Genomic DNA, 55,800 nt, shown 5'->3' on the forward strand with positions numbered 1-55,800 from the left:
TGGTGAATTCGAGCTTCACGGGGCGCTTTGTCTTCAGCGCGGCGAGCGCGAGGATGTCCTCGACGAACATCTCCTGCTTGCCGCCGAAGCCGCCGCCGACGCGCTCGCAGAACACGCGGACATTATCGGGCGCGAGGTCGAAGATCTCGCACAGCGCCCGTTTCGTCAGGAACGGCACCTGCGTGCTGGAACGGACGGTGAGCACGCCCTTCTCGTCGAGCCAAGCGAGACCGCCGTGCGTTTCCAGCGCCGCATGCTGCACGCGCTGGGTGGTGAAGGTGCCTTCATAGGTCGCGGCGGCGGACGCGAGCGCGGCGGCGACGTCGCCGAACTCGCCATGGGTCTCGGCGACGATGTTGCGGGCGACGTCCGCGATGCGATGCGCGCTGCCACGGCCGGCGTGAATGACCGGCGCGCCGGGCTCGATCGCGTCAGCGGGATCGACCACGGCAGGCAGGATCTCGTAGTCGACGACGAGACACCGACAGGCCTCTTCGGCCGCTGCCTCGGTCTCGGCGACGACGGCCGCGACCTTCTGGCCGATGAAGCGCACGACATCGTCGAGCACGCGGGTGTCGGCCGGATCCATCCACGCCTGCTCATGGCGCGCGGTGGAGAACAGAGCCGCCGGCGCATCCTCGTGCGTCAGCACCGCATGCACGCCGGGCACGGCCAGCGCAGACCTCTTGTCGATGCCGACGATGCGCGCATGCGCGTGCGGCGAGCGCGCGAGCTTGACGTGCAGCAGGCCTTCGACCGTCGTGTCGAAGGTATAGCGCGCCCGGCCGCGTACGACGTCGGGGCCGGCGGGGGCGGGCAGGCTGCGTCCGAAGGCTTCGCCGGCTGTGACCTGCTCGACATGAACGTGGCCGAGCAGCGCGTCCTCGATGGCGCGATAGCCGGTGCAGCGGCACAGATTGCCCTTCAGCGCCGCGCCGAGATCCTTCTTCTGCGCCTGGTTCAACGAGGCGCAGGTGACGATCATGCCGGCGGTGCAGAAGCCGCATTGGAACGCCTGCGCATCGAGGAAGGCCTGCTGCATCGGATGCAGGCCGTCATCGGTCGCGAGGCCTTCGACAGTCGTGACCGCCTTGCCATCGGCACGAAAGGCAGGGATCAGGCAGCTGTGCACCGGTTCGCCGTCGAGCAGCACAGTGCAGGCACCGCAATCGCCGGCGTCGCAGCCCTTCTTGACGCCGAAATGGCCGGTGTCGCGCAGAAAGGTCCGCAGGCATTGCCCGGGGCGCGGGGCAGCATCGACCTCCTTGCCATCGACGATCACGCTCATGGCCTGAAGCCCGCGAGCTCGGCGCGGATCTCCTCGGCGAGGCGCAGAGTCATCGCCTTGCGCCAGGCGGGCCTGCCATGAACATCATCATGATACGACGCGTCTGGGATGCTGCCGAGAATGCCGGCGCGCAATTCGGTTGGGTCGGGCATCGTGGCAAAGCGCAGCTGCTGCGGCTTGATAGTCGATCCGGTTACCGTGAGCAGCAGGTCGCCGCTGCGGCCCGAGGTGCCGATCAGCAGCGCGCCGGAGCGTCCGACCGGGGTGAGGGCGATCTGGCGGAAGGCAGTGCGGCGCTTCAGCGCGGCCAGCGGAACGTCGATCTGGCGCAGCAGATCTCCAGGCGCGAGCACGTTGCTGTTGTTTCCGGTGACGAAGTCGGTGACCTGGATGCGCTGCTCGCTGCCGTCGTTCTTCCAGATCGTGCAGACGCCCTCGAGCGCGGCGAGCAGCGAGATCATCGGCCCGGCTGGCAGCGACATGCAGAGATTGCCGCCCACGGTCGCCGTCTTCCAGATCTTGAACGAAGCGAGGAACGCGCGGCAGCATCGATCGATCAGCGGCGCCGCGATCCACTCGGCCGGGCAGGGCAGCGCGTCCAGATCGGCGACGCTGCAGGTCGCGGCGATGCACAGGCCCTGATCGCTGATGCTGAGAGACGGCCAGGCGAGATCGTGGAGATCGATCAGCCGCGACAGGCGCGGCTGCGGTTCCGAGAAAAGCCACGTGCCGCCGGCCAGCCAGGCATCGCCTGCCTGCCAGCTGGGCAGCTCGGCCCGCGTCCTCGGGCGCACGACCGCCGTGATGGTGTTCAGATCCATGGTGAAGCCAGCTCGTGGGCGCAGCCTATCGCGGGTGGAATCCTTGCAAGACCAGCGCCAACTGGCAATAGGATGACGCCGGCCTTCCGCTTGCAAGTTACCGGCACATGCAAACGCCCAATCACCGAGACGAGACAGCCATGAGCACGACGCCGATCTGGATCAAGGACCCGCTCGCCATTCTCGCCGAGGGTGCTGCGCGCGGTGTCGTCGTCAAGGACGGCCGCATCGCCGAGCTGGTGCCTGCCGGGGCCGAGCCGGCCACCGCTGATGCGGCGATCTATGATGCCAGCGGGCATGTCGTGATCCCCGGGCTGATCAACACCCATCATCACTTCTACCAGACGCTGACGCGCGCGCTGCCGGCTGCGATGGACCGCGAGCTGTTCCCCTGGCTGAAGGCGCTCTATCCGATCTGGGCAAAGCTGACGCCGGAGGCACTGGATGCGGCGGTCACGGTTGCGATGGCCGAGCTGATGCTGTCCGGCTGCACGACGACGACCGATCATCACTACGTGTTTCCGGCCGGCCTCGAGGACGCGGTCGGCATCGAGGTGGCGGCTGCGAAGCGGCTGGGCATTCGAGTGCTATTGACCCGCGGCTCGATGAACCTGTCCGAGCGCGACGGCGGACTGCCGCCGGACAGTGTGGTGCAGGACGAGGATACGATCCTCGCCGACAGCGAGCGCGTGGTCGCGACCTATCACGAGCGCGGGCCGGATGCGATGGTGCAGATCGCGCTGGCGCCGTGCTCGCCGTTTTCGGTCACGGGATCGCTGATGCAGAAGACGGCCGATCTCGCCGACAAGCTCGACGTGCGGCTGCATACCCATCTCGCGGAGACCGAGGACGAGAACCGCTTCTGCGAGGCGATGTTCGGCTGCCGTCCGCTCGACTATCTGGAGAAGCATGGCTGGCTCGGACCGCGAACCTGGCTGGCGCACGGCATCTTCTTCAATGCCGAGGAGATGAAACGGCTCGGCAAGGCCAAGACCGCGATCACTCACTGCGCCTGCTCGAACCAGTTGCTCGCATCCGGCTGCTGCCCGGTGTGCGAGATGGAGGAGGCGGGCGTCGGGATCGGCCTCGGCGTCGACGGCTCGGCGTCGAACGACGGCTCAAACCTGATGCAGGAGGTGCGTGCCGCGTTCCTGCTGCAGCGGGCGCGCTACGGCGTTGGCCGGATCAGCCACAAGGATGCGCTGCGCTGGGCGACGAAGGGCTCGGCCGCCTGCGTCGGCCGGCCGGAGCTCGGCGAGATCGCGGTCGGCAAGGCCGCCGACCTCGCGCTGTTCAAGCTCGACGAGCTGCGCTTCTCGGGTTCAGGGGATCCGATCGCGGCGCTGGTGCTGTGCGGCGCGCACCGCGCCGACCGCGTGATGGTCGGCGGCCGCTGGACCGTGATCGACGGCGCCATTCCGGGGCTGGACGTCGGCGGGCTGATCGATCGGCACAGCGCGGCCGCCAAGGCCATGCGGGGAGGGTGAAGCGCGCAGCGTTGGAAAATATCCGCTCGAGAACTCCCCCCGACGTGTGGGGGGAGTTCTTGCCGGGTGCTGCGTCTACTTGCCCGGCACCTTGTCGTCGACGCCCTTGACGTAGAAGTTCATGCCGAGGATCTGGCCGTCGGCGAGATGGTCGCCGCCCTTGCACTCGATCTCCTTGCCGTCCTGGCCGAGCACCGGGCACTTGAACGGGTGCAGCTTGCCGGCGGTGATCGCGGCCTGGGTCTCCTCGGCCAGCTTCTTCACGTCATCGGGCATGTTGGTATAGGGCGCCATCTCGAACATCTTGGAATCGAGGCCGCCCCAGGTGTCCTCCGACTTCCAGGTGCCGTCGAGCTCGGCCTTGACGCGCGCGATGTAGTAGGGGCCCCAGGTGTCGAGGATCGAGGTGAGCTGCGCCTTGGGGCCGAACTTGATCATTTCGGAGTCCTGGCCGAAGGCGAGCTTGCCGCGCTCGGCTGCGATCTGCATGGCAGCCGGGCTGTCGGTGTGCTGCATGATGATGTCGGCGCCCTGGTCGATCAGTGCCTTGGCGGCGTCGGCTTCCTTGCCCGGGTCGAACCAGGTGTTGGCCCAGATGATCTTGACCTTGATGTTCGGATTGACCGTCTGCGCGCCGATGATGGTGGCGTTGATGCCCGAAATGACCTCCGGGATCGGGAACGAGCCGATATAGCCGAGCACGCCGGCCTTCGACATCTTGCCGGCGATGATGCCCTGGATGTAGCGGCCCTGATACCAGCGCGCCGAATAGGTCGACATGTTCTTGTCGCGCTTGTATCCGGTGGCGTGCTCGAAATGCACGTTGGGATACTTCTTGGCGACCTTCAGGGTCGGATCCATGTAGCCGAACGAGGTCGTGAAGATCAGCTTGTTGCCGGCGCGGACCAACTGCTCGATGGCGCGCTCGGCGTCCGGGCCTTCCGGTACGTTCTCCAGATAGGTCGTCTCGATCTTGTCACCGAGCTCCTTCACCAGCGCCTGGCGCGCGAGCTCATGCTGATAGGTCCAGCCGAGGTCGCCGATCGGTCCGAGATAGATGAAGCCGACCTTCAGCTTGTCGGCGGCGTGCGCCACGCCGGCAATGCTTCCCGCCAGCACCAGCGCGGCGGCAGCCCCCAGAAGCCTTTTCATCATCGTCCATGCCTCCAAACAATCCGGGGAAAACCTCGTGCGCCAGAGCACCGCGCCCCATCGCTGGCGCTCCGGATGATTGGTTCAGCGATCCGGCACGAACACCGTCCCCAGCGCTGCCGGCGCGGTGGAGCCGCCGGTGCGGGCGCGCGACAGCAGCACCAGAACGATCACGGTGGCGAGGTACGGCAGCGCCGACATGAACTGCGAGGGGATGCCGACGCCGGCGCCCTGCGCATGCAGCTGCAGGATCGTCACCGCACCGAACAGGTAGGCGCCGATGACAAGGCGGCCCGGTCGCCAGGATGCGAACACGACCAGCGCCAGCGCGATCCAGCCGCGCCCCGCGGTCATGCCGGGGATGAAGAACGGCGTATAAGCCAGCGGCAGATAGGCGCCGGCGAGCCCGGCGCAGCCGCCGCCGAACAGCACCGCGAGCAAACGGATGCGCAGCACGGGATAGCCGAGCGCGTGGGCGGAGACATGGTTGTCGCCGCAGGCGCGCAGCACCAGGCCGGCACGGGTGCGGTACAGGAACCACCAGACGGCGATGATCAAGACGAGCGACAGATAGACGAACGCATCCTCGCCGAACGCGATACGGCCGACCAGCGGGATGTCGCTGAGGCCGGGAATGGAAAGGTGCGGCGCGGTGCTGATGCGTTCGCCGACAAAGCGCGCGCCGATCAGGCCGGACAGACCGGTGCCGAGAATGGTCAGCGCGAGGCCCGTCGCCACCTGGTTCACGGCGAGGCCGAGGGTCATGAACGCGAAGATCAGCGACATCAGCATGCCGGCGACGATGCCGCACAGCGCGCCGACGATGATCGAGCCGGACAGCCAGGCCCCGCCGAAGCCGCAGGCCGCGCCGACGATCATCATGCCCTCGACGCCGAGGTTGAGGACGCCCGAGCGCTCGGTGACCAGCTCGCCGGTGGCCGCCAGCAGCAGCGGCGTCGATGCGGCGAGCACCGACAGGATGATTGCTTCAACCAGCACCACTTTGCACCTGCCGCGCGGCGAAGACGAGCTTGAAACGGTAGAGGATGAGCGAGTCGCAGGCGAGCACGTAGAACAGCAGGATGCCCTGGAACACCTTGGTCACATCGAGCGGAATCTTCATCGTGATCTGGGCCTGCTCGCCGCCAATGAACGTCAATGCGAGAAAAAGCCCTGCAATGAATATTCCAACCGGATTGAGCCGTCCGAGGAAGGCCACGATGATCGCGGTGAAGCCATAGCCCGGCGAGATGCCAGGCTGCAGATGTCCGATGGGTCCCGCCACCTCGATGATCCCTGCGAGACCGGCCAATGCGCCCGACACGGCGAACGTCAGAAGGATGAGCTGGTTCGCATTGAAGCCGCCGAACCGTGCCGCACGCGGCGCCACGCCCACGACTCGGATCTCGAACCCCTTGATGGTGCGCTCGAGCAGCACGAAGGCGCCGGCAACAACAATCAGTGCGATGATGCTGCCGAGATGCAGGCGTCCGCCCTCGATCAGCACCGGCACGGTGGCGACCGGATCGAACTCCGCCGTGGTGGGGAAGTTGAAGCCGGCGGGATCGCGCCAGGGGCCGCGAACGAGATAGTCGAGCAGGAGATCGGCGACATAGACCAGCATCAGGCTGATGAGGATCTCGCTGGCGCCGAACTTGACGCGGCACAGCGCCGGGATCAGCGCATAGAGCGCGCCGGCTGCGGCGCCTGCGACCAGCATCGCCGGCAGCACCCAGTGTCCCGCTTCGGTGCCTTGCGTCTTCACCGCGATCCAGCTGCCGGCAACGGCCCCGATCAGGAACTGGCCCTCGGCACCGATGTTCCAGGCGTTGGCGAGGTAGCACAGCGACAAGCCGATCGCGATCATGACCAGCGGCGTGGCCTTCACCGCGATCTCCTGCAGAGAATAGCCGTCGGTGAGCGGCGCGATGAAGTAGACGCCGAGCGCGGTGATCGGGTTCTTGCCGAGCACGGCGAACAGCACGCTCATGGTCACCAGCGTCAGTCCGATCGCGATCAGCGGCGAAACCAGCGCGATGGTGCGCGAACGCTCGGCGCGCTTCTCAAGCACGAGCTGCATGCGCCGCCTCCTTCTCGAGGCTGGCGCCACCCATCAACAGGCCGAGCCTTTCCCGCGTCGCCTCCGCGCGTGGCAGCGCCTCCGACAAGTGTCCGTGAAACATCACCGCGATGCGGTCGGCGATCTCGATCAGTTCGTCGAGGTCCTGGCTGGTCACGAGGACGGCAGCGCCCGCGCTGGCGAGATCGATCAGCGCCTGGCGGATGATCGCGGCGGCACCTGCGTCGACGCCCCAGGTCGGCTGGTTGACGACCAGCACCGCCGGCGTGCGCAGGATCTCGCGGCCGACGACGAACTTCTGCAGATTGCCGCCGGACAGGCTCGCCGCTTCCGGATCGCGCTTGGCCTTGCGGACATCGAACGTCTCGGTCGTCAGATCGACCGTCCGCAATGTCGCTGCGGCGTTGATGAAGCCGTGCCGGACCATGTCGCCCGCGGCGTGCCCGGTCAGTAGCGCATTCTCGGACAACCTCATCCGCGGCGCGGTGCCATGCCCAAGCCGCTCCTCCGGCACGAACGCCGCGCCCATCTTGCGGCGCTCGGTGATCGAGAGATTGCCGCAGGCGAGGCCGTCGATGATGATCGCGCCGGGCTCTTTGACGAGGCGTTCGCCGGACAACGCAGCAAACAGCTCGTCCTGGCCGTTGCCGGCGACACCGGCGATGCCGAGGATCTCGCCGCCCTTCAGCTCGAAGGAAATGTTCTTGAGGCCCACGCCATGCAGCTCGCTGGGGGCGAGGGTGAGATCATTGACGACCAGACGCGGCACGGTGGTGCGCCGCTCGGCCGGCGGCTTCACGTCCTTGATCTCGGTCCCCACCATCATGCGCGCCAGCGAGGCAGCCGTCTCCAGCTTCGGATTGCAGGTCGCGACCTTCCTGCCGCCGCGCAGGATGGTGGCAGTGTCGCACAGCCGCTTCACCTCTTCGAGCTTGTGGCTGATGTAGAGGATGGCGCGGCCTTCTGCTTTCAGTCGCTCGAGCACGACGAACAACTGGTCGGCCTCCTGCGGCGTCAACACGGCGGTGGGCTCGTCCAGGATGAGGAATTTCGGATTCTGCATGAGCGCGCGCACGATCTCGATGCGCTGCCGCTCGCCCACCGACAGTTGCCAGACTTCGCGCTTCGGATCGAGCGGCAGTCCGTAGTCGCGCGCGACGTCCGCGAGCCGCGCCGACATGGCCTTGAATGGCTCCTTGCCATCGAGCCCGAGCGCCACGTTCTCAGCCACCGTGAGGTTGTCGAACAGGGAGAAATGCTGAAATACCATGCCGATGCCGAGGGATCGCGCTTCCGCGGGACCGGACAGCGTGATGGGCACACCCTGCCAGCGCAGCTCACCGGCGCTCGGCTGCACCAGTCCGTAGATCGTCTTCACCAGCGTCGACTTCCCGGCGCCGTTCTCGCCGAGCAAGGCGTGAATCTCGCGTGGCCGGATCTCGATGTCGATCTTGTCGTTGGCAACGAAGTCGCCATAGCGCTTGGTCAATCCGATCGTCTGCAGGAGCGGAGGCGTAGGGTTCGGATCGGCCGGCGCGGGGTCAGGCATTTGCTGCGTCATGGGGCAGGGGAATGAAGCTGCCTCAATTGTGATCTAATTTGCCGCGGCGCGTAAGAGGCGAAAAGCGCCATCGTCTGCCCAACTCTTGTCCAAGCGTCCATCGCGCCGCGTTCGGCGAATGCAGTGCGCCAGCGGTTGCAGGCATCACGTCCCGCAATCGGTCGAGCGGAGCGAACGATAAAGTTCTGTGGCAGTTTTGAGACACCGGCCGGAAATCGATCCGCCCGCAGCACGTTGCCCGTTGGATGAGCAGCGTCATCCCATGCGCGTCCAGGGGCGCGCTTGCGCTCGCGCGTTGCCGCGAACGCGCGCGGAAGGCCAGGCGGGGCTTTTCGGAAAAACTTCAGCAATGTGAAGCCGCAAGATCGGGGTCTAGGAGCGTCGTGGCCGCGGCCAATCGTCCCATGCCCAAGCTCGCGACCGATGTCGTCGCCGCTGCAATACGGCGGAACCTTGATCAAACTGCGGGCAAGTCCTGGAGAAAGTTGAGGCTTCTCCCACCCGTGGAACGGCGCAACTGTGCATGCAAGTCGGGAATCGGCGCTTGTCAACTGGGGGTGTTCTGAATGTCGTTACGTCAAACAATCGCGGCGGTCGTCGCAATGGGCGCGGCAGCGCTGACGTCGGTCGGTGCAGCGGGGGCCGCTGACCTGCCCGCCAAGGCGATCGCGAAGAAGGCGCCGGCCGAGGTGCCGTTCTTCCTCGTCGTCGACAATCGCGTCAGCTACTCCTATATCTTCGATGCCAGCCAGCCTGGTGCATGGAGTGTCAACGGCAACGGCACATTCAACGCCAAGACCGCCAAGCAGGTCTACTCGTTCACCCATTTCGACGTCTGGGGTTACGGCACCAACTTCTTCACGATCTCGCTGTTCAAGTCGGACCACAACGACCCCGCTGGGCCTTGCACGCAGACCGGCGGGATCGTGTCGCCCAACGCAGGTTTCGCCTTCACGCCGGCGAGCTGTGCCGGTGCGACCGAGATCTACGGACTGTTCCGCTCGACCTTCGGCTGGAACCAGATCTTCAACACCAAGGCCTTCACGATGGGCCCGCTGCAGAACATTTCGTTCGAGGTGGGCATGGATGCCAATACCGAGAACCGCTATTTCGGGGCCGCCAAACGCGACGTGGTTGCCGGCCTGCAGTTCGCGTTCAACCTGCCCTACAAGGGCTATTTCAACGTCGCTCCCCTGATGTATTGGGAGTTCGCCAACCACAATTCGTTCTCGCAGTGCGGGGCCGGCTGGTCGAACCCCTGCATCAATGACGGCAATACCTCGTTCAAGCCGACCTGGGCCGTCGAGACCAACTACTACATGGATCTCGGTTTCCTGCCGGAGAGCATGCAATTCTTCTCGATCTCGGGCCGCGCCGGCTGGTACGGCAAGAAGGGCACCGACACCGAGCCGCTCCCGGCCAGCGTCGCGAACGGCGTCTATCCGACCAAGGTCGAGTTCAATTCCGAGCCGATCCGCCTGACCTTCGATGCGTCGAAGGCGATGTGGGGCGAGAAGCAGAGCCACCTGATCGACGTCTGGGTGGCCTATCGCTACTGGCAGAACAAGTTCGGCCTCGACCACAACAACGCGGTCGGCTGTTCCGTCGCCGGTGTCGGCGGCACCCGCGTCGCCACGGGCGCCTGCACCGAATCGTCGCTCTACTCGGGCGTGACCGTGAAGTTCTGACATCGATCGAGCCACGCGAGCAGGCGCCGCGCCTCCGGTCGCGGCGCCTGCTTCAGTTGTCCCAGACGCCGTCATGTAGTGCCGCGGCTTCCTCCTCCAGCAGGGGGCCGACGATTTCGGTCGCGCGCTGGCCGCTCGCGAACACGTCGCGGCAGGGCAGGTCGAGCGTCGGATTCTCCGGATGATTGCCGGTGATGCCGCGCAGCCGCCGCTCACCGAGGCCGTAGACCACGCGTCCGATGCCGGCCCAATAGATGGCGCCCGCGCACATCGCGCACGGCTCTGCCGACGAATACAGCGTGGCCGCCGCCCTGATCTCGGGCGCTATCGAAATGCAGGCCTGGGTCGCAACCAGCCGCTCGGCATGGGCCGTGGCGTCATGAGCTGGCATGTAGCCGTTCTCGGCCTCGATCAGAACGCGGCCGTCGGCAGCGATCAGCACCGCTCCGAATGGATGATTGCCGTTGGATGTCGCGCGGCGGGCGATGGCGAAGCTGTGCCGCAGGAAATGTGTGTCCCGGTCTTGGGCGCCGGCTTGCCTCCGTCCGTCTCTCGCCTGATCTCTCGGCGCCATCATCACTCTGCTCCGTTGCGGATCGGGCGATCCTGCTCCGGCGCGACGACGCGCGCAAGCGCGCCAAGGGAACCGATGCGCCGCAGCTCGCGTTGCCCGGCGCACGAGCGCAAAGAGAGAATAGGCAGGCGACATGGCGGCAAACGCGGATTCCAAGGTTGCCGTCTATGCCGCGCTTGCCGGCAATCTGCTCGTGGCCTGCACCAAGACCGCCGCGGCGGTGTGGACCGGCAGCTCGGCCATGACGAGCGAGGCGATCCACTCCGCCGTCGACACCTCGAACGAACTGCTGCTGCTCTACGGCTTTCATCGCGCAAGCCGTCCGCCCGACCAGCGGCATCCGCTCGGCCATGGCCGTGAGCTCTATTTCTGGAGCTTCATCGTTGCGCTGCTGCTGTTCGCGCTTGGCGCCGGCGTCTCGCTGTACGAAGGCGTGGCGCACCTGATGCATCCGCTGCCGATCGAAGACCCGACGGTGAACTACATCGTGCTCGGGCTCTCCTTCGTGTTCGAGGCAGGCTCCTGGTGGGTGGCGGTGCGGCGGTTTCGCGCGGCTGCGCCGGGTCTCTCCTATCTCGAGGCGTTCAGGCGCAGCAAGGACCCGCCAGCCTTCATGGTCGTGTTCGAGGACAGCGCGGCACTGATCGGCATCGTGATTGCTGCTGCCGCGATGGCTGCGGCCGTCGCCTTCGATGAGCCGGCATGGGACGGCATCGGATCGATCCTGATCGGTGTGCTGCTTGCGGCGACCTCGATGGTGCTCGCGCGGGAGAGCAAGAGTCTCCTGATCGGCGAGCCGGCGGATCCGGAGCTGGCGCGTTCGATCCTCGACATCGCGCGCAAGAGGAAGGGCGTCAAGTCAGCCAATGGCCTGCTCACGGTGCAGCTGTCACCGCAGCATGTCGTTGTCGCGCTGAGCATCGAATTTGCGGACGATCAGCGCGCCGATGATATCGAGCGCGCCGTCGTTGCGATCGAGAGCGAGCTGAGGGCGCGGCATCCGATCGTCGCGGCGCTGTTCGTCAAGCCGCAGACCGGTGCGCGCTATCAGGAAATGCGCGAGAGCGTGCTCCAAAATGGCTCGACTCCGGCGTGAGATCCGCAGCTCAGCGATAGACGACGTCGCTTCGGGCAGACGAATGGCCGAGGCATGAGATGCCGGGTCGAACCGGAGCGGCGCGCCTCGTTCCTAAGGCTGCGTGCTCGCGGCCAACGGCGCACTCAGCAGCACGATCACCAGCAGTGCGGCCAACATCCAGAATGCGGCCGGCAGGCTGGTGGCTGCGGCGATGAAGCCGATGCCTGCGGGGCCCAGCAGCACGCCTGAGTAGCCTGCGGTGGTGACGGCCGCGACGGCCAGCCCGACCGGCATGGCGGTCTGCGCCCCGGCTCGGCGGAACAGCACCGGGACCAGGTTCGACGCGCCGAGGCCGATCAGCGCAAAGCCCGCCATGGCAGCAGCAACCCACGGAGCCGTGAGCAGCAGGACGAAGCCCGCGATGGCGATGGCGCCGCCCCCGAGCAACGTTGCGCGATCACCGATCCGTGCAACCACCGCGTCACCGACGAGGCGCCCTGCGGTCATTGCGATCGAGAACATGATGTAGCCCAGTCCGGCCTGCGCCGCCGGCAGGCGGCCGGAACCGACGAGCAGCAGCGCGCTCCAGTCGAGCATCGCGCCCTCGACCAGGAACATGATTGCGGCGAGTGCCGCCAGCAGCAGCACCGCGCCGTGCGGAAGCACGAGCAGAGGCCCCGATTGCGCGGGTTTGCTCGCCATCAGTCGCGGGGCAGCCACGATCATCGCGGCCAGGGCGAGGGCGCAGCAGGCGAGCGTGCCGAGCAGCGGCGCGACGTCGAATGCGAGCAGCGCCGTCATGACGCCGGAGCCCGCGAAGCCGCCGATGCTGAACTGGGCATGGAAACCCGACATCAGCGGACGCTCGCTCAGCCGCTCGACGTCGATCGCCTGGATGTTCACCGCGACGTCGAGCGAGCCCAGCGCCGCACCGAAGGCGAACAATGCGAGTGCGAGTGTCGCTGGCGTTGCTGCGATCGCCAGCAGCGGCAGGAACAGCGCGAGAGCGATGCCGCTGACGATGACGACCGGCTTGCTGCCATAATGGGCGCTCAGCAGTCCGGCGGCCAGCATCGATGCGACCGAGCCAACGCCGAGCGAGAGCAGGAGCAGCCCGAGCGTCGCATCATCGACGCCGAGCCGCTGTTTGGCAAACGGCACCAGCGGTGCCCAGCAGGCGATGCCGAAGCCGGCGACGAAGAAGGCCAGGCGGGTCGCGAGCCGCGCCCCGCTGTGATCAGAACTCATTTGGAAGATTCCTGACTTTCTGAAGGGCGCTGTCACCCCGGCGGGGCGGCCGTCATGATGGCGGCTCCCGCCCGTTTGAGCAGGGCGAGCCGGGCCGCCGGCGCATCATGCTCGACGGTGAGCTGGCTGATGGTCTTGGCGCCGGCGATACGGTGGGGGGCTCGGGTCTCGAGCTTCTCGTTGGTGACCATTGCGACGCTGACGCGGCTCAGCGACAGCAGGGTCCGCTTGAATGCTGCGTCAGCCGGATCAACCGCGCTGATGCCGCCTTGCGCCGATACAGCGCAGACGCCGATGAAGCAGCGGTCGATGTTCAAGCGCTGCACCTGCATGAGGGCGTCGGCGTCGACACAGCCGCCGACTGCGGGGTGAACGGAGCCGCCGATCATGATCAGCTGCAGGTCCTGCCGGTGCAGCACGGTTGCGGCAATGTCGATGGCGTTGGTTGCGACGGTGAGATCGAAATCATCGGGCAGGACCTCAGCGAGGGCGAGATTGGTGCTGCCACTATCGAGGAAGAGAAATTCGCCACGCGCGATGCCGCGGGCGGCCGTCCGGGCGAGCGCCAGCTTGCGGTCGCGATCTTGCCCGATCCGCGCCGCCATCGGTGTCATGCCGCCGGCGATCGGCAATGCGCCGCCATACACCCGGCGGCAGCGTCCTTCGGCGGCAAGCGCACGAAGATCGCGCCGGATGGCATCCTCGGAGACGCCGAATTCGTGGGCCAGGGCGGCCGCGACGACCGCGTGCCCCGCCGAGAGGCGGCCGGCGATCTGGTCGCGGCGCGCCAGTGGAAGGTCTGACATGCCCTCTTCATATCAGGCATAAACAAGAATAACAACGTGCATAATCGTGCATTGCGCAATTTGTTGTTTGCGCGGCCCGCGCGGCATGGCATTGCCAGATGTCGAAGTGATCGGGAGCAAGGTGTGACCGCCGTCTATTCGTCAGCAACGCCGGCCCTTGTCGCCGTCGACTGGGGGACATCCAGCTTCCGCGCCTGGCTGATGGCCGGAGATGGGACGGAGCTGGCCGAGAGCCGCGGTAGCGAGGGCATGCTGCATTGCGCGACATCAGGCTTCGCGCCGGTGCTGCGCGACCATCTGGCGAAGCTCGGCGCGCCGGCCGATGTTCCGGTGCTGATCTGCGGCATGGCCGGCGCGCGGCAAGGCTGGGTCGAGGCGCCTTATCTGCACACGCCCACCCGGCTGGAGGCGCTGCATGCCGGCGCGATTGGCGTCGACACGGAGGGCGACGTCAGGATTCTGCCGGGATTGGCGCAGGCGCGGGCGGATCAGCCGGACGTGATGCGCGGCGAGGAAACCCAGCTGCTCGGCGTCACCGAGCCGGACTTCACCGGGATCGTCTGCATTCCGGGCACCCACAGCAAATGGATCCGGATCGATGCCGGCGCTGTGATCGACTTTGCCACCTACATGACCGGCGAGCTGTTCGCGGTCGTCTCTCAACATAGCATTTTGATGCACGCCGTCGAACCGGAGGCCTCGGCCGTCGAGCACGACGCGGCGTTCCGCGAGAGCTTCGCAGCGTCGCTTGCCGCGCCGACGGCACTGACCAATGCGCTGTTCCGGCTGCGCGCAGCCCAGCTCCTCGGTTTTGAGCAGCGGTCCGATGGGGCTGCGAGGCTCTCCGGGCTTCTGATCGGCAGTGAGATCGCCGACGCTCGGGCGCGGTTTGGCGCCGAGCTTCCACTCCGGTTGATCGGAGCGGGCCGGCTCGGCCGGCTCTATCGCGCGGCGCTGGCCGCTGCTGGTTTCGACGTGAACGAATGTGATGCCGAACAGGCGTCCCGGCGCGGCCTGGTCAAGGCCGCGCGGCAGATCTGGGGAGCGCGTTTCCGACCATGACAAAGTCCGTTGCCTGGCCGCATGTCAAGCGGTCGCTGGTCGCGATCCTGCGCGGCATCAAGCCCGACGAGTCCGAGGCCATCGTCGATGTCCTGATCGAAGCCGGTTTCGAGCTGATCGAGGTTCCTCTTAACTCTCCGGAACCGTTCGTCTCGATCGAGCGTCTCGCCGCCCGGTTCGGCAAGGACTGCCTGATCGGTGCAGGGACGGTCGTCAATGCCGCAGATTGCGTGCGTGTCGCGGAGGCCGGCGGGCGTCTGATGGTCAGCCCCAACGTCGATGTCGAAGTGCTGGCGACGGCGCAGGCCTACGACATGGTCACCATGCCCGGGGTGTTCACGCCGACGGAGGCCTTTCTTGCTTTGCGTTGCGGCGCCTCGGCCCTGAAATACTTTCCGGCGTCGGTGCTTGGTCCGTCGGGGATTGCAGCGCAACTTGCCGTCCTGCCGAAAGGCGTCGTGGTCGGTGCCGTCGGCGGTGTGTCGGACAACAATCTCGCCTCCTATGCCGTAGCCGGTGTGCGAGCCTTCGGACTCGGCTCCAGCCTGTACAAGCCGGGGATGAGCGCGAGCGATGTGCGAGACACCGCGGTCGCTTCCGTGCGTGCCTATGACGATGCCATCGCAGCCACGGGCTGAGCAGATCACGCTCCATGACGGCTTCGTGACGCTGTCTTGAAACTGTCGTCAGAGCTCGGCGTTGGAAGGGAACCAATTGTCCGTGCTCGCAAGAGTCTTGGTCCGCGTCTCCGGAACGAGCGGCCCTTGAACGCAGCTTGCGCGCATGGACCGGCTACGAACAACCGGGAGCAAGCCGGACATGACCGAATCCGTCATCCGCTTCCTGATCGGCGGCGTCATCGTTTCGACATTCGCGATCATTGGCGATGTGTTGCGTCCGAAGAGCTTTGCCGGCCTGTTCGGAGCAGCGCCCTCGGTCGCGCTGGCGACGTTGGGCGTTGCGGTTGTCACGCATGATGCCGCCTATGCGGCGGTCCAGAGCCATTCGATGATGTTCGGCGCAGCCGCGCTCTGTCTCTATAGCATGACCGTGTGCCGGCTGCTGATGCGGCAGCATATGCGCGCATTGAGCGCGAGCCTGCTCGCAACGGCCGTGTGGCTGGTCGCAGCGCTGGGACTGCAGGCGGTCTTCTCCGGAGGGGCGTGATGCTGATCCGCATCTCGCCCTCGGCGCTGAAGGACGGCAAGTGGCATGAATACGTCATCCGCTTTGCGCTGGGCGGCGCCGCCACAGTCGCGACCGGGCTCATTGCCAAAGCCTTAGGTCCTGCGATCGGCGGCCTCTTCCTGGCATTGCCGGCGATCTTCTGTGCCAGCGTCACCCTGATCGAGGCGCACGAGATCAGGCGCAAGCGCCGTCAGGGACTCTCCGGCGAGCGGCGCGGACGCGAAGCGGCTGCACTCGACACCGCAGGTGCAGTGCTCGGCAGTTTCGGCATGCTGGCGTTCGCGGCCGTATTCTCCACGCTGGTTCAGTCAAGCGTCGCGGCCGCCTTCGTCGCCGCAACGACGGCGTGGCTCGTCGTCTCGGTGACAGCGTGGGCGATCCGGCGCAAGCTGCGTGTTGCGGCAACGACCCGCAAAGTTGCGGGCCGTCGCGATACGTCTCGGCCGCAGCCTCCGCTGGTCAGCTGGCGGCGGCGTTGATCTCCGGCGATTCGCCTTCTTCCGCAGACTGCGTGAATGCCTGCAGCGCCTCCGCCATCTGCATGCGGCCGCCGACGCCGGTGATGACGACGTCGACCATCGTGAACGACGAGTGGAAATGGCCGTGGGCCTTGAGCTGCCCGACCGGCACGCCGTTGGCGGCGAGCGCCTCCGCATAGGCGACGCCCTCGTCGCGCAGCGGATCGAACTCGCAGGTGACGATGTAGGCCGGCGGCAGGCCCTGCAGCTTGCCCCGCAACGGCGACGCGCGCGGATCGGTGCGATCCGCCGGCGAGCAGTAGATGTCCCAGAACCAGTACATCAGGCCGCGCGTCAGGAAGTAGCCGGCCGCGTTGTCGGTGTAGGACGGCCGATCGAAGCTGCAATCGGTCACCGGGCAGACCAGCAACTGTCCGCCGACGAGAGGCCCGCCGCGATCCCGCGCGAGCTGGCAAGTGACCGCAGCGATGTTTCCGCCGGCGCTCCAGCCGGCCACCAGCACCGGTCCGTCGCGTCCGCCGAGCTCGGCGGCGTGCTCGGCCACCCAGCGCGTCGCCGCATAGCCGTCCTCGGCCGCCGCCGGGAAGCGGTGCTCGGGCGCATGGCGATAGCCGACGCTGACGAAGATCATGTTGGAGCGGCGGCACATGTCGCGGCAGAATGGATCGTCCGACTGCTCGTCGCCGAGCACCCAGCCGCCGCCATGGAAGTAGACGACGATCGGATGCGGCCCGGGCGTCGCCGGCCGATACAGCCGATAGGGCAGGGGACCGTCGGCGCCCTGCAATGTGCCATCCTTGACTTCGCCAACGGGACGTCCAGGCGGCCTCGTCGCGTTGAACTGCGCAACGAATTCGCGGGCGCCAGCCGCGCCCATCGATTCGATCGGCGGCAAGTTCATCTCGGCCAGCATGTTCAGCACCAGCCTGACATCCGGCTGCAGCCGCACGATCTCGCCGTCATTGCATTGGGACGCGCCGTTCGGACCTGACAGCTTGAAGCCGAGCATGCCGCGGCTGACGATTTCGTTGCAGATGCCGCGATAGGGGCCGACGCCGCCAGTATAGGGCATCAGGGTCTGCGGCTTGCCCGGCACGTTGGCACCAGTGTACCAGGTGTTGGCGAGCCGATGCAGCGTCACGGTCGCGCAGTCCGCCATGTGGCGTGCCCAGCCGGCCTGCGCAGTCTCCGTGGCCTCGATGGTCGTGAACCCGGCTTCGCGCAGGGCGACGAGACGATCGACGACCCAGTCGACATGCTGCTCGATCGAGACCGCCATGTTCGACAGCACCGATGGGCTGCCGGGACCCGTGATCAGGAACAGATTGGGAAAGTCTGCGACCGTGAGCCCGAGATAGGTTTGCGGTCCGTTGGCCCAGACATCCTCCAGCGATTTGCCGCCGCGCCCGGTGATCGGATGCACGGCGCGGATCGCACCGGTCATGGCATCGAAGCCGGTCGCGAACACGATGACGTCGATGTCGAAGCTGCGCCTGTCGGTCTTGATGCCATCAGCGGTGATGGATGTGATCGGCTCCTGGCGCAGATTGACCAGCGTGACATTGGGGCGGTTGAACGTCTGATAGTAGTTGGTGTCCAAGCACGGGCGCTTGGCGCCGAACGGATGGTCGTGAGGCGTGAGCGCGGCGGCGGTCTCGGGATCCTTGACGATCTCGTGGATCTTCTCGCGGATGAGGTCGGCGAGCAGCGCATTGCCGTCGGGGTCGACACCCTGGTCGGCCCAGAGCTGCGTCAGCATGCCGACGAGGTCGCCCGACGCCCACAGCTTCTCGAAGCGTTCGCGGCGCTCGGCCTCGCTCAACGCCCAGCTGAAGTCGGTGGCCGGCGGGATCGGCACGCCAGCCATCGACCAGCGCGCCTGCTCGCGCAGCCCGTTGCGATCTTCTGCGAGCTGCGCGGCGCGATCGGCCGGGAGCGGGCCGTTATGCGCCGGCAGTGCGAAGTTCGGCGTGCGCTGGAAAACCGTGAGCTGTGCTGCCTGCTCGGCGATGATCGGGATCGACTGGATGCCGGACGAGCCGGTGCCGATCACCGCGACGCGCTTGCCGCGGAGGTCGACACCGTCATGCGGCCAGCGGCTGGTGAAGTAGATCTCGCCCTTGAAGTCGTGCACGCCGTCGATCTCCGGCGGCTTCGGCTGCGACAGGCAGCCGGTCGCCATGATGTAGTGGCGGCAGGAGACGGCGGGGCCCTTGTCGGTCGTCAGCAGCCAGCGCTCCTTGGCGTCATCCCAGGAGGCGCCGAGCACGCGGGTGCCGAAGCGGATGTCGCGGCGCAGATCGTAGCGATCGGCGACAAAGCCGAGATAGCGCAGGATCTCCGGCTGGGTGGCGTATTTCTCCGACCATTGCCACGCCTTCTCGAGCTCGGGATCGAAGGTGTAGCTGTAGTCGACGGTCTGGATGTCGCAGCGCGCGCCGGGATAGCGGTTCCAGTACCAGGTGCCGCCGACATCGTTGGCCGTATCCAGAGCCACGGTCGAGAAGCCCGCCTTGCGCAGGCGGTGCAGCAGGTAAAGTCCCGCAAATCCGGCACCCACGACGGCGACATCGACCGTCTGCGTTTCACCGCCCGACACCTCCGACGCGCGTGTCTCGACAACCCCGTCTGACATGCTGACCTCCCGATGATTTTGTGATTGGAAGAAAGGCTAGCTCTGCTCGCATGGTTTGTCAGCAGCCAAAACAGCGATCTGCGGTTGTTGCAGTGCGGGCCGTGCGGTGCGGCCGGTATGCCAGGCGCTGATTTTGCATCCCCGGTCAAAAGGCCGCGACGGAGTGGACAAGACCCTGAGAAAGCGACAGAAAGCGACCCTGCCGCGTCGCATTCACCAAGTTTCAACGCATCGCGACTGTAACAACCGCTACACTACGCCACATCCACGACTGAACCAGGCCAGGCCCATGCCGTTATCGCTTCCCAAGCAAAAGATCCGCGTTCTGCTCCTCGAGGGCGTGAACGACTCGGCCGTCCGCATGTTCGAGGCCAACGGCTATACGGAAATCGAGCGGCTGCCGAAGGCGCTCGGTTCGGCGGAGTTGAAGCGTATGCTGTCGGGCGTGCACATGCTTGGCATTCGCTCGCGGACGCATCTCACCGCCGATGTGCTGCAGGCCGCCGACCGGCTGATGGTGGTCGGCTGCTTCTCCGTCGGCACCAACCAGGTCGATCTCGATGCCGCGAAGCGGCTCGGCATCCCCGTGTTCAATGCGCCCTATTCGAACACCCGCAGTGTCGCCGAGCTGACGATCGCCGAGGTCGTGATGCTGATGCGCCGCATCTTCCCGCGCTCGGTGTCGGCGCATGCCGGCGGCTGGGACAAGTCGGCCAATGGCAGCCGAGAGGTGCGCGGCAAGACGCTCGGCATCATCGGCTATGGCAACATCGGCTCGCAGCTGTCGAACCTCGCCGAGGCCATGGGCATGCGGGTGATCTTCTTCGATCTCACCGACAAGCTCCGTCACGGCAACACCGAGCCGGTCGAGAGCCTCGACGAGCTCCTGGCGATGAGCGACGTCGTGTCGCTGCACGTGCCGGAGACGCCGGCGACCGCCAACATGATCGGCGAGCGCCAGATCCGTCACATGAAGGACGGGGCCTATCTGATCAACAATTCGCGCGGCACGGTGGTCGACATCGAGGCGCTGGCCAGCGCATTGCGCGAGGGCAAGCTCTCAGGTGCTGCCGTCGACGTGTTTCCGGTCGAACCGGCATCGAACGCCGATCCGTTCGTCTCGCCGCTGCAGGGCCTGCCCAACGTGATCCTGACCCCGCATGTCGGCGGCTCCACCGAGGAGGCGCAGGATCGCATCGGTGGCGAGGTTGCGCGCAAGCTGATCGACTATTCCGATGTCGGCTCGACCTTCGGCGCCGTGAACTTCCCGCAGGTGCAACTGCCGGCGCGCCCGACGGGCACGCGCTTCATCCACGTTCATCGCAACGTGCCCGGCGTGCTGCGCCAGGTCAACGAGGCGGTCTCGCGGCACAACATCAACATCCTCGCGCAATATCTGCAGACCGATCCCGAGGTCGGCTATGTCGTGCTCGAGACCGACGTGGTCGGCGGTGAGGGCGAGGCGCTGCTGTCGGAGCTGCGCGCGGTGGAGGGCACGATCCGCGTTCGCGTCCTGTACGATCACGACCGGCCCTGAGGCTGTGGAGGCTGCCGCGCGATGACCGGCTCGTCTGCATCGTCTTCAGCCTCGTCCGTCGTTCTCAGCACGACGGTGCCTGCGCGCGTGCTGCGCCATGATCCGCAATATGGCATGTCGACGTTGTTCTTCGCCGACGGCGAGTTGCGCGTTCCGATGGTCGACGCCGCGATCGACGCCGGCGTCTCCGTGACCATCGAGGCCCGCGATGTGTCGATCGCGCTGTCGCGGCCGATGGATGTTTCGATCACCAACCGGCTGCCCGGCCGGATCGAGGAGATCCTGCCGCTCGATCCGCCCTATGTGCGCGTGACGTTCGATCTCGGTGCGACGAAGCTGCACGCCTTGGTCACGCTGGAGTCCGTCGAGCGGCTGGCGTTGGAGCCGGATCTGTCGGCCTGGGCGATGATCAAGAGCGTCGCGATCGGGCCCGGCGCGGTTCGGCCTTCGGAGCTGCCTCGGCCGCGCCGCTGGCCCGCTTCTGATAGCGGGGATCGGTAGCCTTCTGCAGCTCAGCGAGCGCCGCGGCGGTGGCCGTGCGGGTGCGCCGCTCCATCGAGCGATACAGCGCGATCAGCCGCTCGCCGAACGGCGTGATCTCGGCGCCGCCGCCCCGTCGCCCCGGATGAGTCTCGAACACTGGCGTCTCGAAGGTGCGGTTGAGCGCATCGACCATCAGCCAGCATTTGCGGTAGGAGATGCCGCTCGCGCGCGCGGCGCCGAGGATCGAGCGCTCCCGGCGGATGAAGTCGATCAGCAGCAGATCTTCGGGCGACAGACTTCCGCCGTTGCCGAAAGTGATGGTCAATGCGATCTGAGCTTCGCGCTTCATCCTATTCCGATCCGCTCGCGTTGTGAGCCGATCATGTCACGCGGGCTTCGCGCTGTCACCATGCGGCCGGACCACGCCTCGATCCAGCCGGGACGGCGCGCGACATCGACCGGGACGCATTCGGCGAACACGCCGGCGAAGCGCTTCCACGCCTCCATCATCGCGGGCGATACCGCCGTGATGATCGGAAGCCCGGCTGACATCGCCGAGCCGAAGGCGTCGGCGAGGCCTCCTCCCGTCGCCTCCTGCTTGCCGAACTTGCTGAGGATCACGACATCCGTGCCGCGCGCGATCGACTGCTGCACGGCGGCGCAGGCCAGCACCAATCCTTCGGGATCGAGATTGCAGCCCTGCGATCCCGGGCCGAGATCCTGCGAGATCGAGAACACGCGGTCGTCGTCGAGGCTGCGCAGCATCATGGCCTTGCACGGCCTGGTCTTGTCGGCGCTGCTCTCGATCACGCCGGAGACGCGCAGCCCGATGCCTGCGAGCCGCGTGGCGAGCTCATCGAGCAGCTCCTGGATGACGGTGGACGCAGCGCCCTGCAGCGCCACGATCTGACACGTCCCGACCTCAGCGACACCCATGGCAGTCCTCCTCACACGTTGGCGGAGACGCGGCCCGCCTTCCGACCGGTTTGCACGATCGCGTGGACCGCCGAGACGACGCTCGCGGCGATCGATCGCCCGCGGTCGTCCATGCCGGTCCATGCCGCGTGGCGGCCGCGCGGATCGATCTCCAGCAGCTTGACGTTGGCCGGCACGCGCAATCCGTCGCGGGCGATGCCGCGCAGTGCGCCATCGAGCGGCGCCAGCACAGGTGTGCCGCCGAGCGAGCCGAGCTGCAGTCCCTTGTAGACGCGGGTGCCGATGTCGAGCGGCGTATGCCAGACGGCGTCCTGATTGGAATAGACGAAGCGCTCGCGGCCGGCGCCGCCGAGCGCACGCGCCTTGCCGTCCGCGTCGCGCGTGGTGCCGTGCGCCACGATCGCGCCGGTGTCGCAAGGATGCGTCTCGATCGCGATGTCGCAATTGTGCCCGACCGCAAAGCGCGGTCCGATGCCGACGGCGATGCCGGCAGCGCCGCGCAGATCCGGCGTGGCCAGATGCTTCTGCATCCGTGCGTCGACGATGACCGCGGGATAGCGGAACGCGATGATGTCGGTGAGATGCATCCCGGTGACGGCGACCTGGCTGGGCTCGCGATGAATGCGCACGACGTCCGCGATGCCCTCGGCCCGGCAGCCGACCACGCCGTCGATGTCGCAGGCCTCGCCATACAGGACGTCGTGGAAGGCCATGCCGCGTCGGATCACCGGCGGAAAGGCGTCGTGACAGAGGACGAGCGCGAAGCGCTCATGGTTGAGCTTGGCCGCGATCGCGGAGGCGATCTCGTTGGTGCCCAGCACCAGCGCGAGCGGCTTGGGCGCGTTCGGATGCCAAGTGACGGCGGCGGCTTTCATGCTGATGACCTCGTGTTGCGAGATCGAATGAGCAAGCCGCGGGCCAGATCGTTGCGCGCCGATCAACATGTTCATTGCATTGAGGAAAAGCAGGCAGCCTCGGTTTGTCTGATGCAAAGCTGTATTGTTTAGGATATAACATCGGATGCTATATTGTCGCTTATACAACATGTTGTGATGGTGCGGGGCAGGTCGGCGCGTGCCGATCAGGCGATGGGCTCTTCGCGGCGCACCAGCGCGACGCCCTTGACCTGGGCGTAGACGGCAAGCCCTGCCTGCAGGCCGAGCTCGTTCCACGAGCGTTGGGTGACCCGCGACAGCAATCGTGCACCCTGGCCGTCCTCGCCGAGGCCGAGCAGGGCGGTGACGCGGTGGTCCGATTGGCTGCGGATTTCCAGGATCTTCGCGCGTAGCACGTTGACGATGGTGCTGCGGCTCGGCGTTTCCAAGGCGAGGCTGACATCATCGGCCAGCACGCGCAGGCGGCGGCGTGTTCCCGGCGCAAGCGGCTCGGCCGGCAGCACGAAATGCCCGCCCGGCACCGCAAGCGTCACCATGCCGTCGATGGCGTCGTGCTTCAGAACGGTGGCGTCGAGACTGACCGCTGCATCGCGGGAGAGCGCGAGCGGCAGTGTCAGGTCGGCTTGGAGCACGGACAGCGGACCTGAAGCCAGGACGCTGCCATTGCGCATCAGCACCAGCTGATCGGCGAGCCGCTCGACCTCCGCGATATCGTGGCTGATGTAGAGGATCGGCAGGTCGAGCGCGGCATGCAGCCGCTCCAGATAGGGCAGGATCTCGTCCTTGGTGATCTGGTCGAGCGCCGACAGCGGCTCGTCCATCAGCAGCAGCTTCGGCTGGCTGAGCAGCGCGCGGCCGATCGCCACGCGCTGCCGCTCGCCGCCGGACAGATGGCGCGGCGAGCGCTCCAGCAGCTTGGCAATGCCGAGCAGCGACACGACCTCATCGAAGCCGATGGCGGTGGGGCCGGACGGGCCGGGATGCCCGTACATCAGGTTGCGGCGGACGGAGAGGTGCGGGAACAGATTGGCTTCCTGAAAGACGTAGCCGATCGGGCGCCGGTGCACCGGGCGGAAGGTCTTCTCGTCCTGCCAGACGTCGCCGGCGACGGAGCATCGTCCGTCCAGGCGGTTGAGGCCGGCGATGCTGCGCATGACGGCGGTCTTGCCGCAGCCGGACGGGCCGAAGATCGCGGTGACGCCGCGCGCCGGCACCTCGAACCGCGCGTTCAGCTCGAAGCGCCCGAGCGTACCGCGGAAATCGACCTTGACGGTGCTCATGACGCGCGTCGCGTCATCTTCTTCTCGATCAGCATCATCGTCAGAATGACGCCGAACGAGAACACGACCATGCCGAGCGCCAGCACCGAGGCTTCGGTCCATTGCGAGGTCTCGACGTAGTCGTAGATCGCGATCGACAGCACCTTTGTCCTGCCGGGAATGTTGCCGCCGATCATCAGCACGACGCCGAACTCGCCGACGGTGTGGGCAAAGCCGAGGATCGCGCCGGTGAGGAAGCCGGGGCTCGCCAGCGGCACGGCGATCGTCCAGAACGCGCGCCAGGGCGTGGCCCGCAGCGTGGCGGCTGCTTCCAGGGGCTTCTCGCCCATGGCCTCGAAGGCGTTGCGGATCGGCTGCACCACGAACGGCATCGAGAACAGCACCGAGCCGATCACGAGGCCTGGGAAAGTGAAGGCGAGGGTGCGTGCACCCCACAAGGACGCCAGCGCCCCGCCCGGACCGCTCGGGCCGAGCGCGACCAGCAGATAGAAGCCGAGCACGGTCGGCGGCAGCACGAGCGGAATCGCCACCAGGGCTGCGACCGCCTCCTTCCACCACGCCTGCGACCGCGCCAGCCACCATGCGATCGGTGTTCCCACGATCATCAGAATGACGGTCGTGATCGCTGCCAATTCGAGGGTCAGACTGACCGGTTGCCAGATATCGGCCGAGACGTGCAAGTTCATCCTTGGAAGTTCATCGACGTGAGCGCTCAGCTGCCGGACTTCGGGTCCAGAGCATAGCCGAACTTCTCGATGACCGCACGGGCTTCCGGAGTCTTGAGGAAGGTCAGGAACGCGGTCGCCGCCTCGTTGCCGGCGGATGCCTTCAGCAGCACGGCATCCTGACGGATCTCGCTGTAGAGGTTCTGCGGCACCAGCCAGCGCGAGCCGCCCGCATTCGGCATCAGCTGCGACAGTGCGACGAAGCCGACCTCGGCATTGCCGGTATCGACGAACTGGAACGCCTGCGAGATCGTGTTGCCCTGCACGATCTTGGGCTTGATCGTCTCATAGAGATTGAGCGCCTTCAGCGTCTCCACTGCAGCCGCGCCATAGGGCGCGGCGGCGGGATTGGCGATCGACAGCTTGTTGAACGCGTTCGCCTTCAGCGTTTCCTCGCCTCTCACCGCGTTCGGGTCCTTGCTCCACAGAACGAGCTTGCCGATCGCGTAGGTGAAACGGCTCCCGGCGACGCCGAGGCCCTCGTCGACCAGCTTCTTCGGCCGTTCGTCGTCGGCGGAGAGCAGGATCGCGAACGGCGCGTTCTCCTTGATCTGGGTGTAGAACTGTCCGGACGCGCCGAAGCTCAGCACCAATTCGTGTCCCGTCTTGGCCTTGAACAGACCGGCGATCTCCTTGGCCGGCTCGGTGAAGTTGGCGGCCACGGCGATGTTGGCGCTCCCGGCGAACGCATTTGCGCCAGTCAGGAGAGCGGCAGCCGCGCACAGGGCAGCGGCGACGAAGCGCATCGATCTCATCACAATTGTCCTCGTTCATATCGCAGAGACGGGTTCGCTTCGGTGAATTGCAAGTCCCGTTCCGGCGCAGCGCCCGTACCGATGCCGTGCTATATTCATTCGTATACATCAAAATAGACAGGTCGGCGACGTCCCGTCAACCCGAGGGGCCCCTCGGGCAAACGCGATGGGCGTCAGTGTACGACTTTCGACAATCGAGGCTGAAGCGATGTTGGAAACATGACGGCCCGAGAGCCGGGGTTCTCGGGCCGGCGCGAGACTAAGCCATCCGCTCCCAGAGCTGCCGCACCAGCATGCCCGCACGCTTCTCGATCGCCGCGGCGGCATCGAGCGCGAGATCCTCGCGATAGCGGCCGGCGATCAGCTGCACGCCGATCGGCTGGCCATTGTGAACCGCCACCGGCACCACCGCGCCGGGCAGCCCGAGCACGTTGATGGCCGAGATGAAGCGGATCTCGTTGAAGAAGATTTCGCGCACGCGCTCCGGGCTTACCGTGTCCTCGCGCGGGCCCGGCGTCGGCTTGACCGTCGTCGGCGCCAGCACCACCGGATAATCCTCGAAGAACAGCTGCCAGGCGCGGATATGGGTGGAGCGCTGCGCCGTCGCGTTCATCCAGCCCGCGAGGTCGAGGATCTCGGCCTTGGCCCGCATCCCGCCCCACGCCTTGTGGAAGTCTTCCGAGGTGACGGCCAGCATCTTGGCCTCCTGCATCACGACCACCTCGGTGGTGATGACGTCGCACCAGGTCTGCCAGACGCCGGAGATGTCGGGGACCTCGACCTCGCTGACCCGGTAGCCGGAGCGTTCCAGATGATCGGCGGCCTGCCGCAGCGCGGCCTGCACCGAAGGATCGACGTCCATGTCATCGGGGATCTTGGCGAGCGCGACCTTGATCGGCCGCTTGGGCTTCTCGCCCTCGAGCGGGGCCGGCACCCACCAGGGATCGCGCGGATCGCGCCGGCTCATCACCTCCAGCGCCAGCCTGACGTCGGCGACGCTACGCGCCAGCGGGCCCTGCGACGACATCAGATGCGCCAGCATCGGCCGCTCGGCCGCGGCGCTTTCGTTGTAGGCCGGGATGCGCCCCTGCGTCGGCTTGATCGTGACAACGCCGTTGCAATGCGCCGGCCAGCGCAGCGAGCCGCCGATGTCGTTGCCATGCGCGATGGTGCCGATACCGGCGGCGACCGCAGCTCCAGCGCCGCCCGACGAGCCGCCGCAGGTGATCTCGGGATCCCACGGGTTCAAGGTCAGTCCGTGCAGCGGGTTGTCGGTGAAGCCGCGGAATGAGAATTCCGGCGTGTTGGTGAGGCCGAGCACGATCGCGCCCGCGTTCTTGAGGTTGCGCACGACGGGCGCGTCCGACGGCGCGATGATTCCCATCTGCGCCTGAACGCCGTTGGGGTTTGGCCGTCCCTGGTAGTCGACGTTCTCCTTGATGGTGACGGGCACGCCATGCAGCAGGCCGTCCTTGTTGCGCGCCTTGTCCGCGGCGCGCGCAGCTTTCAATGCTTCTTCGGACAGATCGACGACGACCGCATTCAGCTTCGGATTGACCTCATGCATGCGCGCGATGTGCGCCTCGGTCACCTCGACCGAGGAGACCGCGCCCGAGCGGATCGCAGCGGCGGTGTCGAGCGCCGACCACTGCCAGACCGGTCCTCTCGGCAGCCGCGGCTTCGGCGCGGCGGCCCTCGCCTGTGGTCTGGCCTGCGGCTTCGCCTTTGCGGGCTTCCTGTTGGCCGTGGCGCGCGTGGCCACGCGCTTCGGAGCCGGCTTGGCGGTCTTTGCCTCCGGCTTCTTCCTTGTCGCTGTTTTCGCCATTGTGTTTCCCCCCAGTGTATCTCTCAAACGACCGACATGGTCAGCGGCGGCTCGACCTCGGCGGGCAGCGGGCTGACATAGGGCGTGCGCAGCGTCCGCTTCTTCAGGTCGGCCTTGGCGGCTGCGATCAGCGCCGGCTCATTGAGCGCCTTGATGCCGAGACCGGCCATCGCCTTGGCGGCCTGCACCATCGCCTTGTGCGCGGCCGGCGTCTTGCCTTGCGCAACGACCTGCCAGGTGTGGAACGGCGTGCCGATCGCCACCGTCGGCGCGTGCACCTGCACCGTTGGCACCACCCAGCTGACGTCGCCGACATCGGTCGAGCCGATCTGCGGATTGCGCTTGGCGTTCAGCGGCACCAGGAAGTCGGCCAGCGGCTTGTCGGTCGGATCCATGCCGATGCTGTAGTAGACGGATTCGATGTCCTTGTCGGTCAGGGTCGCCTGGATCTGACCGGCAAAATCCTTGTCGCTCGCGTCGAAATGCGGCGGCCCCAGCTCCTCCATGATCCCGTGCAGCGCCTCTTCGAGCGGCGTGTTGGGCAGGATGTTGGAGACCGCCGAGATGATCTTCATCTCGACCTTGGTCTCGGTCATCATCGTGGCACCTTGCGCGATCTTGTGTACGCGCCCGACCAGCTCGTTCATGCCGGGCAGGTCGCGCGCGCGGATCGAGTAGCGGACGCGCGCATGCGCCTGCACGACGTTGGGCGCAATGCCGCCGGTGTCGAGCAGCGCGTAATGCACGCGGGCGTCGCTCGGCATGTGCTCGCGCATGTAGTTGACGCCGACATTCATCAGCTCCACCGCGTCGAGCGCGCTGCGGCCGAGATGCGGCGAGGCGGCCGCATGCGAGGTGCGTCCGGTGAAGATGAAGTCGGCGCGCGTGTTGGCGAGAGAGGGCGTCATCACCACTTCCCAGAAGCTCGACGGATGCCAGGTGATTGCGATGTCGGCATCCTCGAACGCGCCTGAGCGCACCATGAAGGCCTTTGCGGCGCCGCCTTCCTCGGCAGGGCAGCCGTAGTAGCGCACGCGTCCCGGAACCTTGTTGGCGGCGAGCCAGTCCTTCACGGCGGTTGCCGCGAGCAGCGCCGCCGAGCCCAGGAGATTGTGGCCGCAGCCATGGCCATGGCCGCCGGTCTCGATCGGACGATGCTCGGCGACGCCGGCCTCCTGGCTGAGGCCGGGCAGGGCGTCGTATTCGCCCATGAACGCGATGACCGGACCGCCTTCGCCCCATTCGCCCATCAGCGCGGTCGGGATGCCCGCGACCTTTTCGATGATCCGAAAACCCTGGTGCTTCAACTCGGCGAGGTGTTCGGCGGACGAGCGGGCCTCGGTGTAGCAGACCTCGGGCATGCTCCACACCCGGTCGCTGAGCTCGATGAAACGGGTCTTGATCGCGTCGACGCCGCGCCAGATCTCGCTGCGGTTGTCCATCTCCGGTCCTTGTCCTCTGCTGCCGATAGGGGGCCGGTATGGTTATCAGCTAAGTTCCCCGACGCCTAGCGATCCGCCGCGAGAGCAGCCATGCGGCGCGCGGCAAGGCGCGGTGGAGCGCGCGTCATCCTTGAGCAGATGATGCCGCGATTGGATGCAGCGCGATGCTTTCGGCGGCGCAGCGAGAAGGATGGGGACGCCGTCCTCAAATTTCGGAACTGCCGCCGTGCGCCGTTACCGCACCCGTCCAGGAACGATCGTGGTCGCGTCCTGTTCTCGTGTCAGGAGTGCGACCGCCATGCGTGCAGGACCCATCACCATCATCGTCGCATTGCTGCTGATTCTCGCGGCCGCCGTCGTCTTCGCCTATCAGGGCATGACCTTGCCCGGCGATCCGATGCCGACCGAGGGCTGGATCGCGCTCACGCTCGGCGTGGTGTTTTCGCTCATCGTGGGGATCGGGCTGATGGTGCTGTTGTTCTACAGCAGCCGCAAGGGCTACGACGAGCCATCACAGTTCGGGGCTGATGATCATCGCGACTGAGACCGCTCAAGCCGGATGCGGCGGATGCTGTGTCCGCGGATGCCGGTCGTGAAGCAGCTTGGCGAGTTCGTGCCTCAGATCGTCGTGACCGCGCATCGCCGTCTCGAACAGCGCTTCCTGGATGTCGCGCGGCATGTCGCCCCAGACGCCGATGGCGGCGTTGCCGAGCAGCTCTGCGAACCGGTTGTCGTCCATGCGGCACCTCCGGACGATCTGACGCCCGAGGACGGCAAAGGTTCCAGGCCAGGTTATTGCGTGGTGAACAGGACCACCGCAATCGCAACGGAGAGCGCGATCGCGGACACGGTCCCCGTGGTCGACAGCACGCCCATGCGCCGCAGCGCCGCTGCAAACACGATGATGATCGGGGTAGCGGTGACGAGGCCGAGCTGCGCTTCGGTCATGGACATGCTCCTGATGTCGATCCCGTAGCGCATCCAGGCGCCGTGCTGTTTGTGCGCCGACAAAGAGCATGTCTGCCGCCCCGATTAGCTTTGCCGACATCTGATCGGAGGTGGCGGTGTCGGCACTCACATACGAACCGGAACCAACGGAGCGCTGGGGCGTGCTCGACGGGTTGCCGGGCGACCCCATGATGTGGGTCCTGATCCTCAGCGAGCTTGTCGCTTTCGGCCTGCTGCTCGGCGCCTTCGTCGTGGCGCGCGCAGTCAATCCAGTCATGTTCGCAGCCGGGCAGGCCATGCTGGACGGACCTCTCGCCGCATTGAACACGATCGTGCTTGTGACGAGCGGGTGGGCTGCGGCGCGCGGGGCGGCGGCGGCGAGAGGCGGATCGCCGGCCACAGCACGGCGTTGGATCATGCTGGCGATCCTGCTCGGCACGGCCTTCATTGCCGTCAAGCTGACCGAGTATGGCAGGGAGATTGCCGCCGGCGCAGGCCTGGAGACGTCGCCGTTCTTCACGCTCTATTTTCTGCTCACGGGCTTCCATCTGCTTCACGTCGTACTCGGGATGGTCATCCTCGGAATCGTCGGTCGTCATGCCGCGCCCACCAGCGTCGAGACCGGGACGGCGTTCTGGCACATGGTCGACCTGGTCTGGATCGTGATGTTCCCGATCCTCTATCTGGTGGGATGAGTCATGGTCCGCGATCGCCTCACGCTCGCCTGGCTTCAATTGCTGAGCTTCGCCGTCGCCACGCTCGCGGCCTCGTTGCTGCTGCCGAATCGCTGGCTCGCCGATGCCCTCGTGCTCGCGCTCGCATCGGCAAAGGGCAGGGTGATCGTGCTGGATTTTCTCGGCCTGCGCCATGCGCCCGCGCTGTGGCGCGGCCTGCTCGCATCGTGGCTCCTAGGCCTGGTTGCGCTCGCCGGGCTGGCGGTGGCGCTCCGCGCGCTGGTCTGACGGGCCATCGCCGTGCTGCTTGCGCCGCGACAAAGAGACTCCCGGCAGTGCCGGTAGATTGCCTTCACCATCGACCTTCACCAAAACGGAAAGGACGTGTCATGGCGGAACGCCTGACCAAGTCGGCCGCACGGAACGTCTTCTACGGCGGTTCGGCCTTCTTCTTTGCGATCTTCCTCGGGCTCACAGCGCACAGCCACTACTACATGGTCACGACCTCGACCAATGCGTCGACGCTGTCCGACGGAGTCGCTCGCGGCAAGCACGTCTGGGAGAGAAACTCCTGCATCAACTGCCATACCCTGCTCGGCGAGGGCGCCTATTTCGCGCCAGAGGTCGGCAATGTCTGGGACCGCTGGGGCGGCAGGCAGGACCCGGCCGCCGCGCGCGAGATGCTGAAATCTTGGATGCAGTCGCAACCCTCCGGTGCGCCCGGCCGCAGGCAGATGCCGCAGTTCAATCTGTCCGACCAGGAGCTCAACGACCTCGCCGACTTCCTGCAATGGACCGACACGATCAAGCGCCAGGACTGGCCGCCGAACAAGGCCGGCTGAGCCGGCATCCCGTCCCCGTCATGAGAGAGATCCGCGATGAGATATGAGACCCAGAAGGTCGCGATGCTGTATTTCTACGGCGCGCTGACGCTCTTCCTCGCCCAGGTCATCTTCGGCCTGCTCGCCGGCACCATCTACGTGCTGCCGAACACGCTGTCGGTCCTGCTTCCCTTCAACATCGTCCGCATGATCCACACCAACGCGCTGATCGTGTGGTCGCTGATCGGCTTCATGGGCGCCACCTACTTCCTGCTGCCCGAGGAGACCGAGACCGAGCTCTACAGCCCGCTGCTCGCCAAGATCCAGTTCTGGATGTTCTTCGGCGCCGCGGGTGCGGCCGTCGTCGGCTATCTCTTCCACTACCATGAGGGCCGTGAGTTCCTCGAGCAGCCCTTCATCATCAAGGTCGGCATCGTCGTCGTCTGCCTGATGTTCCTGTTCAACGTCACGATGACCGCCCTGAAGGGTCGCAAGACGACGGTGACCAACATCCTGCTGTTCGGTCTGTGGAGCGTCGCGATCTTCTTCCTGTTCGCGTTCTACAATCCGGCAAATCTCGCCGTCGACAAGATGTACTGGTGGTACATCGTCCATCTCTGGGTGGAGGGCGTCTGGGAGTTGATCATGGCCTCGATCCTGGCCTTCCTGATGATCAAGCTCAACGGCATCGACCGCGAGGTGGTGGAGAAGTGGCTCTACGTCATCATTGGCCTGGCGCTGTTCTCTGGCATCCTCGGCACCGGCCATCATTTCTACTGGATCGGCGCGCCCGGCTATTGGCAGTGGATCGGCTCGCTGTTCTCAACGCTCGAGGTCGCGCCGTTCTTCACCATGGTGATCTTCACGGTGCAGATGACGCTCAAGGCGGGACGCAAGCATCCGAATCGCGCCGCGCTGCTGTGGTCGGTCGGCTGCTCCGTCATGGCGTTCCTCGGCGCCGGCGTGTGGGGCTTCCTGCACACGCTGTCCAGCGTGAACTACTACACCCACGGCACCCAGGTGACCGCCGCGCACGGCCATCTCGCCTTCTTCGGCGCCTATGTGATGCTCAACCTCGCGGTCATGGCCTATGCGGTGCCGCAGCTGCGCCAGCGTGCGCCGTATAATCAGTGGCTCTCGATGGCGAGCTTCTGGATCATGTGCACGGCGATGATGACGATGACCTTTGCGCTGACCTTCGCCGGCATCATCCAGGTGCATCTGCAGCGCGTGCTCGGCCAGAGCTACATGGACGTGCAGGACCAGCTCGCGATGTTCTACTGGGTTCGGCTCGGCTCCGGTGTGTTCGTGGCGATCGCGGCGCTGATGTTCGTCTGGGCCGTGCTGGTGCCCGGCCGCGCCAAGCAGGCGATCATCCCCGGCGCCCTGCAGCCGGCGGAGTAAAACCCCGCAGGCGGCGGCTTCGATGCCGCCGCCTGCATCCCCCGATTCGGAGAGTGATCATGAAGCCCGCGCTGCACGCGATCGATACCGTCCTGTCGTTCCCCTCGTACACGCCGACCGGCAATGAATGCGCGCTGTTCGAGCATGCGTTCCGACATCGCCTACCGGTGCTGCTGAAGGGGCCGACCGGCTGCGGCAAGACCCGCTTCGTCGCGCACATGGCGGCGCGACTGGGCCTGCCGCTGCACACGGTCGCCTGTCACGACGACCTCACCGCCGCCGACCTCACCGGGCGATATCTGCTCAAGGGCGGTGACACCGTGTGGACCGACGGCCCGCTGACCCGCGCGGTGCGCGAGGGCGGCATCTGCTATCTCGACGAGGTCGTCGAGGCGCGGAAGGATGTGACCGTCGTGCTGCATCCTCTCACCGACGACCGCCGCATTCTTCCGCTGGAGCGCACCGGCGAGGAGCTGCTCGCGCCCGACGGCTTCATGCTGGTGGTGTCCTACAATCCGGGTTATCAGTCGCTGCACAAGGCGCTGAAGCCATCGACACGGCAGCGCTTCATCGCCATCGAATTCGGCTTCCTGCCCGCCGAGCAGGAGATCGCGGTGGTTGCCGCCGAGAGCGGGCTGGCGCCGGAGCGCGTTCGGCCGCTGGTGGCGCTCGCGCATCGGCTGCGAGCGCTGCAAGGCCATGACTTGGAGGAGGGCGTCTCGACGCGGCTCCTGGTCTATTGCGCGACGCTCGTCGCTGCCGGAGCATCCATCGCGGACGCCGTGCTCGCCGCGATGATCGAGCCGCTCACCGACGACGCCGACGTCAAGGCCGCGTTACGCGAGGTCGCGCATGCCGTGATCGGGTGAGCCATGCTCGACTTCCTCGAACTGGAGGAGACCGTCGGCCGCGCCTGGCATCGCCTGGTCGGCACGACCTCGAGCTATCCGGTCCATCCGGATCAGGCCGTCGCCCTGAACGAGATCAGCGGCCGCATCGCCGTGATGTTCCGCGCGCTGGGCGGCGAGAGCGGCGTGCAGGTCGCCGGAGCCAAGGCGCGCAAATCGGGCCATCGGCTCGGCTGGCGCCAGCGCATTGGCCTCGGCGACGAATGCCTCGATCAGGCCGGGCGCGATGGCGCCACCGTCTTCCTGCCGGAGACCATCGCGCTGCTGCCGGGTCGCGCGCTCAATACGCAGCTCTATCACTGGCTCGCGGCGTGGTTCGCGACCATGGCGGTCGAGCCGATCGCGGAGCGCGATCCGCTGCGGCATGATCTGCTGGCGCTGCGCCGGGCCTGTGAGACGACCTCGCTGGTGCTGGCGCGCTTCCCTGGACTGGCGCGTCCGCATGCGCAACTCGCCGAAGCGCTGGCTGTGGCGCGTCCGCGGCGGCCGCTGCCTCGGCTCGAGCAGCAGGTCGAGCACATCGTCATGGCCCTGCTCGGCGCCGGCGCGCCGCCCAAGGGCGCGCTGTGGAATGCGGTCATCGCTGGCGGCGCGTTGCCGGAGGCCGCCCCGCCCGGCTATCGGCCGATGCTGCCGTGTCCGCTGTGGGGCGATTGCTGGAGCCGCGATGCCGTTGCCGCGGCGCGCGAGGACGACGAGACGCAGACGCCCGCAGAGCAGGAGGGGGCACCCGACACCCGCAAACGCTTCGCGCGGCGCGAGCGCGACGACACGGCCAAGCGCGATCCATTCATCCTCAACCGCTTCGAGAAGATCCTGGCGATGGCGGAGATGGTCAATGTCGATCGTCCGTCCGACGATACCGACGATGACGACGCCCGCAAGGCTGCCGACGATCTCGATGAGCTCGCGATCGCCAGGCGCAAGGGGCGTCCGGCGAGCAAGCTGAAGTTCGATCTCGACCTGCCGCCCGAGGCGGTGGACACGGCCCGGCTCGACAGCGGCCGGCTGTATCCCGAGTGGAATTATCGCAGCGGCGCCTATCTGCCGGACCATTGTCGCGTCGTGACCGGCGATGCCGCCGAGGCGGGCGAGGCGTGGTCTCCGGACGATGCGATGCGCCGGCGCATCCGCAGCGTGCGGCGCAGGTTCGAGACCTTGCGGCCGCGTCATGAGGTGATGCGCGCGCAGGCCGACGGCCACGACCTCGACATCGACGCGCTGGTGCGCGCGCGCAGCGATCTCAATGCCGGCCATGGCGGACTTGATCGCGTGCATCTGGCGATGCGCCCGCTCGCGCATGATCTCGCGGTGACTCTCCTGGTCGACGTGTCCCTATCGACCGATGCGTGGATCGACGGCGTGCGCGTTCTCGACGTCGAGAAGGAGGCGCTGCTGGTGCTGGCGCATGGGCTGTCGGCCTGCGGCGACAGCCACAGCATTCTCACCTTCACCTCGCGGCGCAACTCATGGGTCCGCCTGGAGACCGTGAAGGCATTCGACGAGCCGATGAGCGGGCGGGTCGAGCGCCGCATCGGCGCGCTCAGGCCCGGCTACTATACGCGTATCGGCACGGCGGTGCGTCATGCCGCCAGCCAGCTCGCCGAGCGATCCGAGCGCAAGCGCCTGCTGCTGGTGCTCACCGACGGCAAGCCGAACGACGTCGATCACTATGAGGGGCGGTTCGCGATCGAGGACACGCGCAAGGCGGTGCAGGAAGCGCGGCGCGGCGGCGTCGCGGTGTTCGGCGTGACCATCGATGCGTCGGCGCAGTCGTATTTTCCCACCCTGTTCGGCCGCGGCGGCTACGCCATCGTCGGCAACATCAGGCGACTGCCCGCCGCGCTGCCGGCGCTGTACCGGCAGCTCGCGCATTGAAGGCGAGAGGCGCACTGCCGCCGTACCGACGACCGATACCGGCCAGCTGATCGAAGGGGTCCGGCCCTCAGGTCGCCGGCTCGCGCAGATTGCGCAGCGGCACCGGCAGGTGGCCCATCAGCTTGTCGAACTCGCCGGGATCGAGCTTCTCCCAGAGAATTTCGAAGATGCCGCGCGCAGCCGTGAGCGGATCGACCGGGAATTGCGGCGGCAGTTGGCGGAAGATGTCATCGACGAAATATTCGAGATGGCGGTCCTTGGTCGGGGTTGCCGCGTGGTGCCAGCCCTCGTAGTAGATCCCGCGAATGAGCATCGGCAACTGGGCGCCGAAATTCACGGCGACGGCCATCGGCATACGGTCGCGCAGCACATGCAGCACGGCACGCAGTGCGTTGTAGGCCTGCTGCCGGCTCGCCAGCGCGAGGCGTTGCTCGATGGCCTTCAGCCAGATGTTGGTTTCCTGGACGGTGTGATCCAGGGCGGTCACGCCGGTCTCGCTCATGTGGTTCTCCATGATGACAAGTGCACAGGACCGTTCGAGGGACGCCGAACGAGATAACGGCAAGGCCTGATTCGCTTGAACGCCTTGTCAGTAGGTGGTGCGTTCGGGCCGGTTATGTTGACCTGCATCAAATCACGATGTCGTGGTTGGACCGTGAGGTAAATGGCGGGTCAACGTCCGGCGCAGTCGTTTACGATCCCTTGCTACCGCAGCGGCACCGGCGGTAGGCAAGCCCATCCGTCATCTTACGGGGATCGTCGTGGTCCCGTGCACGGCACGTGACAATGGTCAGCAGTTCACTCTGACAAACAGCCATCGACAAACAGAACGTCTACAAATCAGCACGTCGCGATCTCGCGGCGCCTATCGCGCCCGAGTCTTGCTTGACGGAGCCCTCTTCAAGTGAGAGGGCGCAGGGAAGGCCGGGAGCTCGCCGCCCCCATGGCCCCCGTGCGGAAAGAATGCACGGGGCAGGAACCACAGGTTCGGCTGAGACATCCCGGCCTTCCCTGCGCGATAGTGTTACGGCTTATACGCATTCTCCCCGGTGAACGGGCTGTCTTGCCACCGTCACCCGCGCGAGGCTGAAACCTCGTCACGAGCTTGACGCCAGCGTCGCGGCGCCAGGACCATGCGACTTCGCCGTCCGCGCCGTGCCGTTCGTCCGCAGGCATGACACCCGCTGCGACACGTCGCGTCCATCGCATCCCGCACTCCACGTCTCGTGACGTTCGCGACACGCCCCTCTTCATGAGGCGGGATGCGCGGAAATGTCGTCCTGATTTGCCCGACGGTGCAAGCTGTTTATCTGCGGCAGACTGGCACGACGGGCAATTCGCGCATGGCGGTCATGCTGATTCGTTCGTCCGATGGCCCCGGGATTTTGCGTCTGCCCGTGCTCAGTCGGAGAGCGCATCCAAGTTGGGATCGGGCTGCTGCCTTGGGGGCGGCGCGAGGTGGGCGCTGCGGGCGCTGAGAGACGCGCGACCACGGCGCTCCTCGTTCGCGGTGGCGCGCATGATGGCGAGCGACCGGAACGTTCGCGTTGCAAGTCCGGAACTTGCGCGACTCGTTCGCGCCGAACATCCCGAGATCATCGCGGGCCGGCGCTGCGCCGTCAGGTTGAACCCGTAATCGCCCTGCTTGTGAAGAACACGTCTTCGCTTGCTCGTCGCGACAGACTCACCTTACATCGGAGTCGTCCGAGGCGGAGAGATCGCGCGCTCGACACCCCTTTCAACTCACGAATCGACGTCGGCTCGCAATGCTCAAGTCTGCCCAAGAGAAGTCTGTTCACAACAAGCCTGCTCAAGACAAATCCGGCAACGACCTTCCGCTGACCGGCTATGCCGTCGTGGTCGATGGTCAGATCAAGACCGAATTCAAGACCAAGGATGGCGCACACAACGGCGCGCATGACCTCAAGCGCCGGTTTCCGATGTTGCAGATCAGGGTGTACGACGCGGAGACGAAGCAGACCCACGACATCGAACTGACGCGGGCGTGAGACCGGCCTGCCGCGCGGGCCGTGGTGTTGTGAGGACGCAAGGCCGTTGCACCTTGTCGAGCCCGCAATCGCTGTCGATGTTTGAGTGCATGGAGAGCATGCTCCTGATGTAGCCGAGGGTGCGGTGTCGGTCGCCGCGTCCTCGCCCCTGTGGGAGAGGGCGCAGTATCGCGCAGGGGCGTGCGGTCTGAGGTGCACGCAGGCGACTGTCGGCCTGCGCGCCCGATACGCCGGGATGGGCTGTTGCGGTGGCTGCGTGATATGAGCCAATCTGCCTCATCTCCGACCATGCGAGCAGCCATCATGACCGAAACCGCCTGGAACAGACTTTCCGCCGCAGCGCTTCGCGCGCTCGCGGCCCGAGACGCGATCGTGCTGTTGCCGGTGGCCTCGACCGAGCAGCACGGCCCGCATCTGCCGACGGGAGTTGACGACTTCCTGTGCAGCGAGGTCTGCCGTCGCACCGCGCTGGAGCTGACTCCAGACCATCCCATCGTGGTCGCGCCGACCGTTTGGTGCGGGCTCGCCGACCATCACGTTCCGTTCGGTGGCACCTTCACCCTCGGTCTCTCCACCTACCACGCCGTGCTCAGAGACCTGTGCCGCTCGATTCTGAATGCCGGCTTCCGCCGCATCGTGATCGTCAACGGCCATGGCGGCAACATCCAGGCGCTGGCCACCCTCACCGGCGAACTGACGCGCGAGCTCAATGCGCCGATCGCGACGACGACCTATTTCATGGAAGGGCGGGAGACCATGGCCAAGGTCCTCGAGGATCAGGAGGGCGTGATGCATGCCTGCGAAGCCGAGACCTCGATGATGATGGCGGCTCATCCAGGCCTCGTCGACGCGGCGAGGCTCGACGCTGCCTTTGGGCCGAGCTTCGACATCATGGGCTCGCTGGTCCCGTCGCTGAAGATGTTCAGATCGTTCGCCGACATCACCACCTCCGGCGTCGCAGGCGATGCGCGCAAGGCATCTGCTGCAAAGGGCGAGAAGCTGCTCGCCGGCTGCGCGGCGGCGCTGGCGGCGCGATTGCGGGCGGGCGAGCCATGGTCCACTGCACCAATTCCGCCGCCAGCCGCAAGACGACAGTGACGCGGAGCATCATCCCGAGAAGCCCGTCGCAGGCGGGCGTTTCGGATGATGGGCCGCAAACGATACGTCCACGGGTTTGATGGACGCATGCCGATCGGCAAGCTCAGCCGCGCTGCGCGGAAGCGGCGAGGCTCGGAGCTCCGATCGCGTCGAGGCCGTCCGCAAGACTGCGGCTCGCGTTTCGCACCTCGCTGCGAAACGTCTTCGCCAGGTTCGACAGCGGCCGCGCCTCCGACCACAGCACATAGGCCGAGACTTTGGTGCTCGGCGTGAACGGCCGTACCACGAGATCATGCCCGCCCTGGCGCGGCGAGAATGGATCGACCACGGCGACGCCGACGCCGGTCGAAGCCAGCACGCAGGCCGTGTTGCAGTAACGCACTTCGACGGTCGGCTGGAAGTCGGCATCGGCTTGCCGGAAGCTCTCGCGCACCGCTTCGCCGAGGCGCGTGCCGCGTTCGAGGCCGATCAGCGGGAAGCCGGCGAGATCCCGCGCTGAAATCACGTCGCATTCGGCAAGCGGATGCAGGGCCGGCATCACGCACACCATCTCCCCGGTATGCACGACCTCATGGGCGATCCCGGGATGATCGGACAGTCCGAGCGCGAAGCCGAGCTCGGCGACGTTGCCGAGCACACCCTCGATGATGCCTTCGTAGCGGCGCACGTCGAAGAACATCCGCGTCTGCGGCCGGCGCCGCAGGAAGCCTGACAAGGTCGGCGGGATGATGCTGTAGGCGAGCGGCGGCGTGGCGACGATCGACAGATGACCCGTCTTCTGCTCGCGCAGGTCACGCACGCGGTTTTCCAGCCGGGCGTGCAGGGTGAAGATCGCCTCGCTCTCCTCATAGAGCGTCATCGCCTCGGGTGTCGGGAACAGCCGGTTGTTGACGCGCTCGAACAGCGTGAAGCCGGCCTGCGCCTCCATCGCCTTCAGCGCATTGCTGATCGCAGGCTGCGACAGCGCGAGCTCCTCGGCGGCAGCGACCGTGGTGTGGTGGCGGATGACCGCCCGCAGGATCTCCAACTGGCGCAGGTTCATGGCATGGTCGCCCTATTAGCCCGGGTGATGATCTCGGCCAAAATATCATAGACCGAGGTCGTCCCGACTGGTTGCAATTCCTGCGCCGGTTTCGCTTCATTGATGCTTCTCTTGCGCGTCGCAGAGGGCGGTGCTGCCGCCTGCTGGAAAGGCATGACGCACAGATCGGAGGCAGAGTTTTGAGCCGTATCTTCCGCGCCGCCGCCGCCCAGATGGGGCCGACCCAGCGCGCCGACAGCCGCGGGCACACGCTGTCGCGCATGATCGGGCTCCTGGAACAGGCGGCCGCCCAGGGCGCGAAGCTGGTGGTGTTTCCGGAACTCGCATTCACGACCTTCTTCCCGCGTTGGATCCTCGAAGGCGATGAGCTCGACAGCTATTTCGAGCGCGCGATGCCGAACCCGTCCGTTGCCGCGCTGTTCGACCGGGCGCGGGCGCTTCGCGTCGGCTTCTATGTCGGCTATGCCGAGCTGACACCGGACGGACGCCGCTTCAACAGCTCCATCCTGGTCGATCCCGACGGCGAGATCATCAGCAAATATCGCAAGGTGCATCTGCCCGGCTCCGTCGAGCCGCGCCCGAGTGCCAAGTATCAGCAGCTGGAGAAGCGCTATTTCAGCTATGGCGATCTCGGCTTTCCGGCCGTGCGCGCCGGCCGCGAGTGGGGCGGCGCCATCATGGGCATGATGATCTGCAACGACCGGCGCTGGCCGGAATCGTGGCGGGTGCTGGGGCTGCAGGGCGTCGAGCTGGTCTGCGTCGGCTACAATTCCGCGGCCTATGATCCGAATGGCGGCAACACCGAGGATGCCTCGCTGCGTACCTTCCATTCGACCCTGGTGGCGCAGGCCAACGCCTACATGAATGCGACGTGGGCGATCGCGGTCGCAAAGGCGGGCGACGAGGACGGCAGCGGGCTGATCGGCGGCTCCTGCATCGTCGATCCCAATGGCTGCATCGTGGCGCGGGCGAAGACGCTCGCTGACGAGGTCGTCGTCGCCGACATCGACCTCGATCTGTGCCGCCAGGGCAAGGACAAGATGTTCAACTTCGCGGCGCATCGCCGGCCGGATCAGTACAGGCTCATCACCGAGCGCGCCGGCGCCGTCGAGCCGGTCGTGGTCGATTAGCCGTTCACGTGGGGAGTTGCAGGATGCGCCGTTCGTTGTTCGCAGGTTTCGTCATCCTCGCCTCGCTTGCTCCGGCGGGGGCCGCGGAGCTGCCCGCTGAGATCAAGCAGGCTGGCGTGCTCAAGCTCACGGTCAACTCGACCTACGCGCCGATGGAATATCACGACCCCGCCACCAACGAGCTGAAGGGGCTCGACATCGATCTCGCCAACGAACTGGCGAAGCGGTTCGGCGTCAAGATCGTGTGGAGCGAGACGGCGTTCGCCGAACTCATTCCCTCGCTGCAGACCCGGCGCGCCGACTTCATCATCTCGGGCATCTCCGACCGTGCCTCGCGGCGCGAGACCGCCGACTTCGTCGACTATCTCGTCACCGGCCCGCAGTTCTTCGTGCTGGCGGAGAGCGATGCCAAGGTCGCGACCGATCTGTGCGGCCGGAAGATCGGCACCACGCGCTCGACGAGCTTCCCGCAGGAGATCGAGAAATGGAGCAAGGCCAATTGCGAGGCCGCAGGCAAGCCTGCCGCGCAATATGTGCCGGGGGAGAACTCGATCGATGTCCGCAATCAGCTCAAGCAGAGCCGCATCGATGCCGCCGTGCAGGGCAGCGAGACCTTGCCCTATGCGCAGTCGCAGGAGGCCGGCAAGTATCGCATCGTCGGTGAGCCCATCGTCTTCGGCTACCAGGGCATCATGTTCCGCAAGGACGATGCAGGCTTTCGCGAGGTCGTGACCGAACAGCTCAAGGCGATGATCGCCGACGGCAGCTACAAGGCCATTCTCGACAAATGGGGTCTCGGCGCCAATGCGGTGCGCGAGCCGATGCTCAACGCGGCGCCGCAATGAGCCGCGCCGACGTACTGGCTGATGGCTTTCCCGACCTGTCGGCGCACAGGATCGCGCGCAAGGCGCATTGGGGCCGCTGGCTTACGGCTGCCGTCATTGTCGTGATCCTGCTGGCGATCGGCCGCGCCTTCGCCAGAGGCCAGATCGAATGGTCTTACGTCGAACGCTTCCTGACCGCGCCGGTGATCCTGCGCGGCATCGTCAACACCATGGTCATGGCTGTCGCGGCGATGGCGCTGGGCATCGCGCTCGGCGTGGTCGTCGCGATCATGCGGCTGTCGCCCAATCCGGTGCTGCGGTCGGTCGCCGCCGGCTACACCTGGCTGTTTCGCGGTACGCCGCTGATCCTCCAGTTGTTGTTGTGGTTCAACCTCGCGCTGGTGTTTCCGACCATCGGCATTCCCGGCCTGTGGAGCGCGCGCGCCGTCGACGTGATGACGCCGTTCCTGGCCGCGCTGCTCGGGCTCGGCATCAACCAGGGCGCCTACACCTCGGAGGTGATGCGAGCCGGGCTGCTGTCGGTCGACATCGGGCAATACGAGGCGGCGCAGGCGATCGGCATGGGACGGCTGCAGGCGCTGCGCCGGATCATCCTGCCGCAGGCGATGCGGGTGGTGATCCCGCCGCTCGGCAACGAGTTCATTGGCCTGGTCAAGGCGACCTCGCTCGCCAGCGTGATCCAGTATCCGGAGGTGCTGCACTCGGCCGAGAACATCTACTACGCCAATTCGCGCGTCATCGAGCTCCTGATCGTCGCCGGCCTCTGGTATCTGCTCGTGGTCTCGATGCTGACGCCGCTGCAGATGCTGCTCGAACACCGTTTTGCCCGTGGCATCGCGCGGGGTCGCTGATGACGCCGCTCGTCGCCATCCGTCAGGTCAGCAAGCGCTTCGGCGAATTCCAGGCGCTCAAGCAGGTCTCGCTCGATGTCTTCGAGGGCGAGGTGGTGTGCCTGATCGGGCAATCCGGCTCCGGGAAGACGACACTGCTCCGTTGCGTCAACCAGCTGGCCACGGCGGACAGCGGCGGCATCTGGCTCGACGGCGCGCTGCTCGGCTTCCGCGAGACGGCCGGCCGGCTGCATCGGCTGTCGGAGCGCGAGATCGCGCGGCAACGCCTCGCCTGCGGCATGGTGTTCCAGCGCTTCAACCTGTTCCCGCACATGACGGCGCTGGAGAACGTGATCGAGGGGCCGGTGCAGGTGCAGAGGCGCAGGCTTGCCGAGGCGAAGGACGAGGCCTTGTCGCTGCTGCGCCGGGTCGGCCTCGCCGACAAGGCGCAGTCCTATCCGGCGCAACTGTCCGGCGGTCAGCAGCAGCGCGTGGCGATCGCACGCGCGCTCGCAATGAAGCCGCGGCTGGTGCTGTTCGACGAGCCGACCTCGGCGCTCGACCCGGAGCTGGTCGGCGAGGTGCTCGGTGTGATGAAGGAGCTGGCGAGGTCCGGCATGACCATGCTGGTCGTCACGCATGAGCTCGGCTTCGCGCGCGAGGTCGCCGACCGGGTCGTCTATATGGACCAGGGCGTGATCGTGGAGAGTGGTCCGGCCGGCGAGGTGCTGCGTGCGCCGCGCGAGGCGAGGACCAAGGCATTTCTGGCAGCTGAAGTGGGGTGAGGTGATGGAATTGAAGTCGATCGTGCTGGCTGGGCTCATGAGCGCGGCCGTGGCGGGCGCAGCTCTCGCCGCCGAGCTGCCGACCGAGATCAAGCAGAACGGTCTGCGCATCGCGGTGGTGCCGAACTATCCACCGATGGAGTTCAAGGATCCGGCCACCGCGACCCTGACCGGCTTCGACGTCGCGCTCGGCGAGGCGCTGGCCAAGAAGCTCGGCGTCAAGGCGGTGTGGCAGGAGACCAGCTTCGACCAGTTGATGCCGGGCCTCGCCACGCAGCGTTTCGACATCATCCTGACCGGCATGACCGACTACAAGAGCCGGCAGGATACCGCGACCTTCATCGACTACCTGCGCAGCGGTCCGCGATTCTTCGTGCAGGCTTCGCGCGCCAGCGAGTTCAGGGAGCCGACGGCGCTGTGCGGCAAGAAGGTCGGCGCCTCCAGGCGCACGATGTTCCCGAAGGACATCGCCGCCTGGAGCGAGAAGAACTGCGGCGCGAGCGGAATCGAGCTCGTCGGCACCGAGGGCTCGGCCGACGCCCGGACGCAGCTCAAGCAGGGCCGCATCGACGCCGCCGTGCAGGGCAACGAGACCTTGCCCTACATCATGGATCTCGAGCCGAACACTTACGTGCCGGTCGGCACGCCCATCGCGTACCAATATACGGGGCTGGCGACGCCGGTGAAGGCGGACGAACTGCGCGAGGCGCTGCGCGCCGCGCTGGAGGGCCTGATTGCCGACGGCAGCTACAAGGCGCTGCTGGCGAAGTGGAAGCTGAGCGACAATGGAATCGAGAAGGTGCTGATCAATGCTGGACAGTAAGGCGCTCGCGGGAATCCCGGTCGTTCCCGCCAACACTTCGCCGCCGGCGCCGGACTATCCATGGCCTGCGCCGCACAGAGCGGCGATGTTCCTGTCGTTCGACATCGACGCCGAGAGCGCCTGGACCTCGAAGGATCCCGCGCATGCGGCGCGTCTGGTCACGATGAGCTTCGGCGGCTTCGAGGCGCGCGTCGGCACGCCGAAGCTGCTCGAGCTGCTCGCCGAGCTCGATCTCAAGGCGACGTTCTTCATCACGGGATGGGCGGTCGACGCGCATCCGGCGATGGCGGAAGCGGTGCTGAAGGCGGGCCACGAGATCGGCCATCACGGCTATCACCATCTGCTGCCGGATCCCGGCGATCCCTTCATCGTCGAGGAGATCGAACGCGGCTTCGAGGCGATCCAGCGCCGGCTCGGCATCCGGCCGATCGGCTACCGCGCGCCGTTCGGCGAGTTCTGCGAGGAGCTGCTGACAGCGCTGGTGCGCCAGGGCATCGTCTACACCTCCTCGTTCCGCGATGACGTCAGGCCCTATCGCCATCGCTTGGCCTCCGGCTCGCCGGGCACGATCGAAATCCCGGTGACCGCGAGCTATGACGACTGGATGCACGGCCTGTCGGCGCGGTTCTCGCCGCGCTCGATCTTTCCGAAAGAGCACGTGCTGTCGATGTGGAAGGATGAGCTGGACGAAGTCCGCGATTGGGGCGCGATGGTGACGACCGTGCTGCATCCGCAGGTCTCGGGCCGGCCGATGCGCTTCCGGCTGCTGCGCGAGTTCCTGACCTACGCCAAATCGTGCCGGGACGTGTGGATCACGACCGGAGCCGAGATCGCGGCGAACTACCAGCGCCATGAGGCGGCGGAAGCGAAGGACGCATGAGTACGACGGCGATCTTCGGCAGCTACGTGCTGACGCGCAAGGACGGCGCGCAGGACGTCCTGCGCGATCACTGGGTGCTGGTCGAGGGCAGGCGCATCGCGGCCGTGACGCGTGATCGGCCGGCGGCGGACGAGGTGTTCGATCGTCCGGGCCGCTTCGTGCTGCCGGGCCTGTTGAACCTGCACAACCACATCTTCAGCGAGGCGATCGCACGCACGCTCACCGAGGACGGCAACGGCCGGCGCAACAACAAGAGCATCGTCTACACCGTGCTGCTGCCGCTGTCCAAGCGCGGGGCCGAGATCCTTTCGGTGAAGGAGCGGCTGGCGATCGGCCGCATGGGGGTGCTGCAGCTCCTGAAGGGCGGCGCCACCACGGTGATGGAGCCGTTCCGCAACACGATCCCGGAGCTGTTCGATGCGGCTCTCGAGATGGGCCTGCGCTTCTATGGCGCGCCCTATCTGTTCTCGACATCAGATGCCAGGGCGGATGCCTCCGGCGTCGTGACTTACGCCGGCGATGACGGCGAGGCCGACATGGCGGTCTGGAATGCGCTCCATCAGCGCTGGCACGGCCAGGGCGACGGCCGCATTCGTCTTGCGATGAGCCCGCACGCGACCGATACCTGCGGACCGGATCTGTTGCGCGCGGCTGCCAGCCGGGCGCGCGAGCTCGGCGTTCCCATCACCACGCACATGGCGCAGAGCGCGGGCGAGGTCGCGACGATCGCGCAGCGCCATGGCGGCCGCACCCCGGCCGAATATCTCGACTGGCTCGGCCTGCTTGGTCCCGATCTGCTGGCGGCGCATTGCCACGCATCGACCGATGCGGACCTTGCGCTGATGGCGGCGCGTGGTGCCGGCGTGCTGAACTGCCCGCGCGTGTTCGCGCGCGCCGGAGTCACCGCCGCCTTCGGCCGCTTCGCCGCGCATGGCGTCCGCACCGCGGTCGGCACCGACGGCTACAACATGGATCTGCTCGGCGAGCTCAACGCCGCGTCGATGATCTCGAAGATCGTGCTGGGAAGCGCCGAGACGGCGAGCGCGCCGGAACTGATCGACGCCGTCACCACGACGGCCGCCGCCATGATCAAGCGCGACGATCTCGGCGTCATCGCGCCCGGCGCGACCGCCGACCTCACCGTCGTCGACATGACGCATCCACATCTTCAGCCGCTACACGACCCGCGTCGCGGCCTGATCGCGCTCGCGAACCGCGCCAACATCGACCAGGTGATGATCGACGGCCGGCTGCTGATCCACGACGGCCGCTATCTCCACGGTGACGAGGCGGCGATCACGGCGGCAGGCGCTGCAGCGATCGAAAAGATCTGGGCGTTGCCGGAGGCAGAGGCCGCATTCGCCGGCTGAATGCTGCTACCGCGTGCCGTAGGCGCGGTCGCCGGCGTCGCCGAGGCCGGGAACGATGAAGGCGTCGTCGTCGAGGCCGTCGTCGATCGCGGCGGTCCACAGTGCGGCATCGGGATGCAGGCCGCGGACGCGCTCGACGCCCTCGGGCGCCGCGATCATGCAGACCATGCGGATATCCTTGGCGCCGCGCTCCTTGAGCCGGTCGACCGCGGCGACTGCGCTGTTGCCGGTCGCGAGCACCGGCGTGACGACGACGGCCAGGCGCTCCTGCAGGTCGGACGGCGCCTTGAAGAAATACTCGACGGCGGTGAAGGTCTGCGGCTCGCGGTACAGGCCGATATGGGCGACGCGGGCGGTCGGCACCAGATCGAGCATGCCGTCGACGAAGGTGACGCCGGCGCGCAGCACCGGCACGAACACCAGCTTCTTGCCGGCGATCTTGGCCGACTGCATTCGCGCCAGCGGCGTCTCGATCTCGACCTCCGTGAGCGGCAGGTCGCGCGTGACCTCGTAGCACAGGAGCATGCCGATCTCCTTCAAAAGCTCGCGGAACGACTTGGTCGAGATCGACTTGTCGCGGATCAAGGTCAGCTTGTGCTGCACCAGCGGATGATCGACGACCGTGACGCCTTCCATGGCTTTCATCTCCAAAGCGTAGGGTGGCAAAGGCGCGAAGCGCCGTGCCCACCTGATACTAGCTCAGCTTGGAATGGTGGGCACGCTGCGCTTTGCCCACCCTACGCGCAACTTATGAACTGCGTCGTTGCGAGGAGCGAAGCGACGAAGCAATCCAGACTTTCTTCCGGGCCCTGGATTGTTTCCGCCGTCGCCCTTCGGGCTATGGCGGACAAGTCGCTTCGCTCGCAATGACGTCGGCTGTTATGAAGCAAGGCTACCAAACACCTCTTAAAACACCGTGCCGTCGCTGAGGATGGTCAGCGGCGGCGAACCGTCCGGGCGGCGGGCGAAGGCGAGCTTGCGGCCGGCGGCCCAGCTGCCGCCTTCGAGGATGCGCGCCAAGGGCAGCTGTTCCGCCGTCTGGCCGGTGCGCTGGCGGATCAGCGCGGCCAGGCGATCGAGCAGGCCGACGGTCAGCGCGCGCCATTCCACCACCAGCGGGGAATCAACGGCATGCGCCCGCGCGGCATCGGCGGGATCGCGCAGCACCAGCACGCCGCCGTCGACGAACAGGCCGCCATTGCGGTATTCGGCGAGTCCCGTAAGGCCGTCGATGTTCTCGAGCACGAGGCCGGCGCGCTGCAGCGGTTCGATCAGCGAATAGCTCAGCCATTGCGACAGCTTGTGCAATGGGACGAGACCGCTGGTCGCGTCATCGGTGACCAGGGAAGCATGGTGCCAGCAGTCGCCGAGCGCGATGCCTTGCAGCGTCAGCCGCGACGGCCAGATTGGGCCGAGCTGCAGCAGCACCTGCTGCAGAATGTCAGCGGCCTGGAGGTGGCCGCCGATCGCACCGGCGGCGAGCTGATCGAACAGACCGCCGGGACGTGGGGTATCTTTCCGACCGAAGATATCCGGCTTTGCAGCCGTGACCTCGCCTAGCCGGCGCAGCAGCGCAACGCGGCCTTCGAGTCCGACCAGCGGATTGTCGGCGCTCACCTGGAAGCCGCGTTCGAGATCGGCGACGATGATGTGCTGCAGCTTCGCGGCGTCGGCCCGCAGCGGATGGCTTGCATCGGCCGAAAACGCACCGCGTGCGAACATGTCGAGGCTCGCCAGTGCCAGCCCTTCGGAGCGGCCGATGCGTGCGCCGGTCACGGCATCCTGATAGCGCCACGCCGCGCCGGCGCCGGCGTCGAGCAGCACGCTGGTGATGGCGAGATCGAACTCGGCGCGCGCCCGTGAAGCCGCATTCGGCCAATTCACTTTGTCGGCGATCGCGGCCCAGCGATCGACACCGCCGACCACGAAATGCCGCCAGCGCGAGTGGAACGGCACCTCGCCGCCGGGATAGGCCCTGCGGGTCACGTCGAGCACGAGGTCGGCAATCGCATCGAGCTTCGCGAGATCGATGCGGAAGTGCGGCAGCCTGTCGGCGAGACCGAGCGCAAGCAGCTGATGCGCCCGCTCGCGTACGGCGCGGGCGGACAGGAGATATGAAACGTCGGTCATGATCAGCCGCTGCGCTAGTACTTTTCGAGCGGTCGGCCGACGGTGTCGCCGAGCGCCTCGGGCTTCTGCGGCTCCAGCGAGAAATAGCCGGCGGCCTTCTTGGCCGCGATCTCGACATGGGCATCCGCCGGGATCAGCTCGTCGGGGATCGGCACGCGCTCGACGATGTCGACACCCTGGCCAACCAGCGCATCGTGCTTCATGTCGCTCATCGAGATGAAGCGGTCGATGCGTTTGATGCCGAGCCAATGGATGACGTCGGGCATCAATTGCTGGAAGCGCGCATCCTGCACGCCGGCGACGCATTCGGTGCGCTCGAAATAGGCCGCCGCGGCGTCGCCGTCCTCCTGGCGCTTGCGCGCATTGTAGACCAGGAACTTCGTCACCTCGCCGAGCGCGCGGCCTTCCTTGCGGTTGTAGACGATGATGCCGAGGCCGCCGTTCTGCCCGGCCGCAACGCATTCTTCGATACCGTGGATCAGATACGGGCGACAGGTGCAGATGTCGGAGCCGAACACGTCGGAGCCGTTGCACTCGTCATGCACGCGACATGTGATCTTCGTCCGGCTGTCATTGAGCTTGTCGACGTCGCCGAACAGATAGACCGTGGTGCCGCCGATCGGCGGCAGGAATACCTGCAGGTCGGGCCGGGTCACCAGCTCCGGATACATGCCGCCGGTCTGCTCGAACAGGCCGCGGCGCAGACTGGTCTCGCTGGTGCCGAAGCGCGCGGCCACGCCGGGCAGGTACCACACCGGGTCGATCGCGATCTTCACCACGGAGACGCTGCCATTGGCATGCACGACGTCGCCGTCATGAACGAGGCGCTTGGCCGCGAGCGCCGCATGCAACTCAGGAAGCTCGATCCGCGCCTTGGTCACGGCGATCGTCGGCCGGATATCGATTCCTTCCGCGATCTCGCCGCCGAAATTCTCGGCCACCAGATGGCCCCAGGGATCGAGCGCGACGATCTTCGCCGGATCTTGCCACTGCGCGAACGGGCCGATCGTGGCGGCGGGATGGGTGTTGGTGAGATCGGGGCGGCGGATCGGATCGAGCGCACCAGATGATACCGCGAGCGCACGGTAGACCGTGTAGGAACCGCCATGGCTGCCGATCACGTTGCGGTCCTGCGGACGTGATACCGTGCCGATCACGGGTCCGCGCTCGCGCGCGTTCTCCGCGCCCCAATGAAGCGGGAAATTGTGCTTGGCGCCTGGCACCGGGTGCGAGGTCAGGCGGATGTGATCCGTACGGTTGGAGCGAGTCATCGGACAGCCACCCCCAAAACGGCAACGGCCCGCCTTGACGACGGGCCTGAGCAGAACGCGTTCACGTTTTCCATGCACCAATATAGCAGTTTTTCCCCGCCAAACAAGTGGTCCCGGGTGGCCGGTTATTTGTAAACGAATGGTTTCGGATCCCGGTCGGCGGTCCCGCGGCGTCAGGCCCTGGCATGGCGCTTGCCTTTTGCAGGCGACGCCGCCAGCTTGGCGCGCATATGGAATTCTCGAGGGCAACGGCGGCATGGACCTGATCATTCGCAATGCGGTGCTGGCGCAGCACAGTGAGCTGCGCCGGGCCGATATCGGAGTTTCCGACGGCACCATCGTGGCGATCGCGCCGTCATTGCAGGCCGACGGCGAACAGCGCGATGCCGAGAACTGCCTCGTCGTGCCCGGCTTCATCGAGACGCACATCCATCTCGACAAGACCTGCATCCTCGACCGCTGCACGATCAGGGAAGGGACCGTGGCAGAGGCGGTGAGCGAGACTGCGGCCGCCAAGCGCAACTTCACGGCCGACGATGTCTACGCGCGAGCAAAGCAGACCGTGGAGCGTTGCGTCAGCCACGGCACGATGCGGATGCGCACCCATGTCGAGCTCGATCCCGGCATCGGTTTCATCGGCTTCGAGGCGATCCAGCAGCTCGCGCGCGACTATGCCTGGGCGCTCGACCTCGAGATCTGCGTGTTTCCGCAGGAAGGGCTCACCAACTATCCGGGCACCGAGGAGCTCTTGATCGAGGGCCTGCGCCGCGGCGCACGCACCATCGGCGCCGCCCCCTATTTCGACACCGACCCGCCGGCACAGATCGACCGCATCTTCGCGATCGCGCGTGACCACGACGTCGACATCGACATGCATCTCGATCTTGCCGAGACGCTCGATCACATGCAGATCGAATATGTCTGCCGCAAGACGGAGGAATACGGCTGGGGCGGCCGCGTCGCGGTCGGCCACGTCACGCAGCTGTCGCTGCTGCCGCCGGAGCGTTTCGACGCGATCGCAACGCAGCTCGCCAATGCCGGCGTCGCAGTCACCGTGCTGCCCTCGACCGACCTGCATCTGATGGGGCGCCGGCACGATCACGCGATCCCGCGTGGCGTGGTCCCGCTGGAGCCGCTGCGCGCGCGAGGGGTGACCTGCTCGCTCTCGACCAACAACGTGCTGAACCCGTTCACGCCGTATGGCGACGGCTCGCTGATCCGGATGGCGAACCTCTACGCCAACGTCTGCCAGGTCTCGCGGCCGGATCATCTTGCGGGGTGTCTCGACATGGTCACGCACGACGCGGCGCGGCTGATGCGGCTCGATGACTACGGCATCGAGGTCGGCGCGCCGGCCGATCTCGTCTGCATCGATGCAGCGACGCCGACCGAGGCCGTGGCGACCCTGGCGCAGCCGCTCTGGGGCCTCAAGCGCGGCCGGCCGTCGTTCTCGCGGACGCGGCCGGTGCTGTACCGGCCGGGGTGAAACGATGAGGGGTGTTGCATGACGCTGTCGCCACATTCGTCATTGCGGGGAGCGAAGCGACGAAGCAATCCAGAGTCCTCGTGTAGCCCTGGATTGCTTCGCTTCGCTCGCAATGACGTCGGAGTTCGGATAGGAGTTTTGCAATGCGCGTGATCAACGTCGCCGCCGCCCAGATGGGACCGATTCAGCGCGCTGACAGCCACGAGGCGGTCGTCGCGCGCATGATCGCACTGATGGACGAGGCCAAGCGCAAGGACGCCGACCTGATCGTCTACCCGGAGCTGGCGCTGACCACGTTCTTTCCGCGCTGGTACATGGAGGATCAGGCCGAAGTCGACAGCTGGTTCGAGCGCGAGATGCCCAATGCGGCCGTGCAGCCGCTGTTCGATCGCGCCGCGCAGCATCAGATGGCCATGTATCTCGGCTATGCCGAGCTGACACCGGACGGGCACCACTACAACACGGCAGTTCTCACCGACCGCGCCGGCAACATCGTCGGCAAGTATCGCAAGGTGCATCTGCCCGGCCACGAGGAGTTCGAACCGGAGCGCAGCCACCAGCATCTGGAGAAGCGCTATTTCGAGCCGGGCGATCTCGGCTTTCCCGTCTGGCGCAGTCTCGATGGCATTATCGGCATGGCGATCTGCAACGATCGCCGTTGGCCGGAGACCTATCGCGTCATGGGGCTGCAGGACGTCGAGCTGGTGCTGATCGGCTATAACACGCCGTCGGTGAACTCATTGAAATCGGCCGAGGGACTGCAGCAGCGCCTGTTCCACAACCGGCTCTCCGCGCAGGCCGGCGCCTATCACAACTCGTGTTGGGTCGTCGCGGTCGCGAAGGCCGGCGTCGAGGACGGTCATCATCTGATCGGCGGCAGCCTGATCGTCAATCCCGACGGCGAGATCGTCGCGGAGGCGGTGACGGAAGGCGACGAGGTGCTGGTCGCACCCTGCGATCTCGATGCGACGAGGTTCGGCAAGCAGACGATCTTCGATTTCGCAAGGCATCGGCGGATCGAGCATTACCGGCTGATCACCAGCCGCACGGGCGCGGTGCCGCCGGAGTGAGGCAGGAGAGAGAGTGGGCCTGACCACGCTGATCAGCAGTTGCATTGTCAGGCACGAGCGCCGCTACACAAACAGTGTCGTCCCGGCGAACGCCGGGACCCATACCGCGGAAGCTATCGAGGAACGGAGCTGACAGTTGCCTGCCTCACGTCGGCCGGCGGCTATGGGTCCCGGCTCAAGGCCGGGACGACAGCGGAGTGTGAGATGGCCGGCCGGGCAGGTCCGTGCAGGGGCAAACGACGGATGTGCGAACCACTCACCCCGCAAACGCCACCGCGCCGAGCGCCATGGTCACTGCGGCCTGGGTCGGATCGATCACCGGAATTCCCAGCGCGTCCTCCAGGTTCTTGCGATGCCGTGCCATGCCGGCGCAGCCCATGACGATGGCGCCGGCGCCGTCCTCGTCCTTCAGCGCGCGGCCGACCGCGATCATCTTCGCCAAGGTGCCTTCGCCTGACGCCGTCTCCGCCACGGTCATGTCCAGCGGGCGCTCCGCGGCCAACCGATCCATCAAGCCCATCTGGCGGAGATAGCGGATGTGGCGGCGGATCGAGCGCTGCGCGATGGCGAGCACGCCGAACGTATCGGCGCGGGTCAGCGCGGTGAGCACGCCGCATTCGGCGATGCCGAGCACCGGCCGTGCCGTGGCCTCGCGGCAGACATGCAGGCCAGGGTCGCTGTAGCAGGCGATCACGAACGCGCTGGATGCGTTGTCGCCCTCGACGAAACGCCGCAGCGGCAGGGTGACGCTGTCGGCATCCTTCTGGCTCTCGATGCCGTATGGACCTTCCTTCAAGGTCTCGCAGACGATCTCCGGCCCGTCGGCGAACATCAGCGGCTTGAGCGCCGCCGCCAAGCCGTCGGTGACCATCTGGTTGGAGTTCGGATTGATCACGGTGATGCGCGGGCGGGACATGGGAGCTACCTGCTTCTTCAGTGTTGACGGCGCGTGACAGGCAACCACTATGCCACGGCTGACGCAATGGGGCCGATGCGGTCACCTCGCGTCCACGGCGTTCCATCTGGCAGAACTAGGAGATCGCGATGACCGAGCCGGCCTATGACCTGATCATCCGAGGCGGGCGCGTCGCCACCACCACCGATACGTTCGAGGCTGATGTCGCCATCACAGGCGAGACCATCGCGGCGATCGGCCGCGGGCTCGGAACGGCGAAGCGCGAGATCGACGCGCGCGGCAAATATGTGCTGCCCGGCGGCGTCGACAGCCATTGCCATATCGAGCAGCTCTCGGCGGCAGGGATCGTCAATGCCGACACCTTCGAGAGCGCCACCACGTCGGCCGCCTTCGGTGGCACCACGTCCGTGATCTCCTTCGCGGCCCAGCATGTCGGCATGCAGTTGCCCCAGGTGGTCGAGGACTATCACGCGCTGGCGCGCAAGGGTGCCGTGATCGACTACGCGTTCCACATGATCGTCGCCGATCCGACCAGGGAGACGCTGGAGCGCGACCTGCCGGCGCTGATCCGTCAGGGCCACGGCTCGATCAAGATCTTCATGACCTACGACCGGCTCAAGATCGACGACGAGCCGCTGCTCGACATTCTCGTCGCCGCGCGCGAGGGCGGCGCCATGCTGTGCGCGCACGCCGAGAACCATGGCATCATCTCCTGGATGGTGAAGCGGCTGCTGTCGCGCGGCTACACCGCGCCGAAATACCACGCCATCAGCCACGCGCGCTTCTCCGAGGCCGAGGCGTTCAACCGCCTGATCGGCATGGCCGCCCTCGTCGATCAGCCGATCATGATCTTCCACGTCTCGACCGCGGAAGGCGCCAAGGTGATCCGCGATGCGCGCGGGCAGGGGCTGAAGGTGTTCGCGGAGACCTGTCCGCAATACCTGTTCATGACGGCTGATGATCTCGACAAGCCCGGCATCGAGGGCGCGAAGTGGATGTGCAGCCCGCCGCCGCGCCGCGCGCCCGACCAGGAGGCGCTGTGGCAGGCGCTGTCGCTCGGCGATCTGCAGACCATCTCCTCCGATCACGCGCCGTATCGCTTCGACGAGACCGGCAAGCTGCGCGCCGGCCCCAACCCCAACTTCAAGCAGATCGCCAACGGCCTGCCGGGCCTGGAGCTGCGGCTGCCGCTGCTGTTCGATGCGATGGTGTCGAAGGGCCGGCTCGGCCTCAACAAGTTCGTCGAGCTCACGGCGACGGCGCCGGCCAAGATCTACAATCTGCATCCGAGGAAAGGCGCGATCGCGATCGGCGCCGATGCCGACATCGCGCTGTGGGATCCGGACAAGCACGTCACGATCAGCGATGCCGCCATGCACGACCTCGCCGGCTACACGCCGTTTGCGGGGCGCAGCGTGCAGGGCTGGCCGGTGACCGTGCTGTCGCGCGGCCGCGTCATCATTGACAACGGCAGACTGTCGGCCGCGCCCGGCTCCGGCCAGTTCCTCGCCCGCAGCGGCGGCGAGGCTGCGAAGCCGACGGGGCGCCTGGTCGCGGATATGGACCCGGAGCAGAATTTTGGGGCGAAGCTGCTCTAGACGCGAAGAGCTGTTGGAGTAGCTGATCATGTTGACGCGGTCGCTCCGCTCTCCGCCGTCATGCCCGGGCTCGACCCGGGCATCCACGTGCTTCCCGGGATGCCGCCGGACGTGGATGGCCGGGACGGCGCCAGGCCATGACGTGGGGCGAGAGCTGAATGCCCTTCGTCGATCGCTGTCCAGGCGAGGACCTCCTTGATGCATGTCCTGATCTTCGGCGGCGCCGGCTTCGTCGGGCTCAACATCGCGCAAGGGCTGCTCGAGCGCGGCCATGCCGCGACGATCTTCGACGCAGCGGCTCTGCCGAACGCGGCGGAGCGCGCCTTTGCGCCGTATCGCGAGCGTCTGCACCTCGTGCAGGGCGACGTCACCGATGCGAGCGCTGTTGCGGCCGCGATCGCCGGCGGCTGCGATGCCGTTGTCATGGGCGCCGCGATTACCGCCGGTCCGGAGCGTGACGCATCCGACCCCGAGCGCATCCTCGCGGTCAATCTGCTGGCGCAGGTGCCGATCCTGCAGGCGGCGCGGCGCAGCGGCATCCGCCGCGTCATCAATCTCTCCTCGGCGGCGTCCTACGGCGCCAGCGGTCAGCGCTTTGCCGTGCTGGAGGAGAGCACGCCGTGCGAGCCGGTGTCGCTCTATGCGATCAGCAAGTTCGCCTCTGAGCGCGTCGCGTCGCGGCTGTCGGACCTGTGGCAAACCGACGTGATCAGCGTGCGCCTGTCGGCGGTGTTCGGCCCGTTCGAGCGCGGCGGCGGCGTGCGCGACACGCCATCGCCGCAGACGCTGATCGCGGCCTGTTGCGCGCGCAATGCGCCGGCGCTGCTGAACGAGCCGGGCGACAAGGACTGGGTCTAT

The 55,800-nt window shown here is 66.5% G+C and carries 55 protein-coding genes (2 of these 55 running past the window's edge); 29 read left to right on the forward strand and 26 right to left on the reverse strand.

Translation table 11 applies throughout. The features are described from left to right. Positions 1–1,288: the 5' end (the start) of a molybdopterin-dependent oxidoreductase gene (locus tag QX094_RS20435; protein WP_315717793.1), read on the reverse strand. Its footprint begins 1,427 nt before the window's first position; 1,288 of the gene's 2,715 nt are visible here — the first part of the coding sequence; its start codon is at positions 1,286–1,288; its stop codon lies beyond the left edge, outside the window. Then, positions 1,285–2,109 (reverse strand): FAD binding domain-containing protein, encoded by an 825-nt coding sequence (locus tag QX094_RS20440; RefSeq protein ID WP_315717792.1) that lies wholly within the window; start codon positions 2,107–2,109, stop codon positions 1,285–1,287. The genes QX094_RS20435 and QX094_RS20440 overlap by 4 nt, the downstream gene beginning before the upstream one ends. 140 nt (positions 2,110–2,249) lie before the next feature. Here QX094_RS20440 and QX094_RS20445 point away from each other — a divergent pair, with 140 nt between their 5' ends. Further along, complete coding sequence (locus QX094_RS20445) at positions 2,250–3,596, forward strand: 8-oxoguanine deaminase (RefSeq protein ID WP_315717791.1); 1,347 nt, start codon at positions 2,250–2,252, stop codon at positions 3,594–3,596. A 75-nt stretch (positions 3,597–3,671) separates the two neighbouring features. Here the strand turns inward: QX094_RS20445 and QX094_RS20450 are convergent, their stop codons facing one another. From QX094_RS20450 to QX094_RS20465, 4 genes are all read right to left on the reverse strand, one after another. Beyond that, positions 3,672–4,751, reverse strand: a complete 1,080-nt coding sequence (locus tag QX094_RS20450) for a BMP family ABC transporter substrate-binding protein (protein ID WP_315717790.1) — start codon at positions 4,749–4,751, stop codon at positions 3,672–3,674. An 81-nt stretch (positions 4,752–4,832) separates the two neighbouring features. Then, positions 4,833–5,750 carry an ABC transporter permease gene (locus QX094_RS20455; protein ID WP_315717789.1) on the reverse strand — a complete coding sequence of 306 codons (918 nt, stop codon included), beginning with the start codon at positions 5,748–5,750 and terminating at the stop codon, positions 4,833–4,835. Further along, on the reverse strand, positions 5,737–6,828 hold the full coding sequence (locus QX094_RS20460) for an ABC transporter permease (protein WP_315750273.1): 1,092 nt from the start codon (positions 6,826–6,828) through the stop codon (positions 5,737–5,739). Before QX094_RS20460 ends, QX094_RS20455 begins: the two co-directional genes overlap by 14 nt. Beyond that, complete coding sequence (locus QX094_RS20465; RefSeq protein ID WP_316171709.1) at positions 6,812–8,377, reverse strand: ABC transporter ATP-binding protein; 1,566 nt, start codon at positions 8,375–8,377, stop codon at positions 6,812–6,814. The genes QX094_RS20460 and QX094_RS20465 overlap by 17 nt, the downstream gene beginning before the upstream one ends. A 578-nt stretch (positions 8,378–8,955) precedes the next feature. Between QX094_RS20465 and QX094_RS20470 the strand changes: the two genes are divergently transcribed. Beyond that, positions 8,956–10,077 (forward strand): hypothetical protein, encoded by a 1,122-nt coding sequence (locus QX094_RS20470; protein ID WP_316171710.1) that lies wholly within the window; start codon positions 8,956–8,958, stop codon positions 10,075–10,077. A gap of 52 nt (positions 10,078–10,129) precedes the next feature. Here QX094_RS20470 and QX094_RS20475 read toward each other — a convergent pair whose 3' ends face one another. Further along, positions 10,130–10,654 carry a nucleoside deaminase gene (locus QX094_RS20475; protein ID WP_315717785.1) on the reverse strand — a complete coding sequence of 175 codons (525 nt, stop codon included), beginning with the start codon at positions 10,652–10,654 and terminating at the stop codon, positions 10,130–10,132. A 130-nt stretch (positions 10,655–10,784) separates the two neighbouring features. Here QX094_RS20475 and QX094_RS20480 point away from each other — a divergent pair, with 130 nt between their 5' ends. After that, positions 10,785–11,747, forward strand: coding sequence for a cation diffusion facilitator family transporter (locus QX094_RS20480; protein WP_315717784.1), 963 nt, complete (start codon positions 10,785–10,787; stop codon positions 11,745–11,747). 93 nt (positions 11,748–11,840) lie between these two features. Here the strand turns inward: QX094_RS20480 and QX094_RS20485 are convergent, their stop codons facing one another. Together QX094_RS20485 and QX094_RS20490 are read right to left on the reverse strand one after the other, a co-directional pair. After that, the gene (locus QX094_RS20485) at positions 11,841–12,977 is read right to left on the reverse strand and encodes an MFS transporter (protein WP_315717783.1); all 1,137 of its coding nucleotides are present in this window, start codon (positions 12,975–12,977) and stop codon (positions 11,841–11,843) included. Positions 12,978–13,009: 32 nt separating this feature from the next. Next, positions 13,010–13,783: a DeoR/GlpR family DNA-binding transcription regulator gene (locus QX094_RS20490; protein WP_315717782.1), complete on the reverse strand. Its 774-nt coding sequence runs from the start codon at positions 13,781–13,783 to the stop codon at positions 13,010–13,012. A 123-nt stretch (positions 13,784–13,906) separates the two neighbouring features. Between QX094_RS20490 and QX094_RS20495 the strand changes: the two genes are divergently transcribed. The 4 genes from QX094_RS20495 (at position 13,907) to QX094_RS20510 (ending at position 16,512) form a co-directional block, all read left to right on the forward strand. Then, the gene (locus tag QX094_RS20495; protein ID WP_315717781.1) at positions 13,907–14,845 is read left to right on the forward strand and encodes a 2-dehydro-3-deoxygalactonokinase; all 939 of its coding nucleotides are present in this window, start codon (positions 13,907–13,909) and stop codon (positions 14,843–14,845) included. After that, positions 14,842–15,483: a 2-dehydro-3-deoxy-6-phosphogalactonate aldolase gene (locus tag QX094_RS20500; protein WP_315717780.1), complete on the forward strand. Its 642-nt coding sequence runs from the start codon at positions 14,842–14,844 to the stop codon at positions 15,481–15,483. The genes QX094_RS20495 and QX094_RS20500 overlap by 4 nt, the downstream gene beginning before the upstream one ends. 181 nt (positions 15,484–15,664) lie before the next feature. Next, positions 15,665–16,012: a DUF3147 family protein gene (locus tag QX094_RS20505; protein ID WP_315717779.1), complete on the forward strand. Its 348-nt coding sequence runs from the start codon at positions 15,665–15,667 to the stop codon at positions 16,010–16,012. Then, positions 16,012–16,512 (forward strand): DUF3147 family protein, encoded by a 501-nt coding sequence (locus QX094_RS20510; protein WP_315827079.1) that lies wholly within the window; start codon positions 16,012–16,014, stop codon positions 16,510–16,512. Before QX094_RS20505 ends, QX094_RS20510 begins: the two co-directional genes overlap by 1 nt. On the opposite strand, the gene QX094_RS20515 is transcribed toward QX094_RS20510, so the two are convergent. After that, on the reverse strand, positions 16,493–19,147 hold the full coding sequence (locus QX094_RS20515) for a flavin-containing monooxygenase (protein ID WP_315827078.1): 2,655 nt from the start codon (positions 19,145–19,147) through the stop codon (positions 16,493–16,495). The two genes, QX094_RS20510 and QX094_RS20515, sit on opposite strands and share 20 nt — an antisense overlap. 289 nt (positions 19,148–19,436) lie before the next feature. Between QX094_RS20515 and serA the strand changes: the two genes are divergently transcribed. Beyond that, positions 19,437–20,684, forward strand: a complete 1,248-nt coding sequence (serA, locus tag QX094_RS20520; RefSeq protein ID WP_315750287.1) for a phosphoglycerate dehydrogenase — start codon at positions 19,437–19,439, stop codon at positions 20,682–20,684. A 21-nt stretch (positions 20,685–20,705) separates the two neighbouring features. Further along, positions 20,706–21,185 carry a TOBE domain-containing protein gene (locus tag QX094_RS20525; RefSeq protein ID WP_315717775.1) on the forward strand — a complete coding sequence of 160 codons (480 nt, stop codon included), beginning with the start codon at positions 20,706–20,708 and terminating at the stop codon, positions 21,183–21,185. On the opposite strand, the gene QX094_RS20530 is transcribed toward QX094_RS20525, so the two are convergent. The 8 genes from QX094_RS20530 to QX094_RS20565 form a co-directional block, all read right to left on the reverse strand. Continuing rightward, a complete protein-coding gene (locus tag QX094_RS20530; RefSeq protein ID WP_315717774.1) occupies positions 21,094–21,516 on the reverse strand; it encodes a LysR family transcriptional regulator in 423 nt (140 codons plus the stop codon). The genes QX094_RS20525 and QX094_RS20530 overlap by 92 nt on opposite strands. Further along, positions 21,513–22,103, reverse strand: a complete 591-nt coding sequence (locus tag QX094_RS20535) for a DUF2478 domain-containing protein (RefSeq protein WP_315827077.1) — start codon at positions 22,101–22,103, stop codon at positions 21,513–21,515. The genes QX094_RS20530 and QX094_RS20535 overlap by 4 nt, the downstream gene beginning before the upstream one ends. A gap of 11 nt (positions 22,104–22,114) precedes the next feature. Then, positions 22,115–22,978 carry a xanthine dehydrogenase gene (locus QX094_RS20540; RefSeq protein ID WP_316188099.1) on the reverse strand — a complete coding sequence of 288 codons (864 nt, stop codon included), beginning with the start codon at positions 22,976–22,978 and terminating at the stop codon, positions 22,115–22,117. A 206-nt stretch (positions 22,979–23,184) separates the two neighbouring features. Further along, entirely contained in the window at positions 23,185–24,279 is a 1,095-nt protein-coding gene (gene modC, locus QX094_RS20545; RefSeq protein ID WP_315827075.1) for a molybdenum ABC transporter ATP-binding protein, read from the reverse strand. Then, a complete protein-coding gene (modB, locus tag QX094_RS20550; RefSeq protein WP_315827074.1) occupies positions 24,276–24,965 on the reverse strand; it encodes a molybdate ABC transporter permease subunit in 690 nt (229 codons plus the stop codon). Before modB ends, modC begins: the two co-directional genes overlap by 4 nt. A 26-nt stretch (positions 24,966–24,991) precedes the next feature. Continuing rightward, complete coding sequence (gene modA / locus QX094_RS20555; RefSeq protein WP_315827073.1) at positions 24,992–25,759, reverse strand: molybdate ABC transporter substrate-binding protein; 768 nt, start codon at positions 25,757–25,759, stop codon at positions 24,992–24,994. A 259-nt stretch (positions 25,760–26,018) separates the two neighbouring features. Then, a complete protein-coding gene (locus tag QX094_RS20560) occupies positions 26,019–27,584 on the reverse strand; it encodes an amidase family protein (protein ID WP_315827072.1) in 1,566 nt (521 codons plus the stop codon). 23 nt (positions 27,585–27,607) lie between these two features. Continuing rightward, on the reverse strand, positions 27,608–29,026 hold the full coding sequence (locus tag QX094_RS20565; protein WP_316188100.1) for a M20 family metallopeptidase: 1,419 nt from the start codon (positions 29,024–29,026) through the stop codon (positions 27,608–27,610). 298 nt (positions 29,027–29,324) lie between these two features. Here QX094_RS20565 and QX094_RS20570 point away from each other — a divergent pair, with 298 nt between their 5' ends. After that, positions 29,325–29,570, forward strand: coding sequence for a hypothetical protein (locus tag QX094_RS20570; protein WP_315717765.1), 246 nt, complete (start codon positions 29,325–29,327; stop codon positions 29,568–29,570). Positions 29,571–29,576: 6 nt separating this feature from the next. Here QX094_RS20570 and QX094_RS20575 read toward each other — a convergent pair whose 3' ends face one another. Together QX094_RS20575 and QX094_RS20580 are read right to left on the reverse strand one after the other, a co-directional pair. Next, the gene (locus QX094_RS20575; RefSeq protein WP_172112235.1) at positions 29,577–29,765 is read right to left on the reverse strand and encodes a hypothetical protein; all 189 of its coding nucleotides are present in this window, start codon (positions 29,763–29,765) and stop codon (positions 29,577–29,579) included. Between the two features lie 53 nt (positions 29,766–29,818). Then, on the reverse strand, positions 29,819–29,974 hold the full coding sequence (locus QX094_RS20580; protein WP_315717764.1) for a hypothetical protein: 156 nt from the start codon (positions 29,972–29,974) through the stop codon (positions 29,819–29,821). A gap of 116 nt (positions 29,975–30,090) precedes the next feature. On the opposite strand from QX094_RS20580, the gene QX094_RS20585 reads away from it, so the two are divergent. The 6 genes from QX094_RS20585 to QX094_RS20610 all read left to right on the forward strand — a co-directional run bounded on the left by QX094_RS20585 (position 30,091) and on the right by QX094_RS20610 (position 35,659). Further along, positions 30,091–30,669, forward strand: a complete 579-nt coding sequence (locus QX094_RS20585) for a cytochrome c oxidase subunit 3 family protein (protein ID WP_315827070.1) — start codon at positions 30,091–30,093, stop codon at positions 30,667–30,669. Between the two features lie 3 nt (positions 30,670–30,672). Continuing rightward, positions 30,673–30,936 (forward strand): cytochrome C oxidase subunit IV family protein, encoded by a 264-nt coding sequence (locus QX094_RS20590; RefSeq protein WP_315750297.1) that lies wholly within the window; start codon positions 30,673–30,675, stop codon positions 30,934–30,936. A 101-nt stretch (positions 30,937–31,037) separates the two neighbouring features. Further along, on the forward strand, positions 31,038–31,490 hold the full coding sequence (locus QX094_RS20595; RefSeq protein ID WP_315717761.1) for a cytochrome c: 453 nt from the start codon (positions 31,038–31,040) through the stop codon (positions 31,488–31,490). 36 nt (positions 31,491–31,526) lie between these two features. Then, positions 31,527–32,873, forward strand: coding sequence for a cbb3-type cytochrome c oxidase subunit I (locus QX094_RS20600; protein ID WP_316188101.1), 1,347 nt, complete (start codon positions 31,527–31,529; stop codon positions 32,871–32,873). A 59-nt stretch (positions 32,874–32,932) separates the two neighbouring features. Next, positions 32,933–33,742 (forward strand): CbbQ/NirQ/NorQ/GpvN family protein, encoded by an 810-nt coding sequence (locus QX094_RS20605; RefSeq protein WP_315717759.1) that lies wholly within the window; start codon positions 32,933–32,935, stop codon positions 33,740–33,742. Between the two features lie 3 nt (positions 33,743–33,745). Next, positions 33,746–35,659: a nitric oxide reductase activation protein NorD gene (locus QX094_RS20610; protein ID WP_315717758.1), complete on the forward strand. Its 1,914-nt coding sequence runs from the start codon at positions 33,746–33,748 to the stop codon at positions 35,657–35,659. Between the two features lie 67 nt (positions 35,660–35,726). Here QX094_RS20610 and QX094_RS20615 read toward each other — a convergent pair whose 3' ends face one another. Continuing rightward, on the reverse strand, positions 35,727–36,161 hold the full coding sequence (locus QX094_RS20615; protein WP_315750299.1) for a DUF2267 domain-containing protein: 435 nt from the start codon (positions 36,159–36,161) through the stop codon (positions 35,727–35,729). A 1,264-nt stretch (positions 36,162–37,425) separates the two neighbouring features. Between QX094_RS20615 and QX094_RS20620 the strand changes: the two genes are divergently transcribed. Next, entirely contained in the window at positions 37,426–37,668 is a 243-nt protein-coding gene (locus tag QX094_RS20620) for a hypothetical protein (protein ID WP_315717756.1), read from the forward strand. A gap of 303 nt (positions 37,669–37,971) precedes the next feature. Continuing rightward, a complete protein-coding gene (locus QX094_RS20625; RefSeq protein WP_315717755.1) occupies positions 37,972–38,766 on the forward strand; it encodes a creatininase family protein in 795 nt (264 codons plus the stop codon). A gap of 103 nt (positions 38,767–38,869) precedes the next feature. On the opposite strand, the gene QX094_RS20630 is transcribed toward QX094_RS20625, so the two are convergent. After that, on the reverse strand, positions 38,870–39,808 hold the full coding sequence (locus QX094_RS20630; protein WP_315717754.1) for a LysR family transcriptional regulator: 939 nt from the start codon (positions 39,806–39,808) through the stop codon (positions 38,870–38,872). Positions 39,809–39,987: 179 nt separating this feature from the next. On the opposite strand from QX094_RS20630, the gene QX094_RS20635 reads away from it, so the two are divergent. Genes QX094_RS20635 through QX094_RS20665 form a run of 7 tightly spaced genes read left to right on the forward strand, consistent with a single transcriptional unit; the run spans position 39,988 to position 46,471 of the window. Next, a complete protein-coding gene (locus tag QX094_RS20635) occupies positions 39,988–40,938 on the forward strand; it encodes an N-carbamoyl-D-amino-acid hydrolase (RefSeq protein WP_315750302.1) in 951 nt (316 codons plus the stop codon). Positions 40,939–40,961: 23 nt separating this feature from the next. Then, positions 40,962–41,783: an ABC transporter substrate-binding protein gene (locus QX094_RS20640; protein WP_315827069.1), complete on the forward strand. Its 822-nt coding sequence runs from the start codon at positions 40,962–40,964 to the stop codon at positions 41,781–41,783. Beyond that, entirely contained in the window at positions 41,780–42,634 is an 855-nt protein-coding gene (locus QX094_RS20645; RefSeq protein WP_316174818.1) for an amino acid ABC transporter permease, read from the forward strand. Before QX094_RS20640 ends, QX094_RS20645 begins: the two co-directional genes overlap by 4 nt. Further along, the gene (locus QX094_RS20650) at positions 42,634–43,398 is read left to right on the forward strand and encodes an amino acid ABC transporter ATP-binding protein (protein ID WP_409998623.1); all 765 of its coding nucleotides are present in this window, start codon (positions 42,634–42,636) and stop codon (positions 43,396–43,398) included. Before QX094_RS20645 ends, QX094_RS20650 begins: the two co-directional genes overlap by 1 nt. A 4-nt stretch (positions 43,399–43,402) precedes the next feature. Then, positions 43,403–44,221 (forward strand): ABC transporter substrate-binding protein, encoded by an 819-nt coding sequence (locus QX094_RS20655; RefSeq protein WP_316174816.1) that lies wholly within the window; start codon positions 43,403–43,405, stop codon positions 44,219–44,221. Further along, positions 44,208–45,101, forward strand: a complete 894-nt coding sequence (locus tag QX094_RS20660) for a polysaccharide deacetylase (protein ID WP_316174814.1) — start codon at positions 44,208–44,210, stop codon at positions 45,099–45,101. The genes QX094_RS20655 and QX094_RS20660 overlap by 14 nt, the downstream gene beginning before the upstream one ends. Beyond that, positions 45,098–46,471 carry an amidohydrolase family protein gene (locus QX094_RS20665; RefSeq protein WP_316174812.1) on the forward strand — a complete coding sequence of 458 codons (1,374 nt, stop codon included), beginning with the start codon at positions 45,098–45,100 and terminating at the stop codon, positions 46,469–46,471. The genes QX094_RS20660 and QX094_RS20665 overlap by 4 nt, the downstream gene beginning before the upstream one ends. 6 nt (positions 46,472–46,477) lie before the next feature. On the opposite strand, the gene upp is transcribed toward QX094_RS20665, so the two are convergent. The 3 genes from upp to QX094_RS20680 all read right to left on the reverse strand — a co-directional run bounded on the left by upp (position 46,478) and on the right by QX094_RS20680 (position 49,872). Then, positions 46,478–47,107: a uracil phosphoribosyltransferase gene (gene upp / locus QX094_RS20670; RefSeq protein ID WP_316188102.1), complete on the reverse strand. Its 630-nt coding sequence runs from the start codon at positions 47,105–47,107 to the stop codon at positions 46,478–46,480. A 270-nt stretch (positions 47,108–47,377) separates the two neighbouring features. Continuing rightward, the gene (locus tag QX094_RS20675) at positions 47,378–48,601 is read right to left on the reverse strand and encodes a URC4/urg3 family protein (RefSeq protein WP_316174811.1); all 1,224 of its coding nucleotides are present in this window, start codon (positions 48,599–48,601) and stop codon (positions 47,378–47,380) included. Positions 48,602–48,615: 14 nt separating this feature from the next. Further along, on the reverse strand, positions 48,616–49,872 hold the full coding sequence (locus QX094_RS20680; protein ID WP_316174810.1) for a GTP cyclohydrolase II: 1,257 nt from the start codon (positions 49,870–49,872) through the stop codon (positions 48,616–48,618). Between the two features lie 256 nt (positions 49,873–50,128). On the opposite strand from QX094_RS20680, the gene QX094_RS20685 reads away from it, so the two are divergent. Both QX094_RS20685 and QX094_RS20690 read left to right on the forward strand, forming a co-directional pair. Beyond that, on the forward strand, positions 50,129–51,358 hold the full coding sequence (locus QX094_RS20685; protein ID WP_316174808.1) for an amidohydrolase family protein: 1,230 nt from the start codon (positions 50,129–50,131) through the stop codon (positions 51,356–51,358). Positions 51,359–51,501: 143 nt separating this feature from the next. Beyond that, a complete protein-coding gene (locus QX094_RS20690) occupies positions 51,502–52,428 on the forward strand; it encodes an N-carbamoyl-D-amino-acid hydrolase (protein ID WP_316174806.1) in 927 nt (308 codons plus the stop codon). A 256-nt stretch (positions 52,429–52,684) separates the two neighbouring features. Here the strand turns inward: QX094_RS20690 and QX094_RS20695 are convergent, their stop codons facing one another. Next, positions 52,685–53,344: an aspartate/glutamate racemase family protein gene (locus QX094_RS20695; RefSeq protein WP_316175850.1), complete on the reverse strand. Its 660-nt coding sequence runs from the start codon at positions 53,342–53,344 to the stop codon at positions 52,685–52,687. A 128-nt stretch (positions 53,345–53,472) separates the two neighbouring features. Here QX094_RS20695 and hydA point away from each other — a divergent pair, with 128 nt between their 5' ends. Both hydA and QX094_RS20705 read left to right on the forward strand, forming a co-directional pair. Next, complete coding sequence (gene hydA, locus QX094_RS20700) at positions 53,473–54,942, forward strand: dihydropyrimidinase (protein WP_316175849.1); 1,470 nt, start codon at positions 53,473–53,475, stop codon at positions 54,940–54,942. Positions 54,943–55,140: 198 nt separating this feature from the next. Beyond that, positions 55,141–55,800 carry the 5' portion of an NAD(P)-dependent oxidoreductase gene (locus QX094_RS20705; RefSeq protein WP_316188103.1) on the forward strand. 312 nt of this gene lie beyond the right edge of the window, so only the first 660 of its 972 coding nucleotides appear in the window; its start codon is at positions 55,141–55,143; the stop codon falls past the right edge of the window.

It is taken from the genome of Bradyrhizobium sp. SZCCHNS1050, assembly GCF_032484785.1.
Lineage (GTDB): Bacteria > Pseudomonadota > Alphaproteobacteria > Rhizobiales > Xanthobacteraceae > Bradyrhizobium.

Bases quoted from the DNA above. Each gene is read 5' to 3' on its own strand.
- QX094_RS20530 (WP_315717774.1), bottom strand. From the start codon at position 21,516: ATGAAGCGCGAAGCTCAGATCGCATTGACCATCACTTTCGGCAACGGC.
- QX094_RS20600 (WP_316188101.1), top strand. From the start codon at position 31,527: ATGAGATATGAGACCCAGAAGGTCGCGATGCTGTATTTCTACGGCGCG.
- QX094_RS20540 (WP_316188099.1), bottom strand. From the start codon at position 22,978: ATGAAAGCCGCCGCCGTCACTTGGCATCCGAACGCGCCCAAGCCGCTC.
- QX094_RS20630 (WP_315717754.1), bottom strand. From the start codon at position 39,808: ATGAACCTGCGCCAGTTGGAGATCCTGCGGGCGGTCATCCGCCACCAC.
- QX094_RS20480 (WP_315717784.1), top strand. From the start codon at position 10,785: ATGGCGGCAAACGCGGATTCCAAGGTTGCCGTCTATGCCGCGCTTGCC.
- QX094_RS20675 (WP_316174811.1), bottom strand. From the start codon at position 48,601: ATGACCGACGTTTCATATCTCCTGTCCGCCCGCGCCGTACGCGAGCGG.
- hydA (WP_316175849.1), top strand. From the start codon at position 53,473: ATGACCGAGCCGGCCTATGACCTGATCATCCGAGGCGGGCGCGTCGCC.
- modA (WP_315827073.1), bottom strand. From the start codon at position 25,759: ATGAGATCGATGCGCTTCGTCGCCGCTGCCCTGTGCGCGGCTGCCGCT.
- QX094_RS20660 (WP_316174814.1), top strand. From the start codon at position 44,208: ATGCTGGACAGTAAGGCGCTCGCGGGAATCCCGGTCGTTCCCGCCAAC.
- QX094_RS20490 (WP_315717782.1), bottom strand. From the start codon at position 13,783: ATGTCAGACCTTCCACTGGCGCGCCGCGACCAGATCGCCGGCCGCCTC.
- QX094_RS20525 (WP_315717775.1), top strand. From the start codon at position 20,706: ATGACCGGCTCGTCTGCATCGTCTTCAGCCTCGTCCGTCGTTCTCAGC.
- QX094_RS20500 (WP_315717780.1), top strand. From the start codon at position 14,842: ATGACAAAGTCCGTTGCCTGGCCGCATGTCAAGCGGTCGCTGGTCGCG.
- QX094_RS20615 (WP_315750299.1), bottom strand. From the start codon at position 36,161: ATGAGCGAGACCGGCGTGACCGCCCTGGATCACACCGTCCAGGAAACC.
- QX094_RS20680 (WP_316174810.1), bottom strand. From the start codon at position 49,872: ATGACTCGCTCCAACCGTACGGATCACATCCGCCTGACCTCGCACCCG.
- QX094_RS20565 (WP_316188100.1), bottom strand. From the start codon at position 29,026: ATGGACAACCGCAGCGAGATCTGGCGCGGCGTCGACGCGATCAAGACC.
- upp (WP_316188102.1), bottom strand. From the start codon at position 47,107: ATGGAAGGCGTCACGGTCGTCGATCATCCGCTGGTGCAGCACAAGCTG.
- modC (WP_315827075.1), bottom strand. From the start codon at position 24,279: ATGAGCACCGTCAAGGTCGATTTCCGCGGTACGCTCGGGCGCTTCGAG.
- QX094_RS20610 (WP_315717758.1), top strand. From the start codon at position 33,746: ATGCTCGACTTCCTCGAACTGGAGGAGACCGTCGGCCGCGCCTGGCAT.
- QX094_RS20460 (WP_315750273.1), bottom strand. From the start codon at position 6,828: ATGCAGCTCGTGCTTGAGAAGCGCGCCGAGCGTTCGCGCACCATCGCG.
- QX094_RS20570 (WP_315717765.1), top strand. From the start codon at position 29,325: ATGCGTGCAGGACCCATCACCATCATCGTCGCATTGCTGCTGATTCTC.
- QX094_RS20515 (WP_315827078.1), bottom strand. From the start codon at position 19,147: ATGTCAGACGGGGTTGTCGAGACACGCGCGTCGGAGGTGTCGGGCGGT.
- QX094_RS20650 (WP_409998623.1), top strand. From the start codon at position 42,634: ATGACGCCGCTCGTCGCCATCCGTCAGGTCAGCAAGCGCTTCGGCGAA.
- QX094_RS20510 (WP_315827079.1), top strand. From the start codon at position 16,012: ATGCTGATCCGCATCTCGCCCTCGGCGCTGAAGGACGGCAAGTGGCAT.
- QX094_RS20505 (WP_315717779.1), top strand. From the start codon at position 15,665: ATGACCGAATCCGTCATCCGCTTCCTGATCGGCGGCGTCATCGTTTCG.
- QX094_RS20605 (WP_315717759.1), top strand. From the start codon at position 32,933: ATGAAGCCCGCGCTGCACGCGATCGATACCGTCCTGTCGTTCCCCTCG.
- QX094_RS20645 (WP_316174818.1), top strand. From the start codon at position 41,780: ATGAGCCGCGCCGACGTACTGGCTGATGGCTTTCCCGACCTGTCGGCG.
- QX094_RS20695 (WP_316175850.1), bottom strand. From the start codon at position 53,344: ATGTCCCGCCCGCGCATCACCGTGATCAATCCGAACTCCAACCAGATG.
- QX094_RS20465 (WP_316171709.1), bottom strand. From the start codon at position 8,377: ATGCCTGACCCCGCGCCGGCCGATCCGAACCCTACGCCTCCGCTCCTG.
- QX094_RS20685 (WP_316174808.1), top strand. From the start codon at position 50,129: ATGGACCTGATCATTCGCAATGCGGTGCTGGCGCAGCACAGTGAGCTG.
- QX094_RS20440 (WP_315717792.1), bottom strand. From the start codon at position 2,109: ATGGATCTGAACACCATCACGGCGGTCGTGCGCCCGAGGACGCGGGCC.
- QX094_RS20620 (WP_315717756.1), top strand. From the start codon at position 37,426: ATGCTCAAGTCTGCCCAAGAGAAGTCTGTTCACAACAAGCCTGCTCAA.
- QX094_RS20560 (WP_315827072.1), bottom strand. From the start codon at position 27,584: ATGGCGAAAACAGCGACAAGGAAGAAGCCGGAGGCAAAGACCGCCAAG.
- modB (WP_315827074.1), bottom strand. From the start codon at position 24,965: ATGAACTTGCACGTCTCGGCCGATATCTGGCAACCGGTCAGTCTGACC.
- QX094_RS20580 (WP_315717764.1), bottom strand. From the start codon at position 29,974: ATGACCGAAGCGCAGCTCGGCCTCGTCACCGCTACCCCGATCATCATC.
- QX094_RS20445 (WP_315717791.1), top strand. From the start codon at position 2,250: ATGAGCACGACGCCGATCTGGATCAAGGACCCGCTCGCCATTCTCGCC.
- QX094_RS20625 (WP_315717755.1), top strand. From the start codon at position 37,972: ATGACCGAAACCGCCTGGAACAGACTTTCCGCCGCAGCGCTTCGCGCG.
- QX094_RS20590 (WP_315750297.1), top strand. From the start codon at position 30,673: ATGGTCCGCGATCGCCTCACGCTCGCCTGGCTTCAATTGCTGAGCTTC.
- serA (WP_315750287.1), top strand. From the start codon at position 19,437: ATGCCGTTATCGCTTCCCAAGCAAAAGATCCGCGTTCTGCTCCTCGAG.
- QX094_RS20485 (WP_315717783.1), bottom strand. From the start codon at position 12,977: ATGAGTTCTGATCACAGCGGGGCGCGGCTCGCGACCCGCCTGGCCTTC.
- QX094_RS20470 (WP_316171710.1), top strand. From the start codon at position 8,956: ATGTCGTTACGTCAAACAATCGCGGCGGTCGTCGCAATGGGCGCGGCA.
- QX094_RS20450 (WP_315717790.1), bottom strand. From the start codon at position 4,751: ATGATGAAAAGGCTTCTGGGGGCTGCCGCCGCGCTGGTGCTGGCGGGA.
- QX094_RS20475 (WP_315717785.1), bottom strand. From the start codon at position 10,654: ATGATGGCGCCGAGAGATCAGGCGAGAGACGGACGGAGGCAAGCCGGC.
- QX094_RS20690 (WP_316174806.1), top strand. From the start codon at position 51,502: ATGCGCGTGATCAACGTCGCCGCCGCCCAGATGGGACCGATTCAGCGC.
- QX094_RS20535 (WP_315827077.1), bottom strand. From the start codon at position 22,103: ATGGGTGTCGCTGAGGTCGGGACGTGTCAGATCGTGGCGCTGCAGGGC.
- QX094_RS20655 (WP_316174816.1), top strand. From the start codon at position 43,403: ATGGAATTGAAGTCGATCGTGCTGGCTGGGCTCATGAGCGCGGCCGTG.
- QX094_RS20595 (WP_315717761.1), top strand. From the start codon at position 31,038: ATGGCGGAACGCCTGACCAAGTCGGCCGCACGGAACGTCTTCTACGGC.
- QX094_RS20665 (WP_316174812.1), top strand. From the start codon at position 45,098: ATGAGTACGACGGCGATCTTCGGCAGCTACGTGCTGACGCGCAAGGAC.
- QX094_RS20640 (WP_315827069.1), top strand. From the start codon at position 40,962: ATGCGCCGTTCGTTGTTCGCAGGTTTCGTCATCCTCGCCTCGCTTGCT.
- QX094_RS20575 (WP_172112235.1), bottom strand. From the start codon at position 29,765: ATGGACGACAACCGGTTCGCAGAGCTGCTCGGCAACGCCGCCATCGGC.